Annotated in this window: 49 protein-coding genes, 7 tRNA genes and 1 riboswitch (2 of these 57 running past the window's edge); of the genes, 41 read left to right on the forward strand and 15 right to left on the reverse strand. The window is 63.1% G+C overall.

Features of this window, described 5'->3' with window-relative positions; all coding sequences use genetic code 11:
• The 7 genes from ACP7AX_RS05850 to ACP7AX_RS05880 form a co-directional block, all read right to left on the reverse strand.
• Positions 1–93: the 5' portion of a MarR family transcriptional regulator gene (locus tag ACP7AX_RS05850; RefSeq protein ID WP_131681735.1), read on the reverse strand. Its footprint begins 408 nt before the window's first position; 93 of the gene's 501 nt are visible here — the first part of the coding sequence; the start codon lies at positions 91–93; its stop codon lies beyond the left edge, outside the window.
• Between the two features lie 159 nt (positions 94–252).
• Entirely contained in the window at positions 253–534 is a 282-nt protein-coding gene (locus ACP7AX_RS05855; protein WP_131681734.1) for an Rv0909 family putative TA system antitoxin, read from the reverse strand.
• 179 nt (positions 535–713) lie between these two features.
• Positions 714–785, reverse strand: a tRNA-Val gene (locus tag ACP7AX_RS05860).
• Positions 786–828: 43 nt separating this feature from the next.
• Positions 829–901 (reverse strand) — tRNA-Gly (locus ACP7AX_RS05865).
• A 57-nt stretch (positions 902–958) separates the two neighbouring features.
• Positions 959–1,033 (reverse strand) — tRNA-Val (locus ACP7AX_RS05870).
• Between the two features lie 42 nt (positions 1,034–1,075).
• Positions 1,076–1,146 (reverse strand) — tRNA-Cys (locus ACP7AX_RS05875).
• A 47-nt stretch (positions 1,147–1,193) separates the two neighbouring features.
• Positions 1,194–1,266, reverse strand: a tRNA-Gly gene (locus ACP7AX_RS05880).
• A 229-nt stretch (positions 1,267–1,495) separates the two neighbouring features.
• Here ACP7AX_RS05880 and ACP7AX_RS05885 point away from each other — a divergent pair.
• The 14 genes from ACP7AX_RS05885 to hisF all read left to right on the forward strand — a co-directional run bounded on the left by ACP7AX_RS05885 (position 1,496) and on the right by hisF (position 12,605).
• A tRNA-Val gene (locus tag ACP7AX_RS05885) sits at positions 1,496–1,567 on the forward strand.
• Between the two features lie 103 nt (positions 1,568–1,670).
• On the forward strand, positions 1,671–2,531 hold the full coding sequence (locus tag ACP7AX_RS05890; RefSeq protein ID WP_426225721.1) for a cytochrome: 861 nt from the start codon (positions 1,671–1,673) through the stop codon (positions 2,529–2,531).
• Between the two features lie 75 nt (positions 2,532–2,606).
• The gene (gene def / locus ACP7AX_RS05895; protein ID WP_131681732.1) at positions 2,607–3,215 is read left to right on the forward strand and encodes a peptide deformylase; all 609 of its coding nucleotides are present in this window, start codon (positions 2,607–2,609) and stop codon (positions 3,213–3,215) included.
• On the forward strand, positions 3,212–4,132 hold the full coding sequence (gene fmt / locus ACP7AX_RS05900; RefSeq protein ID WP_426225722.1) for a methionyl-tRNA formyltransferase: 921 nt from the start codon (positions 3,212–3,214) through the stop codon (positions 4,130–4,132). Before def ends, fmt begins: the two co-directional genes overlap by 4 nt.
• Entirely contained in the window at positions 4,129–5,706 is a 1,578-nt protein-coding gene (locus ACP7AX_RS05905; RefSeq protein ID WP_131681730.1) for a transcription antitermination factor NusB, read from the forward strand. Before fmt ends, ACP7AX_RS05905 begins: the two co-directional genes overlap by 4 nt.
• 20 nt (positions 5,707–5,726) lie before the next feature.
• Entirely contained in the window at positions 5,727–6,407 is a 681-nt protein-coding gene (rpe, locus tag ACP7AX_RS05910) for a ribulose-phosphate 3-epimerase (RefSeq protein ID WP_131681729.1), read from the forward strand.
• 40 nt (positions 6,408–6,447) lie between these two features.
• Positions 6,448–6,600, forward strand: a riboswitch (FMN riboswitch).
• 173 nt (positions 6,601–6,773) lie between these two features.
• Positions 6,774–7,892 carry a bifunctional diaminohydroxyphosphoribosylaminopyrimidine deaminase/5-amino-6-(5-phosphoribosylamino)uracil reductase RibD gene (gene ribD, locus ACP7AX_RS05915; RefSeq protein WP_426225723.1) on the forward strand — a complete coding sequence of 373 codons (1,119 nt, stop codon included), beginning with the start codon at positions 6,774–6,776 and terminating at the stop codon, positions 7,890–7,892.
• Positions 7,892–8,524 (forward strand): riboflavin synthase, encoded by a 633-nt coding sequence (locus tag ACP7AX_RS05920; RefSeq protein WP_131681727.1) that lies wholly within the window; start codon positions 7,892–7,894, stop codon positions 8,522–8,524. Before ribD ends, ACP7AX_RS05920 begins: the two co-directional genes overlap by 1 nt.
• A complete protein-coding gene (gene ribB / locus ACP7AX_RS05925; protein WP_131681726.1) occupies positions 8,521–9,219 on the forward strand; it encodes a 3,4-dihydroxy-2-butanone-4-phosphate synthase in 699 nt (232 codons plus the stop codon). The genes ACP7AX_RS05920 and ribB overlap by 4 nt, the downstream gene beginning before the upstream one ends.
• Before the next feature lie 11 nt (positions 9,220–9,230).
• Positions 9,231–9,941 (forward strand): GTP cyclohydrolase II, encoded by a 711-nt coding sequence (gene ribA, locus ACP7AX_RS05930; RefSeq protein ID WP_426225724.1) that lies wholly within the window; start codon positions 9,231–9,233, stop codon positions 9,939–9,941.
• A gap of 35 nt (positions 9,942–9,976) precedes the next feature.
• Positions 9,977–10,462 (forward strand): 6,7-dimethyl-8-ribityllumazine synthase, encoded by a 486-nt coding sequence (ribH, locus tag ACP7AX_RS05935; RefSeq protein ID WP_131681724.1) that lies wholly within the window; start codon positions 9,977–9,979, stop codon positions 10,460–10,462.
• Between the two features lie 113 nt (positions 10,463–10,575).
• Complete coding sequence (locus tag ACP7AX_RS05940) at positions 10,576–10,839, forward strand: phosphoribosyl-ATP diphosphatase (RefSeq protein ID WP_056345618.1); 264 nt, start codon at positions 10,576–10,578, stop codon at positions 10,837–10,839.
• Between the two features lie 94 nt (positions 10,840–10,933).
• Positions 10,934–11,794: an ATP phosphoribosyltransferase gene (gene hisG, locus ACP7AX_RS05945; protein ID WP_131681723.1), complete on the forward strand. Its 861-nt coding sequence runs from the start codon at positions 10,934–10,936 to the stop codon at positions 11,792–11,794.
• 34 nt (positions 11,795–11,828) lie between these two features.
• Positions 11,829–12,605 carry an imidazole glycerol phosphate synthase subunit HisF gene (gene hisF / locus ACP7AX_RS05950; protein WP_131681722.1) on the forward strand — a complete coding sequence of 259 codons (777 nt, stop codon included), beginning with the start codon at positions 11,829–11,831 and terminating at the stop codon, positions 12,603–12,605.
• Positions 12,606–12,639: 34 nt separating this feature from the next.
• Here hisF and ACP7AX_RS05955 read toward each other — a convergent pair whose 3' ends face one another.
• Positions 12,640–13,284, reverse strand: a complete 645-nt coding sequence (locus tag ACP7AX_RS05955) for a TIGR03085 family metal-binding protein (RefSeq protein WP_426225725.1) — start codon at positions 13,282–13,284, stop codon at positions 12,640–12,642.
• Between the two features lie 135 nt (positions 13,285–13,419).
• Between ACP7AX_RS05955 and hisI the strand changes: the two genes are divergently transcribed.
• The 11 genes from hisI (at position 13,420) to pyk (ending at position 28,584) form a co-directional block, all read left to right on the forward strand.
• Positions 13,420–13,845: a phosphoribosyl-AMP cyclohydrolase gene (gene hisI / locus ACP7AX_RS05960; protein WP_131681720.1), complete on the forward strand. Its 426-nt coding sequence runs from the start codon at positions 13,420–13,422 to the stop codon at positions 13,843–13,845.
• A gap of 2 nt (positions 13,846–13,847) precedes the next feature.
• A complete protein-coding gene (locus tag ACP7AX_RS05965) occupies positions 13,848–15,455 on the forward strand; it encodes an anthranilate synthase component I (protein WP_426225726.1) in 1,608 nt (535 codons plus the stop codon).
• Positions 15,452–16,096, forward strand: coding sequence for a Trp biosynthesis-associated membrane protein (locus ACP7AX_RS05970; RefSeq protein WP_426225727.1), 645 nt, complete (start codon positions 15,452–15,454; stop codon positions 16,094–16,096). The genes ACP7AX_RS05965 and ACP7AX_RS05970 overlap by 4 nt, the downstream gene beginning before the upstream one ends.
• 117 nt (positions 16,097–16,213) lie before the next feature.
• Positions 16,214–16,501, forward strand: a complete 288-nt coding sequence (locus ACP7AX_RS05975; RefSeq protein ID WP_426225728.1) for an HGxxPAAW family protein — start codon at positions 16,214–16,216, stop codon at positions 16,499–16,501.
• Positions 16,501–17,322, forward strand: a complete 822-nt coding sequence (gene trpC / locus ACP7AX_RS05980) for an indole-3-glycerol phosphate synthase TrpC (protein ID WP_426225729.1) — start codon at positions 16,501–16,503, stop codon at positions 17,320–17,322. Before ACP7AX_RS05975 ends, trpC begins: the two co-directional genes overlap by 1 nt.
• A gap of 74 nt (positions 17,323–17,396) precedes the next feature.
• The gene (gene trpB, locus ACP7AX_RS05985; protein WP_426225730.1) at positions 17,397–18,710 is read left to right on the forward strand and encodes a tryptophan synthase subunit beta; all 1,314 of its coding nucleotides are present in this window, start codon (positions 17,397–17,399) and stop codon (positions 18,708–18,710) included.
• Positions 18,707–19,516: a tryptophan synthase subunit alpha gene (gene trpA, locus ACP7AX_RS05990; protein WP_131681714.1), complete on the forward strand. Its 810-nt coding sequence runs from the start codon at positions 18,707–18,709 to the stop codon at positions 19,514–19,516. The genes trpB and trpA overlap by 4 nt, the downstream gene beginning before the upstream one ends.
• 5 nt (positions 19,517–19,521) lie before the next feature.
• Positions 19,522–20,676 (forward strand): prolipoprotein diacylglyceryl transferase, encoded by a 1,155-nt coding sequence (lgt, locus tag ACP7AX_RS05995; protein WP_426225731.1) that lies wholly within the window; start codon positions 19,522–19,524, stop codon positions 20,674–20,676.
• A gap of 263 nt (positions 20,677–20,939) precedes the next feature.
• The gene (gltB, locus tag ACP7AX_RS06000; RefSeq protein WP_426225732.1) at positions 20,940–25,553 is read left to right on the forward strand and encodes a glutamate synthase large subunit; all 4,614 of its coding nucleotides are present in this window, start codon (positions 20,940–20,942) and stop codon (positions 25,551–25,553) included.
• A complete protein-coding gene (locus tag ACP7AX_RS06005; protein WP_426225733.1) occupies positions 25,546–27,003 on the forward strand; it encodes a glutamate synthase subunit beta in 1,458 nt (485 codons plus the stop codon). The genes gltB and ACP7AX_RS06005 overlap by 8 nt, the downstream gene beginning before the upstream one ends.
• Before the next feature lie 84 nt (positions 27,004–27,087).
• Positions 27,088–28,584, forward strand: coding sequence for a pyruvate kinase (gene pyk, locus ACP7AX_RS06010; protein ID WP_131681710.1), 1,497 nt, complete (start codon positions 27,088–27,090; stop codon positions 28,582–28,584).
• Between the two features lie 90 nt (positions 28,585–28,674).
• Here the strand turns inward: pyk and ACP7AX_RS06015 are convergent, their stop codons facing one another.
• Positions 28,675–29,280 carry an ANTAR domain-containing response regulator gene (locus ACP7AX_RS06015; RefSeq protein WP_108600906.1) on the reverse strand — a complete coding sequence of 202 codons (606 nt, stop codon included), beginning with the start codon at positions 29,278–29,280 and terminating at the stop codon, positions 28,675–28,677.
• A gap of 204 nt (positions 29,281–29,484) precedes the next feature.
• On the opposite strand from ACP7AX_RS06015, the gene ACP7AX_RS06020 reads away from it, so the two are divergent.
• Positions 29,485–29,566 (forward strand) — tRNA-Leu (locus ACP7AX_RS06020).
• 87 nt (positions 29,567–29,653) lie between these two features.
• Positions 29,654–30,784: a tyrosine-type recombinase/integrase gene (locus ACP7AX_RS06025; RefSeq protein ID WP_426225734.1), complete on the forward strand. Its 1,131-nt coding sequence runs from the start codon at positions 29,654–29,656 to the stop codon at positions 30,782–30,784.
• A gap of 19 nt (positions 30,785–30,803) precedes the next feature.
• Here ACP7AX_RS06025 and ACP7AX_RS06030 read toward each other — a convergent pair whose 3' ends face one another.
• Both ACP7AX_RS06030 and ACP7AX_RS06035 read right to left on the reverse strand, forming a co-directional pair.
• A complete protein-coding gene (locus ACP7AX_RS06030) occupies positions 30,804–31,064 on the reverse strand; it encodes a hypothetical protein (protein ID WP_426225735.1) in 261 nt (86 codons plus the stop codon).
• 101 nt (positions 31,065–31,165) lie between these two features.
• Complete coding sequence (locus ACP7AX_RS06035; protein WP_426225736.1) at positions 31,166–31,429, reverse strand: helix-turn-helix domain-containing protein; 264 nt, start codon at positions 31,427–31,429, stop codon at positions 31,166–31,168.
• 208 nt (positions 31,430–31,637) lie between these two features.
• Between ACP7AX_RS06035 and ACP7AX_RS06040 the strand changes: the two genes are divergently transcribed.
• The 4 genes from ACP7AX_RS06040 (at position 31,638) to ACP7AX_RS06055 (ending at position 35,401) form a co-directional block, all read left to right on the forward strand.
• A complete protein-coding gene (locus ACP7AX_RS06040; RefSeq protein WP_426225737.1) occupies positions 31,638–32,147 on the forward strand; it encodes a hypothetical protein in 510 nt (169 codons plus the stop codon).
• Between the two features lie 462 nt (positions 32,148–32,609).
• Positions 32,610–33,506 (forward strand): RNA polymerase sigma factor, encoded by an 897-nt coding sequence (locus tag ACP7AX_RS06045; protein ID WP_426225738.1) that lies wholly within the window; start codon positions 32,610–32,612, stop codon positions 33,504–33,506.
• Positions 33,507–33,722: 216 nt separating this feature from the next.
• Entirely contained in the window at positions 33,723–34,280 is a 558-nt protein-coding gene (locus ACP7AX_RS06050; RefSeq protein ID WP_426225739.1) for a hypothetical protein, read from the forward strand.
• A gap of 158 nt (positions 34,281–34,438) precedes the next feature.
• On the forward strand, positions 34,439–35,401 hold the full coding sequence (locus tag ACP7AX_RS06055) for a C40 family peptidase (RefSeq protein ID WP_426225740.1): 963 nt from the start codon (positions 34,439–34,441) through the stop codon (positions 35,399–35,401).
• A gap of 79 nt (positions 35,402–35,480) precedes the next feature.
• Here the strand turns inward: ACP7AX_RS06055 and ACP7AX_RS06060 are convergent, their stop codons facing one another.
• Positions 35,481–39,941: a hypothetical protein gene (locus tag ACP7AX_RS06060; RefSeq protein ID WP_426225741.1), complete on the reverse strand. Its 4,461-nt coding sequence runs from the start codon at positions 39,939–39,941 to the stop codon at positions 35,481–35,483.
• A gap of 798 nt (positions 39,942–40,739) precedes the next feature.
• On the opposite strand from ACP7AX_RS06060, the gene ACP7AX_RS06065 reads away from it, so the two are divergent.
• The 10 genes from ACP7AX_RS06065 (at position 40,740) to ACP7AX_RS06110 (ending at position 51,860) form a co-directional block, all read left to right on the forward strand.
• Positions 40,740–41,027 (forward strand): hypothetical protein, encoded by a 288-nt coding sequence (locus tag ACP7AX_RS06065; RefSeq protein WP_284990656.1) that lies wholly within the window; start codon positions 40,740–40,742, stop codon positions 41,025–41,027.
• Between the two features lie 9 nt (positions 41,028–41,036).
• Positions 41,037–42,434, forward strand: a complete 1,398-nt coding sequence (locus ACP7AX_RS06070) for a type IV secretion system protein (protein ID WP_426225742.1) — start codon at positions 41,037–41,039, stop codon at positions 42,432–42,434.
• Positions 42,424–43,887, forward strand: coding sequence for an SCO6880 family protein (locus ACP7AX_RS06075; protein ID WP_426225743.1), 1,464 nt, complete (start codon positions 42,424–42,426; stop codon positions 43,885–43,887). Before ACP7AX_RS06070 ends, ACP7AX_RS06075 begins: the two co-directional genes overlap by 11 nt.
• 242 nt (positions 43,888–44,129) lie before the next feature.
• Complete coding sequence (locus tag ACP7AX_RS06080; protein WP_426225744.1) at positions 44,130–45,344, forward strand: ATP-binding protein; 1,215 nt, start codon at positions 44,130–44,132, stop codon at positions 45,342–45,344.
• Positions 45,345–45,446: 102 nt separating this feature from the next.
• Positions 45,447–47,165, forward strand: coding sequence for a type IV secretory system conjugative DNA transfer family protein (locus ACP7AX_RS06085; RefSeq protein ID WP_426225745.1), 1,719 nt, complete (start codon positions 45,447–45,449; stop codon positions 47,163–47,165).
• 124 nt (positions 47,166–47,289) lie between these two features.
• Complete coding sequence (locus tag ACP7AX_RS06090) at positions 47,290–47,661, forward strand: hypothetical protein (RefSeq protein ID WP_426225746.1); 372 nt, start codon at positions 47,290–47,292, stop codon at positions 47,659–47,661.
• A gap of 79 nt (positions 47,662–47,740) precedes the next feature.
• The gene (locus ACP7AX_RS06095) at positions 47,741–48,898 is read left to right on the forward strand and encodes an ArdC-like ssDNA-binding domain-containing protein (protein WP_426225747.1); all 1,158 of its coding nucleotides are present in this window, start codon (positions 47,741–47,743) and stop codon (positions 48,896–48,898) included.
• A 62-nt stretch (positions 48,899–48,960) separates the two neighbouring features.
• Positions 48,961–49,470: a single-stranded DNA-binding protein gene (locus tag ACP7AX_RS06100; protein ID WP_426225748.1), complete on the forward strand. Its 510-nt coding sequence runs from the start codon at positions 48,961–48,963 to the stop codon at positions 49,468–49,470.
• A gap of 363 nt (positions 49,471–49,833) precedes the next feature.
• On the forward strand, positions 49,834–50,127 hold the full coding sequence (locus tag ACP7AX_RS06105) for a hypothetical protein (RefSeq protein WP_426225749.1): 294 nt from the start codon (positions 49,834–49,836) through the stop codon (positions 50,125–50,127).
• A gap of 2 nt (positions 50,128–50,129) precedes the next feature.
• Entirely contained in the window at positions 50,130–51,860 is a 1,731-nt protein-coding gene (locus tag ACP7AX_RS06110; protein ID WP_426225750.1) for an SIR2 family protein, read from the forward strand.
• Here ACP7AX_RS06110 and ACP7AX_RS06115 read toward each other — a convergent pair.
• From ACP7AX_RS06115 to ACP7AX_RS06125, 3 genes are all read right to left on the reverse strand, one after another.
• Positions 51,857–52,420 (reverse strand): hypothetical protein, encoded by a 564-nt coding sequence (locus tag ACP7AX_RS06115; RefSeq protein ID WP_426225751.1) that lies wholly within the window; start codon positions 52,418–52,420, stop codon positions 51,857–51,859. The genes ACP7AX_RS06110 and ACP7AX_RS06115 overlap by 4 nt on opposite strands.
• 21 nt (positions 52,421–52,441) lie before the next feature.
• On the reverse strand, positions 52,442–56,008 hold the full coding sequence (gene mobF / locus ACP7AX_RS06120) for a MobF family relaxase (protein WP_426225752.1): 3,567 nt from the start codon (positions 56,006–56,008) through the stop codon (positions 52,442–52,444).
• 919 nt (positions 56,009–56,927) lie between these two features.
• Positions 56,928–57,671, reverse strand: partial view of a DUF4192 domain-containing protein gene (locus ACP7AX_RS06125; protein ID WP_426225753.1) — the 3' portion only. It continues 282 nt past the right edge of the window; the window shows 744 of its 1,026 coding nt (coding positions 283–1,026); the start codon falls outside the window, past its right edge; its stop codon occupies positions 56,928–56,930.

Raw genomic sequence — 57,671 nt, forward strand, 5'->3', positions numbered from 1 at the left:
GCTGAGCCACACCAGGAAAGTCACGTCAAGGTTTTCGTCGCGGACCTCTTGCGGTGTGAGACCGCTGGCCGCCTCGTTGCTATGCTGCACCATTTCGCCACAGTACTACGAAAGCGCAGTAAGGCTGGTTTATTCCGGCGTAGGTCAAGCTGGCTCTGGAGGAGCAGGGCTTAAACGCCAAAGGTGCGGGTGCCGCCTCCCGGCGGGACCCGCACCCCCTTGACGTGCTAGGGCAAAGCCCTGGCCAAATCCTTACGGAGCCTTGTCAACCGGCGGAACCGGATTCACCGGCGGTGCCGGGTTGACGGGCGTAACCGGCGGAACCTGCTCGGTGGCAGGTGCCTGCCCGGGAGTTCCGTTCTTGTCAATGAGCTTGGAAGCACCATCCTGGATTTTGTCGACGTGACCGGCGTACTTGCCGCCAGTCTTCGAGTCGACGAAATCGCCGGCCTTGGTGAGACCGTCCTTGATGGCCTGCTCGTTGCCGTGGATAAGACCTTGAGCCTTGCCCTTAAGATCGTCAATCAGTCCCACGAGCACCTCCCTTCAATAACGGAGCCAGTTCGCTCCTCCGCAAACGATCCTAGCCCTGTCTCCTGGGCATGCCAAGGAAATAGGCTGTGCCAGCCGTTCGCCCGGAGCGGATAGTGCGGGCCACCTGATCGAAGAAGGGAAAGGGCAACAAAAAAGCAGCCCCTAAGGAGCTGCTGCTGTGGGCGATACTGGGATCGAACCAGTGACCTCTTCCGTGTCAGGGAAGCGCGCTACCGCTGCGCCAATCGCCCGAAACCTGAAGCTGGTGCACTTAGGTTGTCCAGGGGAGATGAGAGCGGACGACGAGATTCGAACTCGCGACATCCACCTTGGCAAGGTGGTGCTCTACCAGCTGAGCTACGTCCGCGTATGAAGTGCGAAGAACCTGGGGCCCGACGTACTGCATGAAGCAAGTTTCCTTGCCTGGTGGGCGATACTGGGATCGAACCAGTGACCTCTTCCGTGTCAGGGAAGCGCGCTACCGCTGCGCCAATCGCCCATGTGAGATCCGGAGTGAACCGGAACCATATGGTTTTCACCGAGGTGGGTACGGGATTCGAACCCGTGTAAACGGCTTTGCAGGCCGCTGCCTCGCCTCTCGGCCAACCCACCGTGCAAGCGCCGGTTCCGGGAAACCATTGCCGTGACAGTGTCCTGCGAGCGGACGACGAGATTCGAACTCGCGACATCCACCTTGGCAAGGTGGTGCTCTACCAGCTGAGCTACGTCCGCATTCGGAGCGTGAATTCCATGCCGTTTTCGGGCATTTCCTCGCGTTCCAACGAGTAAGAACTCTATAGGAGGTTCAGGGATTCTCCAAATCGCACGGCTTTGCGCTGCGGCATACCGGCTGGATCCCTGCAATCTAGCGGTTTTTGTGAATTACAGGGCTGTAATTCGTTTCCAGTGGTTTTTCGATTTCCATAAACCCCGCCGGGTCCGCTAGCATTCAAAGGCATCGGGGCGATTGGCGCAGTGGTAGCGCGCTTCGTTCACACCGAAGAGGTCACTGGTTCGAACCCAGTATCGCCCACCGAGCAATCTGGTCCGTTTCCGCTCCAACGAGTGGAAACGGACCTTTTTTGTTCCGCCCAACTGTCAGCCTTTCTGTCAGCCCCCTGTGAAAGAGTCTTTGTATGACTGATCCACTCCTCGCCCACGCCACGGAATATGGGCGCATGTACGCGCGGTCCACCTCCGAGCAGTTCTCCGTTCCGTCCATCACCACCGTCATCGGCCAGCAGCCGCACGGCCTGGATGGCTGGTTCGGTTACATGGGCGCCAGCAGCCTTGCAAAGGATCCGTTGCTTGCTGATTGCCTGGGCAGCCCGGCAAAAATCCGGCAGGCAGTCAACCGGGCATCCAAAGCGGCGGAGACCTACCGGGATGACGCCGCCAGGCGTGGCGACCGCGTCCACAGTTACTGCGAGCAGGTGGCACTCCGTGCCCTGGGCCGCCCCCATGCCATGAAGGAAACCCGCGAGGCGCTGGCCGCCAATGGCGAGGAAGCCTTTGCCATCCGGTTTGACGAGTGGTGGGAGCTGTATGACGTGCAGCCCGTCGCCCCGGAAATCACTGTTTGGAACAAATCGGTGGGCTACGCCGGAACCCTGGACCTCGTGGCCCGCATCAACGGCCGGATCTGCCTCATTGACTACAAGACCAAAGGCACCACCCGGGACGGCACTGTCAAGCCCCTGGATGACAAGGTGGTCATGCAGCTCGTGGCGGGAATGAAGGCCGAAGAAAGCCTGGTGGACCCGGTGGCCGGGGAATGGGAAGCCTGGAAGTACGGGGAGGCTCCGCTGCTCCTGGCAGTGGCCATCGGCGAGACTGAGGTCCGGCCGGTCCGCGCCAACCCGGACGTCCTGAAACACCACTGGTGGAAGTTCTGCGCCCTGCGGCGGGTCTGGGAGCTGTCCGCTGACACCCTCGCCGCCGGGTCTGCCCTGCTTCCCGTGGCACCGCCGCCGTCAGCCCAGGTCCGCAGCGCCTAGCCAGTCCCGGCCAGGTTGCCCTGCGCCTAAACTGGACAGGTTGATCGTTTTTACCACCGTGAGGAATAAAAGCAAATGGCCATTCTGAATATCCGCATCATTGGTGATCCTGTGCTCCGCACAGTTGCCGATCCCGTGACGGATTTCGGGCCGGAACTCGCCAAGCTGGTGGCGGATATGACCGAGACCATGGAGGACGTGGACGGCGCAGGCCTCGCAGCCCCCCAGATCGGGGTCAGCAAGCGGGTCTTCACCTACCGGATTGACGGCGTGGAGGGCCACATCATCAACCCGGTGCTGGAAAACAGCGACGACCACCAGGCTGACCACATCGAGGGCTGCCTCTCCATCCCCGGCCTGGCCTTCCCCGTCCGCCGCTTCCGCGCCACGCGCGCCACCGGCGTTGACCTGAACGGGAACGCTGTCTCCATCGAGGGCGAGGGCCTGCTGGCCCGCTGCTTCCAACATGAGACAGATCATCTGGACGGCATCCTCTTCACCGACAGGCTCGAGGGCGAGGACCGCAGGGAGGCCCTGCGTTCCATCCGCAATGCCAACTACGACGCCCTGACGGAACGCACGACGACGAAGCGGGCCAAGACCGTCGGGTCCAGTTTTGGCGGGGCAAGCTTTGGCGGCGCCGGCTTTGGCGGGGCCGGCTTTGGCGGCGGCGCCAACACATGAGGGTACTTTTCGCCGGCACCCCCGCCGTGGCGGTTCCGTCACTGAACGCGCTCGTCAACGCCGGCTTCGAGGTCGTTGCGGTCCTGACCCGTCCGGACGCGCCGATAGGGCGCAAACGGGTGCTGACGCCGTCGCCCGTTGCCGCACGGGCGGCCGAGCTGGGCATTGACGTTATTCACGCCACCCGCGTGGACGGCGCCGTCACGGCGAAGATCGCCGCCGCCGAGCCGGACGTTGCCGCCATCGTGGCGTACGGCGGACTGATTCCCCGCGCTGCCCTGGACATTCCCCGGCACGGCTGGATCAACCTTCACTTCTCCCTCCTGCCCGCCTGGCGCGGCGCCGCTCCGGTGCAGCGGGCCTTGATAGCCGGCGACGACGTTACCGGCGCTGTGACGTTCCTGCTGGAGGAAGGGCTGGACACCGGACCGGTCTTCGGGACGCTGACTGAAAGTGTCGGCCCGGAGGACACTGCAGGGGCGCTGCTGGAGCGGCTCTCCCACAGTGGAGCTGTCCTGCTGACACAGACCCTCTCTGCTGTTGAAGCAGGCAAAGCGGCACCGCAGGCGCAGCTGGGAGAGGTTTCCCTGGCACCGAAGCTGACCCTCGGGGACGGCAGGCTCCACTGGAACCAGCCGGCCCTGGCAATTGGGCGGCGCGCCCGCGGGGTCACTCCCGAGCCCGGGGCGTGGACCACACTGGATGGCCAGCGGGTCAAACTGGAACCGGTGAAGCTGCGCCCGGACTCCATTGAGCTGGCCCCGGGTGAGGTCAGCCTCGACGGCAAAAGCGTCCTGGTGGGAACGGGATCCCATGCTGTGGAACTGACCAGGATCCAGCCCGCAGGCAAGAAGATGATGGCCGCGGCCGACTGGGCCCGCGGAATGGCAACACTTGAAAGCGTGGTATTCGAATGAGCGAGTCCGGCGGCAATGCAGGCGGCAGCGGAAGAGGTACCGGCGGGAGGGGCGCCCCCCGTGGCGGACGCGGGAACGGCGGGCCACGGGACGGCAGCCAGCGCAACGCGCAGGGCCGGGAACGGAACAGGCCCGCCGAGCGCAGTTTCACCGGCAGTGCCCCTTCCGAGCGCACCCGGCGCGCGGATCCTGCCCGGCTGGTGGCCTTTGAAGTACTGCGCGCGGTCAGCGCCGAGGACGCCTACGCCAACCTGGTCCTGCCGGCCCGAATCCGCCATCACGGCCTGGACAAACGTGACGCCGGCTTCGCCACTGAACTGAGCTACGGCGCTTTGCGCGGGCAGGGCACCTATGATGCCATCCTCGCGCGCTGCGTGGACCGGCCGCTGGACCACCTCGATCCCGCCATCCTGGACGCCCTCCGGATCGGTGTCCATCAAATCCTGGCAATGAGGGTTCCTGCACACGCGGCCCTGGACCAGACCGTCGGGCTGGCCCGTGCAGTGATCGGCGCCGGGCCCTCCGCCCTGATCAACGCCGTGCTGCGGAAAGTCACAGCCCACACCCTGGAGGAATGGCTGGAACTCCTTGTTGCCGGCGAAACCGATGAAACCAAAATCGCGTCACTGCGCTACGCCCACCCCGAATGGATTGTCCGCGCCATGCGCCAGTCGCTGGTGGCACACGGCCGGTCTGCTTCGGAAATCAATGAACTCCTTGAGGCGGACAACGCCGCCCCGGTAGTGAACCTCGTTGCTTTGCCCGGCCTGGGAAGCCTTGACGAAGCCTTGGAAAGCGGCGCTACTCCCGGTGAGCTGGTGGAAGGTTCTGCGCTCTCCAGCGGCGGCGACCTTGGCCGGCTCGCGTCCGTGCGCGAAGGGAGCACCCGCGTCCAGGACGTTGGCTCGCAGCTGGTGGCCCGTGCCATGGCGGCCGTGGACCTGGAACCCCGGCCGGCGGCGGCCAGCTTCGCAGAAGAGGCCTGGCTGGATCTATGCGCAGGCCCCGGCGGCAAGGCGGCCCTGCTCGGCGCGCTGGCAAACCAGAAGGGCGCAACACTGCTCGCCAACGAACCGGCCCCGCACCGGGCCAAACTGGTGAGCCAGGCCCTTTCTGCCGTGCCCAGGGACGTTTGGCGGGTCCGGACCGGGGACGGCCGTGAAGTCGGAACCGAACAGCCCGAATCCTTTGACCGGGTGCTGGTGGACGTCCCCTGCAGCGGGCTCGGCGCACTCCGGCGCCGGCCGGAATCGCGCTGGCGCCGCACGCCCAAGGACCTGGCAGACCTGGGACCGCTGCAGCGCGACCTCCTGAAGTCGGCCCTGGCCGCTGTCCGGCCCGGCGGCGTGGTGGCTTATGTCACGTGCTCACCCCACCCGGCCGAGACCACAGCCGTTGTCACCGATGTTCTCCGGAAGCGCGATGACCTTGAGTTGCTCGACGCCGGAGCAGTGCTGGACGGCGTGAGCCTCACCGGCAACCTCGGCGCCGGCCACGGTTCCACGGCGCAGCTCTGGCCGCACATCCACAGTACGGATGCCATGTTCCTGGCCCTCATCCGCAAGAAGGCCTGACCTCAGTGAAAGGTTCCGCTATGCCCCAGTCCTGCATCAACCCGAGCATTCTTTCCGCCGACTTCGTCAATCTCGAGGCCGAACTGCAACGGATCAGCACTGCGGACGCCGTGCACGTGGACGTGATGGACAACCACTTCGTGCCCAACCTCACCATCGGGCTGCCCGTGGTCCAGCGGATCCAGGCTGTCAGCCCTGTTCCGCTCGATGCCCACCTGATGATCTCCGACGCCGACCGCTGGGCACCGGGATTTGCCGACGCAGGCCTGGCCTCGGTGACCTTCCACGCGGAGGCTTCCATCGCACCGGTCAAACTGGCACGCGAGCTAAGGGCCAGGGGAGCCAAGGCGGGTATGGCGCTGCGGCCCGCAACGCCGGTGGAACCCTACCTGGATATGCTCTCGGAACTGGACATGCTCCTGATCATGACCGTGGAGCCCGGCTTCGGCGGCCAGGCCTTCCTTGACCTGACCCTGCCGAAGATCCGCCGGGCCCGCGAAGCCATTGACGGCTCCGGGATCGGCGTGGCCATCCAGGTGGACGGCGGCATCACCGAAGAGACCATTGTCCGGGCAGCCGAGGCTGGGGCGAATGTCTTCGTCGCGGGCTCTGCCGTCTACGGTGCCCAGGACCCGGCCGCGGCCATCGCGCGCCTGCGTGAAGCGGGCAGCGCTAAGTTACGTGCCGGGTCAGGGGAATAGTCTGGACGCCATGCGGGTTGTGGCAGAATAGCAACACACATTACGTGCTCCGGGGTCGGTGTAAGTCCGAACCGGCGGTGACAGTCCGCGACCCGCGAGCTGGTGCCTTTCCTTTGGGAATGGACCCGGCAGACGGTTGAACCGGTGAAATTCCGGTACCGACAGTTAAAGTCTGGATGAGAGAAGCACGTACAGCTGTATTCGCGGTGTCCCATGATGCCGTGGCCTTCTGCTGTCGTATACCCCCGGAGCCATCGCGGTTCTGACGGGAAGGAACGACGGACACATGAACCCCTTGCGATGGCTCTTTGAAGCCAGTTTTTCCCATGCGCCGGTAGCGGGCGCGCCCGGACCGGTGGTGCGCACATGACCCGGAACGGTGTTGTGACGGCGTTCAGCCCTGCGGAAACCGCTGCCATGGACGCTGCGCTCGAAGCAGCCCTGCGCGGACCCCGCGGCGCAAACCCGCTGGTGGGCGCCGTCGTCATCGATAACGAGGGCCGCCAGCTGGTGACCGGCTACCACCGCGGCGCCGGCACCCCCCACGCTGAAGCTGACGCCATTGCGCAGGCAAACGCGGCGGGGCTGGACCTGCGTGGCACCACCATGCTGGTCACCCTGGAGCCGTGCGACCACTGCGGCCGCACCGGCCCCTGCACCCAGGCCATCATCGGGGCGGGAATCGCTGACGTGGTTTACGCCGTCGATGATCCGCATGACCCCGCCGCGGGCGGCGCAGCAACACTGCGCGAGGCCGGCGTCCGGGTACGTAGCGGGCTGGCGGCTGGTGAGTCCTTGGAGCTTAACCGCCAGTGGTTCCAGGCCGTGGCGGAACACCGCCCGTTTGTGACGCTGCACATCGCGCAGACGCTGGACAGCCGGATCGCAGCGGAGGACGGGACCAGCCAGTGGATTTCGTCCCCCGAGTCACTCGCTGACAACCACGGGCTCAGGCGCCGGATCGACGCCATCCTTGTGGGCACCCAGACCGTCCTGGTGGACAACCCGCGCCTGACCGCCCGTGACGCCTCCGGGGCTGTTGCCGGCAAGCAACCCCTCCGGGCAGTGATGGGCCTGCGGGACGTGCCGGCTGATGCGGCGGTCCGCGGCGAGGACAGGCGGATGCTCCACCTGCCCACCCACGATCCGCGCGAGGCGCTCTCGCTCCTGTACGCAGAAGGCATCCGCCACGTCATGGTGGAGGGCGGCTCGCGCATCCTCAGCGCCTTCCTGGCCGCCGGGCTGGTGGATGAACTCATTGTCTACGTGGCGCCCACCCTGCTGGGGTCCGGCACGCCTGCCCTGAACGGACTCGGGATCACCACCCTGGCGGACGCCCGCCACTGGGACTGGGATGCGTCCGACGGCGGCGCCGTCCTGACCCTGGGCCGGGACCTGAGGCTGCACCTCCGCCCCGAAACAACCGAAGCTTTAGAACCACAACCATCCCGCTCCGCCGCGGAATCAGCCATGGGAGGCTACTGATGTTTACCGGAATTATTGCCGAACAAGGACAGGTTCTGTCCGTCGAGCGGGACGGCGATGCCAGCGCAACCCTCCGCCTGAGCGCTCCGGCCACCACAGAGGGGCTTGCCCTCGGAGGCTCCATCGCAGTCAACGGCGTCTGCCTGACAGCCACCGCGATTGATGGCAAGGAGTTCAGCGTCGATGTCATGGGCGAAACCCTCGTCCGCAGCACCATCGGCGAACTCGCTGCCGGCGATTCGGTGAACCTCGAACGCTGTGTCCCGGCCGGCGGCCGGCTGGACGGCCACGTGGTCCAGGGCCATGTCGACGGCGTCGGGCAGCTCCTCGAGCGCGAGGCACTCGGCAACTGGGAGCGCCTCCGTTTCGGCGTGCCCGCCAACCTCGCCCGCTACATCGCCGAAAAGGGCTCCATCGCGATCGACGGCGTCTCGCTCACCGTCACCGCGGTCAGCCCGGCAGCGGAACCGGAACCGTGGTTTGAAGTGGGGCTGATCCCCACCACGCTCGCCGAAACCGGGCTGGGGGCAAAGGCAGCCGGCAGCCGGATCAACCTTGAAGTGGACGTACTCGCAAAATACACCGAGCGCCTTTTGGCGTTCAGCACCGGGGCAGCCGGGGGCACCCGATGAACGCCACGGTCCGGCTGAAGCCGGCCACCGAGGCACGCCGGGGACTCGACCCGGTGGAGGACGCCATCCGCGCCATGGCCGCCGGCCGGCCTGTGCTGGTGGTGGACAACGAGGACCGCGAAAATGAAGGCGACATCATCTTCGCCGCCCAACACGCCACCCCGGCGCTGATGGGCTGGACCATCCGGTACAGCTCCGGCGTTATCTGCGTGCCCCTGACAGGGGAGCGTGCCGATGCCCTTGCCCTGCCGCCCATGGTGGTTGTGAATGAGGACGCGAAGGGCACCGCCTACACCGTTTCCTGCGATGCGGCCGTGGGCGTCAGCACCGGCATCTCTGCCACGGACCGTTCGCTGACCGCCCGAGTGCTGGCCGACCCCGCCGCCGGACCGGCGGCAGTGACCCGCCCCGGGCATATTTTCCCGCTCCGTGCTGTTGACGGGGGAGTGCGGGAACGCCCGGGCCACACTGAAGCGGCCGTGGATCTTTGCCGGCTTGCCGGACTGGAGCCAGCGGGTGTTATCGCCGAGGTGGTGTACGACGACGGTGAAATGATGCGGCTCGACGGGCTGCGGGCTTTCGCCGCTGAACACGGGTGCCCCCTGATCTCGATCGAGGATCTTGTGGTTTACCTTGAAGCGGGGGCCGGGGCTCCCGCCGACAGTGACACCGGGCCGGGCGCCCGGGTGGAGTAGAGGAGAGAACGATGACGTCTTCAGGACACCAGAACGGCCACCACCAGGGGGCAGCCGGCAACGGCCACGTGGCTCACCACCCTGTGAGCGCCGGTCCCGTTGTGCAGCTGCCAACGGCTTTTGGGGAGTTCGTGACCCAGGCGTGGACGGACCTCGTCACCGGCGCGGAACACCTCGCCGTCAGCTCACCGAACGCACCCAAAGAAGGAACCGCGCCCCTGGTGAGGCTGCATTCCGAGTGCCTGACGGGCGATGTCTTCGGTTCCTACCGCTGTGACTGCGGCGAACAGCTGGCATACGCGCTGGAAATGATCAACGAGTTCGGCGGCACGCTCCTCTACCTGCGCGGGCAGGAAGGCCGGGGGATCGGCCTGGCCAACAAGATCAAGGCCTACGCACTCCAGGAGGCCGGCTTTGACACAGTGGAGGCCAACGAGCAGCTGGGGCTGCCGGTAGACGCCCGCTGCTACAAGGCTGCCGCGCAGATCCTGGCGGAGATGGGACTCCATGAGATCCGCCTCCTGAGCAACAACCCGGACAAACAGAACAGGCTTGCCAAGGCCGGCGTGAAGGTGGTGGAGATGGTTCCCACCGAAGTGCCGTCCCGCGACCAGAACATCCGTTACCTGCAAACCAAAAAGGACCGCATGGAGCACCGGCTGACCCTGGATACCCATATTGCGACCGTGCCCGGCGCCGGCGCTTCCACCTTCGACGACTAATAAAACCAAGAGACTGAACGGATCACGATTCACGCATGAGCGGACACGGCGCACCAGATATTGACCTCACTACCCTCAGCCCGGCGGAAACGTCGCAGCTTCGGCTGGCCATCATTGCTGCCAGCTGGCATACCCAGATCATGGACGGGCTCCTGGACGGTGCCCTGCGTGCCGCCAAGGACGCCGGCATCAGCGAACCCACGGTGCTCCGCGTTCCGGGAGCCTTCGAACTGCCCGTTGCAGCCGCGCGGCTGGCACCGCATTTTGACGCAGTAGTGGCCCTCGGCGTCGTCATCCGCGGCGGCACGCCGCACTTTGAGTACGTCTGCCAGGCGGCGACGTCGGGACTGACCGATGTCAGCGTCTCCACCGGGGTGCCGGTGGGCTTTGGCGTCCTGACGTGCGACACCGAGCAGCAGGGCCTGGACCGTGCAGGCCTGCCCGGCTCCAGCGAGGACAAAGGCCATGAAGCAGTGACGGCAGCCCTGGCCACCGCCGTGCTCCTGAAGCAGTACAAGTAACCGGCAACGGTAACCCGGCAGCAGACGGGCGCGGTGTGCGTTCCCTCACACCGTGCCCGTCATGCAACTCCCCGACAGGCGCCGTCCGGGCCGCAGCAAGTAGGCTGTAGGGCGTGAAGAATTTCGAGACGCTGTTCGCTGAACTGAGTGAGAAGGCAGCCACCCGCCCGGCAGGCTCCCGCACCGTCGCAGAATTGGAGTCCGGAGTCCACGGCATCGGCAAGAAAGTCGTGGAGGAAGCAGCCGAAGTGTGGATGGCTGCCGAGTATGAATCCGACGAAGCCACGGCCGAGGAAATCTCCCAGCTGCTCTACCACCTGCAGGTTCTGATGCTCGCCAAAGGCCTGACCCTGGAAGACGTCTACAAGCATCTGTAGCCACTGCGGCACGCCGGCCGTAGCACCGCGCCGCCCGTGCCCTTGCGTGGCCAGTTTGCCTGATCCATAGACCTCCCAACCAAGAAAGACCCCCATGCTGCGAGTAGCCGTCCCCAACAAGGGCTCCCTGTCCGAAGCCGCCTCCGCCATGCTGTCCGAGGCCGGTTACCGCCAGCGCCGCGACACCCGCGAGCTGGTCATGATGGACCCTGACAACGACATCGAATTCTTCTTTCTCCGCCCGCGGGACATCGCCGTCTACGTCGGCCGGGGAACGCTCGACGTCGGCATCACCGGCCGCGACCTCCTGCTGGACGCCGAGGTGGAGGCTGAGGAACTCCTTCCGCTGGGCTTCGCCGCCTCCACGTTCCGCTTCGCCGGGCCGGTAGGGGACTTCGCCAAAGTGGAGGAGCTTGAAGGCAAGCGCCTGGCCACCAGCTATGACGGGCTGCTCCGCGGATACCTCGCCGGGCGCGGGGTCAACGCCAAGGTTGTCCGCCTGGACGGTGCCGTGGAATCCTCGGTCCGGCTGGGCGTCGCTGACGCCATCGCCGACGTCGTGGAGACCGGCAACACGCTCAAAGCCGCCGGCATGGAGATCTTCGGTGAGCCGATCCTCAAGTCCGAGGCCGTGCTGATCCGCCGCACCGGCGAGGGCGGCGCTGCCAACGGCACCGCCAAGGAGATCGAAGTCCTCATCCGCCGCCTGCAAGGTGTCCTGGTGGCACGCCAGTATGTGCTGATGGATTACGACATCCGCAAGGAACTGGTGGAACAGGCCGCGGCGCTGACTCCCGGACTGGAATCGCCCACGGTCTCGCCGCTGCGCGACTCCGAGTGGGTTGCTGTCCGGTCCATGGTTCCGAAAAAGGACACCAACCGGATCATGGATGAGCTCTACGACCTCGGCGCCCGGGCCATCCTGGTCAGCAGCATCCACGCCTGCCGTATCTGAGCCAAGAGACCATCCCAGAATTCCAGGAGTACCCATGGCTGTAGCTGTACGCGTCATCCCGTGCCTCGACGTCGACGCCGGCCGCGTCGTCAAGGGCGTCAACTTCGAGGGGCTCCGCGACGCCGGCGACCCCGTGGAGCTCGCGCACCGCTACGACAACGCCGGCGCTGACGAGCTGACCTTCCTGGACGTCACGGCGTCCTCGGGCAACCGCGAAACCACGTTCGACGTCGTCCGCCGTACCGCGGAGGAGGTCTTCATTCCGCTGACCGTGGGCGGCGGTGTCCGCGGCGTGGCCGAGGTGGACAAGCTCCTGAGGTTCGGCGCAGACAAGGCCTCCATCAACACCGCTGCGGTGGCCCGGCCGGACGTCATCAACGAGATCAGCCGGCACTTCGGTTCGCAGGTGCTAGTCCTGTCCGTGGACGCGCGCCGCACCCGCCCCGGGTCCGAGCCTACGCCGTCGGGCTTTGAAGTCACCACCCACGGCGGCCGCACCGGCACCGGCATCGACGCCATCGAATGGGCCAGGGAAGCCGCCGACCGCGGTGTGGGGGAAATCCTGCTCAACTCGATCGATGCCGACGGCACCAAGGACGGTTTCGACCTGGAGCTGATCCGCCTCGTGCGGGCGGCCGTGAAGGTGCCCATCATCGCTTCGGGCGGGGCCGGCGAACCCGCGCACTTCCCGCCGGCTGTGGCTGCCGGAGCAGACGCGGTGCTGGCAGCTTCGATCTTCCACTGGGGCCCCGACGACATGATGTCCCAGGTCAAAAACGCCATCCGCGAAGCAGGGTTCGAGGTCCGCTGACCGCCTGCTTTGCTCTGCCGGAGGCCGTTGCTTGTTAGAGGCCCACTTCGGCGGACTGGAGGAGCACGACGGCGTCCGGCTGGCCTTCGAAGGTGACCAGGGCATGGCGCGTGCGGCCGTGGGCGTGCATCAGCAGCTCGCCGGGCTCGCCGACGATCGCCACCGAAACCGGGGCTCGCTTGGCTACGTGCCGGGGACCGGAAGGGCGCACCAGGACAATCCCAAGATCCACGCCGCGGTACAGGATGGCCGCCCGTTTGATGAGTTCGTCCCAGAGAGCATCCGAATAGGCTTCGTCGAGGGCGCGGGGGGCCCAACGGTCCACGGCACGCCGGATGTCCTCCGTGTGCACGAAGTACTCGATCAGGTTTGAACTTTCGTCCAGCGCCTTGATCTTCATGGGCGAAAGCGCCGGCGGGCCGGAGCGGAACGTGTTCACCAGGCCGGTGTAGTCATCGGGGGTCTTCAGCTTCGCCGCGAGCTTGGCGGTGGCTTTGTCCGAGGCCTTGGACAGCCTCTTGATGATCAGGCCAAGGCCCACAGCCGCTTTGCGTTCGCGGAGGTAAAGGTGCGCGGCAAGGTCCCTGGTGCGCCAACCTTTGCAAAGGGTGGGGGCATCAGGACCAGCGGCCAGCAGGGTTTCGGCCAGGACTTCTCGGGACGGGTCGACGAAATGCATCACTTGTGAAACTAGCACGACACCGGCGGACTTGGGCAGCAGAACCGCCACCGGACAGGTGCCCTTGTTCACACAGGCTTTCCGCGTCCCCGGGCTCATCCTGGGAGCCCCGGCTGAGGCACTAGACTTGGTCTGATGTCTGAGCAGCCCGCCCCCGCCCCCATGCCTGTCCCGGCTCCCTCCGCCAGCCCGCTTCCCCCCGGTGTCGCCGCCGCACTGAAGCGCGATAACGCCGGACTGGTCGCCGCGGTGGTCCAGCAGTTCGATACGAATGAAGTGCTGATGCTCGGCTGGATGGACGACGAAGCCCTGCACCGGACCCTGACCAGCGGCCGGGTCACGTTCTACTCCCGCTCCCGCCAGGAATACTGGCGTAAAGGGGACACCTCCGGGCACGTCCAGTGGGTCAAGTCCGTGGCCATGGACTGCGACGGCGATGCCCTCCTGGTCCGGGTGGACCAGGTCGGCGCGGCGTGCCACACCGGCACCAGGACCTGCTTCGACGGCAGGGGCCTGGACGTTACAGCACTGGACACCTCAACAACCAGCGGAGAAGCATAACCATGCAGGACCTTGGAATCATCAGCCCGGGCCTCGAGGAGTTCCGCGAACTTGCCGGCAGCAGCCGGGTCATCCCCGTCACGCTCAAGGTGCTGGCGGACGCGGAAACCCCGATAGGTCTTTACCGGAAGCTGGCCCAGGGCCAGCCCGGCACGTTCCTCATGGAATCCGCGGCCGTGGGCGGCACGTGGTCCCGGTATTCCTTTATCGGTGCGAAGTCCCGCGCCACCCTGACCACCAAGGACGGCCAGGCGCACTGGCTCGGCCAGCCGCCGGCCGGCGTGCCCCTGGACGGCAACCCTGTGGACGCCGTCAGGGACACCATCGAAGCGTTGCGGACCAGCCGGTTTGACGGCCTCCCGCCTTTTACGTCCGGCCTGGTGGGGTTCTTGGGCTGGGAGACCGTCCGGCACTGGGAGCGGCTCACCAGCCCGCCGGAGGATGACCTCCACCTGCCAGAGCTGGCACTGAACCTGGTCACGGACATGGCCGTGCACGACAACCATGACGGCACCGTGCTGCTGATCGCCAACGCCATCAACTTCGACAACAGCTCAGAGCGCGTGGACGAGGCCTGGCACGATGCCGTGGCACGGGTCAAGGCACTCCTCACCCGGATCAGCACTCCGGTGGCGCAACCTGTTTCAGTACTTGAACCCGCTGCCCTGGATTTTGCCTCCAGCGTCCAGGAACGCTGGGACGAGCCGGCCTACCTTGCAGCCCTTGACCGTGGCAAGGAAGCCATTGTGGACGGCGAAGTGTTCCAGGTGGTGATCTCGCGCCGCTTCGAAATGGAGTGCGGTGCCTCGCCGCTGGACGTGTACCGGGTGCTGCGCAACACCAACCCCAGCCCGTACATGTACATCTTCAGCCTCGAAGACGCCGACGGCCGGGAATACTCCATCGTGGGTTCGTCCCCCGAAGCGCTGGTCACGGTGACCGGTGAAGAAGTCATCACCCACCCGATCGCCGGCTCGCGTCCCCGCGGCAAAACCGTTGAGGCGGACAAGGCACTGGCCGAGGAACTCCTGGCGGACCAGAAAGAACGCGCGGAGCACCTGATGCTGGTGGACCTCTCCCGCAACGACCTCTCCAAAGTGTGCGTCGCCGGAACTGTGGACGTCACCCAGTTCATGGAAGTGGAGCGGTTCAGCCACATCATGCACCTTGTCTCTACAGTGGTGGGCAAGCTGGCGCCGACGGCAAAGGCCTACGACGTCCTTAAGGCAACGTTCCCCGCAGGAACCCTGTCCGGGGCCCCGAAACCCCGTGCCCTCCGGCTGCTGGACGAGCTTGAACCGCACCGCCGCGGCATCTACGGCGGCGTGGTGGGCTATCTCGATTTCGCCGGCGACATGGACATGGCCATCGCCATCCGTTCAGCCCTCCTGCGTGAGGGACGCGCCTACGTCCAGGCCGGCGGCGGCATCGTGGCCGATTCGGTCAACCCCACCGAAGCATTGGAGACGGTGAACAAGGCGGCAGCCCCGCTGCGCGCCGTCCACACCGCCGGATCCCTGCACAACATTGCCGTGGAGTCACTGCCCGACGGCGGCGCCCCGGCCGCCGCGGATGGCCCGTTAGCCGAGGGAAGCCAGGCGGCCGAATGACGCCGGTCTGGGCGCGGAAGCCCACCCTGGTCCTGCTGATCGCCGTGCTGGCCCTCGCCGTCTTTGGCGCCACCACCCAGACCTGGATCACCGTGAACCTGGACCCGGACCAGCTGGGCCAGGCGGGAGGCCAGAACACGCTCCCGGTCCAGGGCAGCAAGGCGGCCACAGCAGTGACAGCCCTGGCTGTGGTGGCACTGGCCGGGGGACTGGCTGCGTCCATCGCGGGCAGGATCGCGCGGATCCTCATCACCGCGATCATCATCCTGGCGTCGGCGGGGATCATTACGGCGGCCACCACGGTGCTGTCCGACCCGCTGGCCGCCGCCCAGGGATCCATCGCCGCGGCGACCGGAGTCACCGGGGGAAGCGCTGAAGTGAGCGTCACCGCGTTCCCCGTCCTCGCCGTCGTCGCCGGCGCCCTGCTGGGCCTCGGTGCCCTGCTGATCATCCCGGCGGGCCGGTACTGGAAGTCCCGGACCAAATATGACGTCGCAGCAGCCGGGGCAGGAACAGGCGCGGCAGCAGGCAGTGCCGCATCGGACGCCACACCAGCCGCCGGCGGAGTTCCAGCGCCGGCCGGTCCGGTGAACGAGATCGACAGCTGGGACCGGCTCTCACGCGGCGACGATCCCACCTGAACCACCCACCCGAAAAACGCCAGCCACTCCATCCGGACACGGCAACCGGCCGCCGATAAGCGGGCCGCGGCCAAAAAATGGCAGAATGTAAGCAGTATTCATCCCGAGGAGATTCACATGAGCAAAGCACCTGCGTCCGTATCCAAGTCAGGCACCCGAACCGTTGCCCCCGGCGTCGTTGACCACAGCCAGGAACTCGGCCACGGCAACAGCCCCGCGGCCTGGACCTGCGTGATCGTGATGCTGGTCGGCGCGCTCATTGCATCCATCGCGTTCGTGATCGCCAACACTCCGATCTTTATTGCCGGCGCGGCAGTCATGGTGCTCGGGCTCATTGCCGGTTACATCATGCGCAAGGCAGGCTACGGCGTCGAAGGCAGCAAGCTGAAGAACTCCGGCCACTGATGGCAACTGTTCTCGATGACATCAATGCCGGTGTCAGGGAGGATATGGAGGCCAGGAAGCGCCTCGTTTCGCTTGCACAACTGAAGGACGGCGCCGCAGCCGCGGAGCCCGCCCGTGACGCCTGGGCGGCCCTCGGCGGCACCTCGGCGCAGCGGGACCAGCTGAAAGTGATTGCCGAGATCAAGCGGCGAAGCCCGTCCAAGGGTGATCTCGCCACCATCGTTGATCCTGCCTCGCTCGCGGAACAGTATGCCCGCGGCGGCGCAGCCGTGATCAGCGTCCTCACTGAGCAGCGCCGCTTCAACGGCTCCCTGGCAGACCTGGACGCTGTCCGCGCCCGCGTAGACACTCCGCTGCTGCGCAAGGATTTCACGCTCGATGAGTACCAGATCTGGGAGGCCCGTGCCCACGGCGCCGATCTCATCCTGCTGATCGTGGCTGCGCTGTCCGACTCCCAGCTCCGGGACTTCAGCTCGCTCAGCCGTGAACTCGGCATGAACGTGCTCGTGGAGACGCACACGGAAGAGGAAATCGAACGGGCCGTAGCGGCTGAGGCGCGGATCATCGGCGTCAACGTCCGCAACCTGAAAACGCTCGACGTCGACCGTTCCGTTTTCGCCTCACTCGCCGGCCTGATTCCCGCCGAAGCGCTGGTCATCGCCGAGTCCGGCGTGCGCGGCGTGGACGACGTCACCCACTATGCGGCAAACGGCGCGAACGCGATCCTGGTGGGCGAAGCCCTGGTCAGCGATTCCACTCCGCGTGAGCGGATCGCCGAGTTCACCGCTGCGGGCGCTGCCGCCATCGCCGCAAGGGCCTAAGCCCAAACTTGCCGGCGCTGGCGCCGGCGGCACAACACTTCTGAACGATCAACTGGAACAGGACGGTGAGACTGATGGTTGATGCACCCTCAGACGCTGAGAACAACACTGCGGAGGCATTCCTGCAGGGCGGTTCGCTGAAGCACGCCCCGGGGCCGTACTTCGGCACTTACGGCGGACGCTGGATGCCCGAATCCCTCATCGCGGCACTGGATGAACTTGAGGACACCTTCGAAAAGGCCAAGGCCGATCCCGATTTCGTTGCCCAGGTCGCGGACCTCAACAGGAACTACTCGGGACGCCCGTCGCTGCTCACCGAAGCCAAGCGGTTCGCCGAGCACGCCGGGGGCGTCCGTGTGTTCCTCAAGCGCGAGGACCTCAACCACACCGGATCCCACAAGATCAACAACGTCATTGGCCAGGCACTGCTGGCCAAGCGGATGGGCAAGACCCGCATCATCGCCGAGACCGGGGCCGGCCAGCACGGCGTCGCCAGCGCCACTGCCGCCGCCCTGATGGGCATGGAGTGCGTGGTGTACATGGGCGCCGAAGACTGCCGCCGCCAGGCGCTGAACGTGGCCCGGATGGAACTCCTGGGCGCCACGGTGATCCCGGTGACCAGCGGATCCCAGACCCTCAAGGACGCCATCAACGAGGCCCTGCGCGACTGGGTGGCCAACGTCGGCAACACCCACTACCTGTTGGGGACCGCCGCCGGAGCCCACCCGTTCCCCGCCATGGTCCGCTACTTCCACGAGGTCATCGGCGAGGAGGCCCGCGCCCAGATCCTGGAACAGACAGGCAGCCTTCCTGACGCCGTCTGTGCCTGCATCGGCGGCGGGTCCAACGCCATCGGCATCTTCCACGGCTTCCTCGATGATCCGTCGGTGAAGATCTACGGTTTCGAGGCGGGCGGCGACGGCGTGGACACCGGACGCCACGCAGCCACCATCACCCTGGGCAAGCCCGGAGTGCTCCACGGGGCACGTTCCTACCTCATGCAGGACGACGACGGCCAGACCATCGAATCCCACTCCATCTCCGCCGGGCTGGACTACCCGGGCGTTGGCCCGGAGCACGCCTACCTGGCCGACATCGGACGGGTCAGCTACGAGCCCATCACGGACGCAGAAGCTATGGAGGCGTTCCGGATCCTGTGCCGCACCGAGGGCATCATCCCAGCCATCGAGTCAGCCCACGCCCTCGCCGGCGCCATAAAGGTGGGCCAGCGGATGGCTGCCGAACCCGGGAACGCCGCTGAAAAGGTCATCATCGTCAACCTGTCCGGCCGCGGCGACAAGGATGTGGCCCAGGCTGCGGAATGGTTCGACCTGCTGGACAAGGATTCACCGGAAGCCGAAATCGGCAAAGAGGGGGAGCAGCTGTGAGCACCGCGCAAACGGCCAGCAAGTCAGCGGCTGCGATTGACAAGGCCCGCGCAGAAGGCCGCGCCGCCCTGATCGGTTACCTCCCGGCCGGCTACCCGGACGTCGAGCAGACCATCGCCGCCGGAATTGCCTTGGCCGAGAACGGGGCCGATTTGATTGAAATCGGCATCCCCTACTCTGACCCGGTGATGGACGGCCAGGTCATCCAGGCCGCCACCACCGAGGCACTGGCCAAGGGCTTCCACGTGCGGCAGGTCTTCGACGTCGTCGCCGGTATCACCAGCAAGACCGACGCCGCGGTCCTGGTCATGACCTATTGGAACCCGGTGGTCCGCATGGGCGTGGACGAGTTCTCGCGCCGGCTGGCCGAGGCCGGGGGAGCCGGGCTGATCACGCCGGACCTCATCCCGGACGAAGCCTCCGAATGGTTTGAAGCCTCGGACAAGTACGGACTGGACCGGGTGTTCCTCGTGGCACCGTCCTCCACGCCTGAACGCATGAAGCGCACCGTTGAGGCGAGCCGCGGCTTTGTCTACGCCGTCTCCATCATGGGCGTGACCGGTGCCCGTACCTCGGTCAGCAGCGCCGCCAAGGACGTGGTTGCCGCGGCACACCACGCGGGAGCCGAGCGCGTATGCGTGGGACTCGGTGTGTCCACCGCAGACCAGGTCCGTGAAATCGGGGCCTACGCCGAAGGCGTCATCGTGGGAACCGCACTGGTTGCTGCCATCCGCGACGGCGGCGTCCAGGCAGTTGCCGACCTCACCCGGAAGCTCAGCACCGGACTCGTTAGGGAAGAAGCCTAAAACTTATGCAGACCCTCATGCAGGCTGCCGTTATGGTGCCCGCAAGCATCCCCAGCCCGGACTGGTCCGGCTTCGACATCCCGCTGCCGTGGGGGACCTTGCGGATCCACGCCTATGCCCTGTGCATCCTGGCCGGCATCATCGTTGGCCTGTGGCTGACCTCTGTCCGGTGGGCTAAGCGCGGTGCGCCCGAAGGCAGCGTCTGGGACATCGTCATCTGGGCCATCCCGTTCGGCATCATCGGCGGCCGCCTCTACCACGTGGTGTCCTCGCCGGATGCCTACTTCGGCCCTGGATTCGACGGGACGGGTGACCTCTGGCTCATCCCGCAGATCCAGCGCGGCGGCCTCGGAATCTGGGGTGCCGTGGTCCTGGGTGTCCTAGGAGCCTGGATCGGCTGCCGCCGGTCCGGGGTCAAGCTCACCGCCTTCCTGGATGCCGCGGCCCCGGGCCTCCTGCTGGCCCAGGCCGTCGGCCGCTGGGGCAACTACTTCAACCAGGAACTCTTCGGCGGGCCCACCACCCTGCCCTGGGGACTGCAGATCGATGCGGACAACCCCAACTTCCCGGCAGGCACAGCGGCGGACACGCTCTTCCACCCCACCTTCCTGTACGAATCGCTTTGGAACCTCGTGGGTGTGGTGATCCTGCTCGCGCTGGACCGGAGATTCCACTTCAGGCGCGCCCGCCTCTTCTGGCTGTACGCCATGTACTACACGCTCGGCCGGGTGTGGATCGAAGCCATGCGGATCGACGAAGCCGAACAGATCAGCCTCTTCGGCATCACCACCAGGCTTAACGTGTGGACCAGCATCTTCGTCTTTGTGGTTGCCCTCATCGTCTTCGTCCTGCTGGGAATGAAGGGCCGGCCCGAGCCGGATACCCCCTACCTTCCGGGCCGCGAACCGGCCGGGAATGACGCACTGGCGGGGGAGGCATCCAGTGAGTCCGAGGTCCGCGATACGGACACTACTGTCTCAGATAGTGAATCCCGTGATAATCTCCCAGATAACAAAAACGGTTCCCGGGACCCTTCCGCCCCAACGGAAGTGGAAGCGGCATTAAGGAACGGCAACAAGCCCGTTCCGGAGTCGCCGGTAGCCGGAAATTCCGGCCACAAGGCCACGGAATCCGCGCCGGAAGCTGGCAAAAGCAAGTAGGAAGCCAGCACGGCAGGGTCGCAGAGCCACCGCTCGGAGCGCCCACACACCACAGTGTCGTGGCAACGGGGCCCAACCGGCAGCAGAGATAGGCTGCACGGTCAAGCCCGGGGCCGGATGCCTGCGTAACTGTTAGTTCAGCAGGCCAGGCTGGCCTACAATTTCCTGTAAATAACACTTTGTTGTGCCATCACGTCAGGCGCCGACGAGTGGGGCCAACGGTGTCCCTTCCATACGCACGATCTCGAGGAAGGACGTCTTCGATGACCCATCTTCATAGCCCACGTTGGTCCGAAAAAATAGGATCAGAGGGCCCCGTCTCTCCATTCAAGCGCTTCGCCGCGCTCCCGGAGGCACGGGGTCTGTACAACCCGGACCATGAAAAAGACGCGTGCGGCCTTGCGATCATCGCCACGCTCCGCGGCGAACCCGGCTACGACATCGTCGACGCCGCACTGACTGCCCTGCGCAACCTCGAGCACCGCGGCGCCGTGGGCGCCGATGAGGGCACCGGTGACGGTGCAGGACTCCTGATGCAGATCCCGGACGAGTTCTTCCGGGCCGTCACCGAATTCGAACTCCCGGCTCCCGGCCAGTTTGTGGCCGGCACTGCCTTCCTGCCCGCCGAAAAGCGCGAAGCCGATGCCGCCAAGGCCGGCATCGAAGGGCTCGCCGCCGATGAGGGCCTCACCGTGCTGGGCTGGCGCGAAGTACCCATCGTCGCCGACCTCGTGGGTGCCATGGCGCGTGCCTGCATGCCGTACTTCTCCCAGCCTTTCCTGGCCGCGGCCAACGGCGAGGAATTGGACCGCAACGAGCTGGACTCGCGTGCCTGGCGGATCCGCAAGCGTGCACAGAACAAGTTCGGCGTGTACTTCCCGTCGCTGTCCTCCCGCACCATCGTCTACAAGGGCATGCTCACCACCGCGCAGCTCGAGCCGTTCTATCCTGACCTTTCGGACAAGCGCTTCAAGACCAAGCTGGCCATTGTCCACTCGCGCTTCTCCACCAACACGTTCCCGTCCTGGCCGCTGGCCCAGCCTTTCCGCACCATCGCCCACAACGGCGAGATCAACACGGTCAAGGGCAACCGCAACTGGATGCGTGCCCGCCAGTCGCAGCTTGCCAACCCGCTGCTGGGCGATTCCCCTGAAGAGCTGTATCCGATCTGCACCCCCGGTGCCTCGGATTCCGCATCCTTCGACGAGGTGGCCGAGCTGCTCTGGCTCTCCGGCCGGCCCATCACGCACTCGATCATGATGATGATCCCCGAGGCCTGGGAAAACCACGCCACCATGGATCCGGCCCGCCGCGCCTTCTACGAATACCACTCGCTCCTCATGGAGCCGTGGGACGGCCCGGCCGCAGTCTCCTTCACGGACGGCAACCTTGTGGGTGCCACGCTGGACCGGAACGGCCTGCGCCCCGGCCGCTACTGGATCACCGAAGACGGCCTGATCATCTTCGCTTCCGAGGTTGGCGTGATCGACGTCGAAGCCTCCAAGGTGGTCAAGAAGGGCCGCGTCTCGCCCGGCAAAATGTTCCTCGTGGACACCGACTCCGGCCGCATCATCGATGACGAAGAGGTCAAGGCCGAGGTCGCTGCCGCGAACCCGTGGGCCGAATGGGTCAAGGACAACCTGATCGACCTCAACAACCTGCCCGAGCGCGAGCATGTGGTCCACACGGCCGCGTCGGTGAACATCCGGCAGCGGACCTTCGGCTACACCACCGAAGAGCTCAAGATCCTGCTCGGCCCCATGGCCCGCACGGGTGCCGAGCCGCTCGGCGCCATGGGTTCGGATACGCCGGTGGCTGTGCTCTCGAAGCGCCCGCGCCTGCTGTTCGACTACTTCGTGCAGTCCTTCGCGCAGGTGACCAACCCGCCGCTGGACGCCATCCGTGAAGAGCTGGTCACGTCGCTGACGTGTGCCATCGGTCCGAACGGCAACCTGCTGGACACCAAGCAGGTCCGCCAGCCGCAGGTCCAGCTTCCGTTCCCGGTGATCAACAACGACCAGCTCGCCAAGATCGCCAACATCGAAAACGCCGACGGCGACCGCGTGGCCATGAAGGTCCGCGGACTTTACCGCCCCGAAGGCGGCGAGAACGCGCTGCGTGCCCGCCTCACCGAAATCTGCGAGCAGGTCTCGGGTGCCATCAACCGCGGTGTTCAGTACGTGGTCCTCTCGGACCGCGATTCGAACGCCCAGTGGGCGCCTATCCCGTCGCTGCTGCTGGTCAGCGCCGTGCACCACCACCTGCTCCGCAGCGCCAACCGCACCAAGACCGCCCTGGTAGTCGAGGCCGGTGACGTCCGCGAAACGCACCACGTTGCTGTACTGATCGGCTACGGCGCGTCAGCCGTCAACCCGTACCTGGCCATGGAATCCGTGGAACAGCTGATCAGCAGCGGGGACGTCGTTGGGGTGACCGCGCAGGATGGCGTCTACAACCTGATCAAGGGCCTCGGCAAGGGTGTCCTGAAGATCATGTCCAAGATGGGCATCTCCACCGTGGCGTCCTACACCGGTGCCCAGACGTTCGAAGCCCTGGGCCTGGGGCAGGAGCTGGTGGACGAATTCTTCGCCGGAACGCACTCCCAGCTCGGCGGCGTCGGCCTCGACGTCATCGCGGCTGAAGTCTCCGCGCGGCACCAGATGGCGTACCCGGAAGGCGGCATCGAGCAGCCGCACCGCCCGCTCCTGGGCGGCGGCGAATACCAGTGGCGCCGCGACGGCGAGCCGCACCTCTTCAACCCTGAGACGGTCTTCCGGCTGCAGCACGCCACGCGTGAGCGCCGCTATGACATCTTCAAGGCCTACACCAAGGGCGTTGATGACCAGTCCGAGAACCTGATGACCCTGCGCGGGCTCCTCAAGTTCAAGACCGGCAACCGCCCGCCGGTGCCGCTTGAGGAAGTGGAGCCCGTCTCCAGCGTGGTCAAGCGTTTTTCCACGGGTGCCATGAGCTATGGCTCCATTTCCCAGGAAGCGCACGAGACCCTCGCGATCGCCATGAACCAGTTGGGCGGCAAGTCCAACACCGGTGAAGGCGGCGAGGACGTGGACCGCCTGCTTGACCCGAAGCGCCGTTCTGCCGTCAAGCAGATCGCGTCCGGCCGGTTCGGTGTCACCAGCCTTTACCTGAGCAACGCCGATGACATCCAGATCAAGATGGCGCAGGGTGCCAAGCCCGGCGAAGGCGGCCAGCTGATGGCGCAGAAGGTCTACCCTTGGGTGGCCCGGACCCGTCACTCCACGCCCGGCGTCGGACTCATCTCCCCGCCTCCGCACCACGACATCTACTCGATCGAGGACCTCGCGCAGCTCATCTATGATGCGAAGCGCGCCAACCCCTCGGCCCGTGTGCACGTCAAGCTCGTCTCCGAGGTGGGCATCGGCACAGTTGCCGCCGGCGTGACGAAGGCGAAGGCCGACGTCGTACTGGTCTCCGGCCACGACGGCGGAACCGGCGCCTCGCCGCTGAACTCACTCAAGCACGCGGGTGTGCCGTGGGAGCTGGGACTTGCTGAGACCCAGCAGACCCTGATGCTCAACGGCCTGCGTGACCGTGTGGTGGTTCAGGTGGACGGCCAGCTCAAAACCGGCCGCGACGTGGTTATTGCTGCTCTGCTGGGTGGCGAGGAATTCGGCTTCGCCACTGCACCGCTGGTGGTGGAGGGCTGCATCATGATGCGCGTCTGCCACCTGGACACCTGCCCCGTGGGTGTTGCGACGCAGAACCCCGAACTGCGGGCACGCTTCACCGGCAAGCCCGAGTTCGTAGTCAACTTCTTCGAATTCCTTGCCGAGGAAGTCCGCGAGATCCTTGCGGAGCTCGGTTTCCGGAGCATCGAAGAGGCGATCGGCCACGCCGAGGCCCTGGACGCCCGCGAAGCCATCAACCACTGGAAGGCCGAGGGCCTGGACCTCGACCCGATCCTGCATGGCCTCGAATTCGATGATGACGCGCCGCTGCGCAACATGACCGGGCAGAACCATGAACTGGACAAGCACTTCGACCAGCGCCTGATCACCATGGCCACCGAAGCACTGACCGACCGGAGCCCGGTGAGGATCGCCGTCGACGTGATCAACACCGACCGCTCCGTAGGCACCATGCTCGGCCATGTTGTGACCAAGACGTTCAGCACGGACGTGCTGGCCACGGACACCATCGACATCACCCTGACCGGTACCGCCGGCCAGTCGCTCGGTGCGTTCCTGCCGGCCGGCATCACGCTGCGCCTGCTGGGTGACTCCAACGACTACGTGGGCAAGGGCCTGTCCGGCGGACGCATCATTGTCCGCCCGGACCGCACCAACGTCTTCAAGGCGGAGAACAACGTGATCGCCGGCAACGTGATCGGTTACGGTGCCACCAGCGGCGAGATGTTCCTGCGCGGCCAGGTGGGCGAACGCTTCCTGGTCCGCAACTCCGGTGCCACCGCCGTCGTCGAAGGCATTGGCGATCACGGCTGCGAGTACATGACCGGTGGGCAGACGCTCATCATCGGCCGCACCGGGCGCAACTTCGGTGCCGGCATGTCCGGCGGCACGGCGTACGTGCTGGACCTGGAGACCACCAAGGTCAACAAGGACGCGCTGCAGTCAGGCGAACTCCAGCTCCGCGAGCTCGACGCCGAGGACCGCGACATCGTGCACGGCCTCCTGGTCAAGCACCGCGAGGAAACCGAATCCCTGCTGGCGGCCCGGTTGTTGGATAACTTCGACGACACAGCCGCCCGCATTACCAAAGTGCTGCCGCGTGACTACGCTGCAGTCCAGCAAACCCGCCTTGACGCCATCGAAGAGGGTCTCGACCCTGACGGCGAAGAAGTATGGTCTCGAATCCTGGAGGTGACCGGTGGCTGATCCACGCGGATTTCTCAAAGTACGCCAGCGTGAAACCCAGCCGCGCCGTCCCGTTCCGGTCCGCATCATGGACTGGAAGGAAGTCTATGAGGCCCAGGAAAAAGGTGTCCTGAAGGCACAGGCGGGCCGCTGCATGGACTGCGGCGTGCCGTTCTGCCACCAGGGATGCCCGCTGGGCAACCTGATCCCGGAGTGGAACGACCTCACCTGGCGCGATAAAGGCGAGGAAGCGATTGAGCGGCTGCACGCCACCAACAACTTCCCCGAGTGGACCGGCAGGCTGTGCCCCGCACCGTGTGAGGCGTCCTGCGTGCTGGGGATCAACCAGCCTGCGGTGACCATCAAGCAGGTTGAGGTGTCCATCGCCGATGAAGCGTTCGAGAACGGCTGGGTCAACCCGCTGCCCCCGACGCGCCTGACCGGCAAGACAGTTGCCGTCGTCGGCTCCGGTCCTGCCGGGCTTGCCGTCGCGCAGCAGCTGACCCGCGTGGGCCACACCGTGGCCGTGTACGAGCGCGACGACAAAATCGGCGGGCTCCTCCGGTACGGCATTCCTGACTTCAAGATGGAGAAGGACCACGTTGACCGCCGCGTCGAGCAGATGAAGGCCGAAGGCACCCGGTTCCGCACCGGCGTGGCCGTGGGCACTGACGTGACGTGGGAGCAGCTTCGCCGCCGTTACGACGCCGTGGTGATCTGCACCGGCGCTACCGTGCCGCGTGACCTGCCCATCCCGGGCCGTGACCTCGAAGGCGTGCACTTCGCCATGGACTACCTGGTACCCGCAAACCGCGTGGTGGCGGGGGAGACCATCGAGAACCAGATCAACGCCAAGGGCAAGCACGTGGTCATCCTCGGCGGCGGCGACACCGGCGCCGACTGCCTCGGCACGGCGCACCGCCATGGTGCAGCATCGGTGACCACCCTGGCCATCGGCAAGCAGCCGCCGTCGGAACGCGCCGGGCACCAGCCCTGGCCAACGTTCCCCACCCTCTTCGAAATGGCCAGCGCCCACGAGGAAGGCGGCGAACGCACGTACCTCGCCTCAACGGTGGAATACGTGGGGGAGAACGGAAAGCTCACCGGCGTAAAGGTTGCCGAGACGGAGTTCGTCGACGGCAAGCGGCTGCCCAAGGCAGGTACCGAAAAGGTCATTCCCGCGGACCTCGTCTTCCTGTCCCTGGGCTTCACCGGACCTGAACCGGCAGGGATCAACGAGCAGGTCAAGGCCGACTTCGACGGCCGCGGCAACGTGGCCCGCGACGGCTATTACATGACCAACACCGAGGGCATCTTCGTAGCCGGTGACGCCGGCCGCGGCCAGTCGCTCATTGTCTGGGCGATCGCCGAAGGCCGTGCCGCAGCCGCTGCCGTGGACAAGTTCCTCATGGGCAGCACCATCCTGCCGGCTCCCGTAGCTCCCACGGACCGCGCCATCGCCGTTCTCTAAGGCGGGTTTCCCACGCTCCGGCGTTCGCCGCAGGTTCATCTCCACAACAACTTAACCAATGCAGCAAACTACTAGGGTAGGTATATGAGACGCGCTAAGATTGTGGCCACTTTTGGCCCGGCAATTGCAAGCTTTGAAAACACGCTTGCGGTGTTGGAAGCCGGTGTGGATGTCGCCCGGATGAACATGAGCCACGGGGATTACTCCGTGCATGACAACACCTATGAGAATGTCCGCAAGGCTGCGGGCCAGCTGAGCAAGCCCGTAGCGATCATGGCTGACCTGCAGGGTCCCAAGATCCGCCTGGGCCGCTTTGTGGACGGCCCGCACGTCCTCGCCGAGGGTGACACGTTCACCATCACCACCGACGATGTTCCGGGCACCAAGGACATCTGCTCCACCACGCTGAAGAGCCTCACCGAAGACGTCAACGTGGGCGATGCCCTGTTGATCGACGACGGCAAGGTGGCGCTGCGTGCCATCGAGGTGGACGACGTCAAGGTTGTTGCCACGGTGACGGTGGGCGGCTCGGTGTCCAATAACAAGGGCATCAACCTTCCCGGTGTGGCCGTCAACGTCCCCGCGCTGAGCGAAAAGGACGAGGACGATCTCCGCTGGGCCATCCGCCGCGGCGTGGACATGGTTGCCCTCTCCTTCGTCCGCGATGCTACGGACATCAGCCGCGTGCACGAGATCATGGACGAAGAAGGCCGCCGTGTGCCGGTCATCGCCAAGATCGAGAAGCCGCAGGCCGTGGAGCAGCTCCACGAGATCATCGACGCGTTCGACGCGATCATGGTGGCCCGTGGCGACCTCGGCGTGGAACTTCCCCTCGAGGAAGTGCCGATCGTCCAGAAGCGCGCCATCGAACTGGCACGCCGCTGGGCCAAGCCGGTCATCGTGGCAACCCAGGTGCTCGAATCCATGATCGACAACCCGCGCCCCACCCGCGCCGAGGCTTCCGACTGCGCCAACGCGGTGCTTGACGGTGCCGACGCCGTGATGCTGTCCGGTGAGACCAGCGTGGGCAAGTACCCGATCGAGACCGTCAAGGTCATGGCCCGGATCATCGAGTCCACTGAGGTCCACGGCCTGGAGCGCGTCCCCCCGTTGGGCACCAAGCCCAAGACCCGCGGTGGCGCCATCACCCGTGCCGCCGTCGAAATCGCCGATCAGCTGGAAGCGAAGTACATCTGTACCTTCACACAGTCCGGCGACTCGGCACGCCGTCTGTCCCGCCTGCGCCCCATCAAGCCGGTGTTCGCGTTCACTCCCGTGGAGCACGTGTGGAACCAGCTCGCGCTGACCTGGGGCATCCAGCCGGTGCTGGTCCCCATGGTGGGCCACACCGACGAGATGACCGCCCAGGTTGACCGCAGCCTGCTGGAACTGGACCTGGTGGAAGACGGTGACCTGGTGATCATCGCTGCCGGTTCCCCTCCCGGAAAGGCCGGTTCCACCAACTCGCTTAAGGCGCACAGGGTAGGCGACCTCGCCGACACCTCACGCGTGGATGGCGAAGAAGGCGGAGCACCCAAGGAAAAGCTCGGCCCATGGCCGGAAAAGAAGAAGAAGTCCTAGCTCTTTAGGACTTAACACAAAAGGGAGGATCCCGGCCGCGTGGCGGGGATCCTCCCTTTTGCTTTGTTGCCTTGTCGCTTGGTCCGGCTGCTAGTTGACCTGGTTGATGATGGTCTCGGCGACCTCGCGCATGCTGAGGCGGCGGTCCATGGAGGTCTTCTGGATCCAGCGGAAGGCTTCCGGTTCCGTCAGGCCCATCTTGGTGGTCAGCAGGCTCTTGGCACGTTCCACGAGCTTGCGGGTGGCGAACTGCTCCTGCAGGTCGGAGACTTCGCTTTCGAGTGCCTTGATTTCCTCGTGGCGGGAGAGTGCGATCTCCAGGGCGGGGATGAGGTCCGCGGGGGTGAAGGGCTTGACCACGTAGGCCATGGCGCCGGCGTCGCGGGCGCGCTCCACGAGTTCCTTCTGGCTGAACGCGGTCAGCAGCACTACGGGGGCGATGCGGGCCTTGACGATCTTCTCGGCGGCGGTGATGCCGTCCATGACGGGCATCTTCACGTCCATGAGGACCAGGTCCGGCTTCAGTTCTTCAGCCAGCTGCACGGCCTTCTCGCCGTTGTCGGCCTCGCCCACAACCTCGTAGCCTTCGCCGCGCAGGATTTCGATGATGTCGAGGCGGATGAGGGTTTCATCCTCGGCCACAATGACGCGGCGCGCCGGTTGGGACGTGGGGTTTGACTCCGTCTGTTCAGTCACGGGATCTCCTTGGAAAGGTACGGGGGAACATCACCATCTTAGGTGGGCCCGCGGCCGTACTTTGATCTGCATGGGTTGGTTGCGGCGTCGGCGGCGCGATTCTGGAATTCAGCCTATCTGCATGTAGAGTAATTCCGCGTACGTGAAGTGATCGCGTTGCTCACAATCAGCTGTGGGCGTACCCTTTTGCTCCATGTATTCCGCGCCCGAGTGGCGGAATTGGCAGACGCGCCGCACTCAAAATGCGGTATCGAAAGGTGTGTGGGTTCGAGTCCCACCTCGGGCACAGTGTTACCGCAGGTCATTGGCCGGTTTGGTCTTTGGGTGTTGACAAAATCGCCCAAAGTGTTGACAGCGGCGTACCGTTTTATGTGTGGCAAGCATCCGAAAACGCACCAAAAAGGACGGCACATCGTCCTATATGGTTTTGTGGCGGGATCCGAAGAGCCACGAGCAGCAGGGCATAACAGTTGCCTCCGAAACTGAGGCTGAAACACTCAAGCGGCTGCTGGACGCGAACGGCCAGTCCTTCGAAATCGCCCAGCATGCGATCCTGTCAAACGAGGCGCGCATTCCCACAGTTGCCGAGGTTGTCCAGGAACACATTGATCTTTTGATCCGGCCGTCCAGTGGGACCACCAGGACGTACCAGGTGATGCTGGACCTGCACATCCGGAACATCATCGGGCATATCCCCGTGGACAAGCTTGACTACCGGCACCTCAACCAGTGGGCCAAGTCGATGATGGCTAAGGGCAAAGCGCCCAAGACGATCCACAACGTTCACGGCCTCATCTCTGCAGCGATGAACACAGCTGAACAGCTTGGGTACATCACCCGCAATCCGTGCCGCGGCGTCCAACTGCCGCGGATCGACAAGGCTGAAGACGAAGCCATGTTCCTGACCCATACCGAGTTCAACATGATCCTTGAAGTGATGGGGGAGAGGTACAAGACCTTCACGAACTTCCTTGTCATGACAGGAACCAGATTTGGCGAGGCAACAGCGCTGAAGGTGACGGATGTCGATCTGCTGTCTAAGCCGCCCACGGCCCGGATCAACAAGGCCTGGAAACGCGATGGACAGTCGAAGTACTACATCGGAGCGACGAAGACAGGCGCGGGCAAGCGCACCATCGGGCTGAACCCCGCATTGGTTGATCTGTTGATCCCACTGGTGGCCAGCAGGCCAAGTGATGAGCTGCTATTTACGACGCCCAAAGGCGAGCGGATTGTGCACAAGCTGTTTTGGCATCACTACTGGATTCCGGCAGTCAAAGCCGCGCAATCACATGGCCTGACGAAGTCGCCCCGCATCCACGACCTGCGGCATACACATGCATCCTGGTTGATCCAGGATGGCCTGTCGCTGTTCACCATTTCCCGGCGGCTCGGCCACGCGTCAATACGGACAACGGAGCAGGTCTATGGTCACCTGATGCCGGAAGCACTTCAGGCCGGTGCGGATGCCACCCAGCGCTCGATCAGTGGCTTTGCCCGCTGAGACTCGCTGTGGCCGTCGTTCAGGGGTGTGCGGAGCGGACGGGCGTCAGTCGCCGCTTTGCCCTCGTTCCAATTTGGCGCTCCTGCGTCGAGACGGTGTCGTGTGCTGGAACTTCCCGTAGCTTGGCGATCTCGACGATGTGCTCAGACGTGAAGATGATCTTTCCTTTGCCCCAGCAAGCGTGAGGGAACTTGCCGCTGGCGGCGCCTTCCCGCAGCCATGCTTCAGTGCAACGCATTATGGCCGCGGCCTCTGCCGGCTCGAAGAACTCCAGGTCCATCTGAACTCCAAAAGTGCTCTGGCATTTCGAAGTTCATATGCTGAAGCGGCCGAAGGTACATGATCTTTGGCTTGGAGCGGGTCGGTCTTCAGCTTCCCAAACTACGAGCCCGGTGGGGTAGTCCCGTTCAGGAGGCCGGCGCTCATCGCCTCCGCTTCGCGCCGCACCTTCTCTGGGCGGGCACGAAACTGTCTGTCGTGGGTGCGTTCAACAAGCCCTACGGATGTCATCAGGTTGAGGTGCCTACGAACAGTGGAGAGGGATACTCTTAGCTCCGAGCTCAGCGCGGGACATGTGGCAGGGCCATCCATAAGGAGGACTCGGAGGATCCGGGTTCGCGTTCGGTTCATCAAGATATTGGACATGGAAGCCACAATCCCGGCGCATCGAAGAAAAAGATGAATTTGCTGTAGACGGGTCTACAGCAGCAGGGTACGCCTTGAAAGGTGACCTGAAAAGACCCGCCACGCCCCGGGCTTGTTGGCGTCGGATCTTGAGGGAAAACTGAGCCCTGAGGGTGCTGATGAGGACAGATACGCTCTAGGCTGTCCATAGGAAGAGGAGGGATGGTGAATGGCCGCTGACGAGCCGAATCTCGGAGCTGACTCTCCGTCCCCACAAGCAGAACTTGCCCGCCGCCTCAACTTGCTGCTCGACGTCGCCGTTGCGGAGCGGGGTAAGCCGGTTACCTTCAGGGAGATTCAGGAGCAGCTTGCATCCAGGGGCGTGAAACTGTCTCGGGCGCGCTGGTTCTACATGAAGGACGGCACTGGGCGGCTGGTCAGCGATCCTGAACTGTTGACGGCGCTTTGTGAGATATTCAAGGTCGACCCTTCCTATCTCCTTCCCGGTAGTGACGCCGACTTGCCGGAAAGAATCGACTCCCAGCTTGAGTTTGTTAAGTCACTGCGGGCCGCTCGCGTGAAGTCCTTCGCGGCTCGGACCCTGGGGGATGTATCTCCCGAAACCCTGCGGCTTATCTCCGAGTACCTCAACAAGGACATCGATCTTCATCCAGGCGGCGAGCAGGCAGCGGTTAGTGCTCCAGAAGATACCGAAGATGGGCGTCAAGAAGCTCCTTGATCCTGGTTGCGTTCGCTGAATAGCGGGGGGAGCGGCCATGCCGTCGTCCGGGCTCAACATCGACACTGATCGCGCCCGCCTCTTCAAGTGCCAGGAGATGCTTCGCCACACTGGGCTCGCCGGCGCTTACGGACAGCACGATGTCACCGCGGGTCGCAGGGCCGTGTGCAGTGAGGTACCGGAGGATTTCATTTCGCGACCTATTCCCAAAGGTCTCCACAGCAGCCTCGACGTCGGGAGACCACGCGTCGTCGTGCGGTTTCGTAAGCCGTGGCATAAAACCAATTCTTGCCCATCTCGATGAGAAAAGTAAGAACGGGACTCTTGACGATACTTTAGGTATCTTCGACAATAGTTTCTATAGCTTTTCGTGGTCGTGGGTGGCTTGGATGCCGTCACGCGAGGGACGTCCTTTTTGGCGGCGTCGAAGGTAATGGAACTCTGTCAAAGCCGGTGAAGACCGTGAGCGCTGAAGAGTGGGCGATTGACGCCCAGCGAAATGAACCAACATCACCAGGCGTGGATATTTCCGTGCACCGGGCGCCATCGCCCGAGGTATCGGCAGTGCCCGTGGATCAAATCATGGTGGCTGTTGAGAGCGTACGTGGCTACGTGGTTTCCCACCTCGCCCGGATCGGTCGGGCCAGCGACGTCGACGATGTGATGCAGGACGTCCGGGTAGCGGTCTGGGACGGCGTCACTCGGGGGCGCTACCGCAAACTTCCGGGCATCCCTTTCGGTGCTTGGGTGCAGGGTGTGTGTTCAAACGTGTGTTCCGCCCACATACGCCGTGAGCTGAGCCGCGCCACAGCACCGCTGCTGTTGGACCCCGTGACTGGAGAGGGAGCGGACCTGATAAACAGGTGGGCAGGGCTGACGAACTACGGCGACCGCGCCACGGAGAGGTTCATCGACCAGGAATGGGCACGGATGGTGCTGGCTCTCGTGCGGGACAACGTCTCCAACCAAGTGTGGGACCTGGCCGTCGACAGTCTCTCGACGCCACGACGATACGGTCCAGCTTCGCCGAACGATAGGCGTCGATGGCATGCTGCATCTGTTGTCCGCCAAACCGCCAAGACCATCACGGCAGCGCTGGAGGTTGCGTCCGCATACGCACAGGAACAAGACGTCCCTAGCGTGGCAGCCAACTGCCTTCCTACGCCGGTGCTGCGCCGAATAGCCACAGCTGTAGTCCAGCCTGGTGTCAGCGGCCCGGAACGGACTCGAGCAATCGCCGGAATCGCCTCTGAATTCGGAGTATCCGAAAGGTACATTGCCGTGCAGATCGGCCCTGTAAGGCAGTTGTACCGAGCTGCGTGGCGAGTTCTGTGGGGACAGTTGCGACCCGCCGATTGAGGCATGTCGTGACGCAACGGACTCGCGATGGGCCCGTCTAGGAGGTGCAGAATGTTGTTGTTTCCGAGCTCTGGTTGGAGCGGACACCGTGGGCGACGGCGGCTGTGGGTTGTTGTGATTGCGTTTCTCGGCATCGGGGCGGTTGCCGTGGTTCTGCTTTTGCCGCATCCATCGCGACAGTCGTCCGAAAGCGGATCTGGGGCGGAGGCCTCTCAAATGTCACAGCCCTCCCCTTCTAGCTTTGCCGCCGGAGGGCCGGTTCGGGTATCTCCGAACGAGAGAAAGAGCGAACCAGAGGAGGAGCCGACGACAGGAGATTACCGGGGGCTGGCCGTTACTGTCGCCCAGGAGATCTACACGTGGGACACGCGCTCGTCATCGTTCTCGGACGTGTACTCGAGACTTCGCGAACTGTGGACGCTCCTGCCGGACGGATCGAATCCATTGACCGTGCTGGTTCAAGAGTTCGAAGCAACAGGCATCACCGCCAGGACGTACACAAGTCTTGCTGGGCAAAAGGCATACCGCACCGGCGCGGCGGAATCTGTTGCATGTGACAGTGAGCTGGCCAAGGTGCGTGACTATCCAGTTCCTTGGCCCGGCCTCCATGTTTGTACGGTGACGGTGAACGTCGTTGACCGGACAGCGGGAGGCGAGAACGCCTACGTGGCGCCGGTGAGTGTCATGGTGAACTGCCCGCCAGCCTCGACTGCCCCCGCTGATCGATGCGTCATGGTTGGCTTCTATGCAACGCCGAGCAGGATCGTTTACTAATGCCGGCACCGGTTGTCTTGGCAGCATTTCTTCGACGAAGATTCCTCTTCCGTACTATATCCGCTGCCGCCTCAGTGGTGGTTCTCGTATCCGGGATGGTTGTCTGTGCCGGCGTAGCGCTCTTGGCCGTAGGTTCGGCGGGAGCAGCTTCGACCTGCATGCCCGATGATCCGGCAGTCGATTCCAATCACGACGGCGCCGGGTTGAGGATTAGCGTCGACGGTCAGGTCCCGAGTTGGTTGACGAACGCTCAACTAGCTGTGGCTAGGACCTACATCTCTATCGGCCAGGAAATGGGGGTGCCCAAGGAGGGGCAGATCATCGCGATCATGATGTCGCTGCAGGAATCCAGTCTGAGGGTCCTGGCCAACACGAACGTCCCCGCCTCACTCGCCTTCCCACATGAGGGGGTGGGACAGGATCACGATTCCCTAGGCACAGCCCAGCAGCGACCAGCGGCCGGTTGGGGGACCATCCAGCAATTGATGAACCCAATCTACAATGCCCGGGCCTTCTACGGCGGTCCTAACGGTCCCAATCACGGCAGTCCGCGAGGTCTCCTCGATATTCCGGGTTGGAGCTCGATGGAAAAAGGACAGGCTGCTCAGGCAGTCCAGGTTTCCGCCTTTCCCGAACTGTACGCCCGCTGGGAAGCTGAGTCGGAAGCCATAGTCCGTGCGCTCGAAAGTAGCTCCCCCCCGCCGTTATGCGTCGAACCGGAGATCGCAGCGGGATTGCCGACCGCAGCCAGTAGTTTGAGCCAGATTCGTTCAGAAATTCTGCAGTTCACCAGGGAGGGCGGCCTGGGCGGCGCATACGTCTGGGGTGGGACGGCTTTCAAAGCCTGGGACTGCTCGGGTTATGTGCAGTGGATCTATCGCCAAGCCGGTATTGAGTTGCCACGCGTGGAGCAGTGGCGGGTTGGTGCGCGGACCAACAATCCGCAGCCGGGCGACTTGGTGGTTCAAAACCCTCAAGGGCCGGACAACTGGGGCCACGTGGGCATATACGCAGGGGAGGGCATGATGTATAGCGCTCTCAATCCGTCAGCGGGGACTTTGTTACATCCAGTTGATTGGAACCCAGACGCCGCGTATTTTGACCTGGTGTCAGACGACTAACCCACTCGAGAAAGCGGACATAGCGGACCGTTTGTCACCTTGCTTCGAACCAAGCGCAGGCGTGCCTACCTACGGGTGTCTACAGGCGCTCAGCTTCTGCGATTGCGTTGCCCACGCCGTATACGCCGAGCCCAAGGAGGGTGTCCAGGACGTCGAGCAATGCCGCCCGATGGCCTCGGCTACGAGATTGGGCCAAGCCACGGACGACAAGTTCGCTGATGTAATGCGCGTCGCCAGCGGCACCGGTCCTGATATCGCTGGCATCGCTGTCAAAGGCGGAAATGAACCGTTGTGACGCTTTCAAAACAAGTTCATCAATCTTGTCTGGCGCGTGCTGCAGTGTGAGCAGTAGCTGCGGCCTGGCATGGTCGTAGGCGGGCGATCCAATGAGTGCAGTCAGCAGGTTGTCGAAGGGACGAAGTGGGTGGGCGTGTAGGTGAGGAGCAACCTTCGCGGCAGCCTCTAGAACATCGTCATCATTGTCATTCATTAGAATGATGAGCGTGGAGCTCGCAAGCTCGGCATTCGACGTGCGGTCAACTCGATTGGCGCACATCTCAGCGGCCCCCTTCCGCGTCTTGGCGTCACCTGCCAACACCTTCGTCATCAATTCGGGACGGCTCCACTCAAGGGCAGCGAATGCGGCGAGTGCTCCGCCCGCCTCACGTGCCTCGGCGTCCTGGGACTCCAGCATCCGCATAATGACGGGGATAATGATTTCTGGCTCGACATTGCCGATATAGAGCATCAACCGCTGCACCATCACCGCCGCCAAGATGCGATCGTCGGCATCGATCAACTTCTCGAACGCCGCGACGGCATCCGGACGAGCATGTCGGAGCGATGCTGCCACCGTATGTGCTGCGCACGATCGGACGAAGAGCACTGCGTCGCCAGCAAGTTCGTCGAGATGCGGTCGAACGATCTCGGTTCGCTCGCCGTCAGCGTCGTAGACCAGGAGGTCACCAAGCGTCTCGGCAAGACTGCCTCTCGCTGTGTTAATGCCGTTATTGTGCATATCGGCAGCACTTCTGCCGTCGTCACCCTCGCGAGTGAAGATGGGCGAGTCATCTGCCGGGTCCGAAGACTGAAGTGCGCGATCGCAGAGAAGTTCGACCAGATCAAGCGGCACGTCGCGGTAGTAGGGTCGCAGTGCGTTACCGAGCCAACGGTCGACGTCATTATGCCCCAGGGACGCGATGTGTCGGACGGCTTCATAGATCAGTGGGCCCGTCTCGTCGGAGTGGTCGGCATCCGCGAAGCCCATCAAGAGACCGTCGGCGTAGGCTGGATTGCGCTCAGGGGTCAGCCTGAGTGCCAGACGGGCGAAGCGGTTTGAGTCGGCAGCAGTTTGTTCCCGCAGAACCTGCGACAATTCGCGGGCTCCACCCGTGAAGGTGCCCCAGTTGGTTTCGTCCGAGTTGTACTTGACCATGGCTTTGAGCCACTGCTCATCGGTCATCTTGCTTGCTGCTTGCGACCCGACTGGCGAACCGATGGTGCCGCCGATAATGCCCCGCGGCTTTGACGGTGCGTCTTCCTGGAACTTCCGGCGGTACTCTCCCAACCGACGCGCACCGGTTGGGCTCAGTCGATGCTCCTCTAGGGCCGAGAGGAAGGTGAATGCAGATCGTCCGAAACTGTGTCGACTCTCGTGCTTGTGGCGCAAATCGCGGAACTGGTCTTCAAGCTGCCGGTGAATCTCATCGCTAAGATGCGGAGCAGCGGCTTGGACCAACTCTCGTGCGGCCCAGCCTGGGTCTGACATGTAGCCACAATCAAGACGTGCACCGCCATCCAAGATCAGGGTCGCGGCCCAATCAGCGAAATTGGTAGCACCGGCAGTGAGCGCCCGGTAGAGCAAGAATTGCGCCGCATCGTGAGGATCGGCGGCGAGTTCCTCGAGAAGCGGTCGAACTTCGTCAAATGAGGTCAGAGCAAGCGCTTCGAGAGCACGGACTGAGCCGGTGAAGAGCGCATCGTCGAGCTCTCTATCGCTAAGATCGTCGACATCAAACCGTGCGGAAAAGTGTCGGTCACGAATGGGGTTATTTGGGCGCGGCCCGTAGGCCGTGGCGGCCATGACCCGAAGTAGATATGGTACGACCACCTCGGCAAAGGCCAGGGGCTCGGCTGCGGCGGCTTCGCGAACCAGCTCTGCTGCGCCGTACTCGCGAAGCTTGAGGAGAGCCACCTTCCCACTGTCCTCGAGCAAGAGTCCTTGAGCGTGGTTAACGACCCGCGCTTGGATCAACTCAATCGCCCAAAGCGGCTTGTGCTGCGCAAGGTCATGGACCGCTAGCCACAACTCATGATCAGCGGCATCGAAGCCACCTTCGACGACCGCTGCGAGTACTAGGTCGAACAGCGCACGATTTTCGTGGGCATCCGAGAATCGGGCGCTCCAACGCAGCCAGTTGAGGTATTCAGGCGCGGCCCGACGTGCACTTAGAAGCTCCGCGACTTCGCCTGGTACTTCCTTGATCGCGCTTGCCATCAAGTTGACTGCGCGCTGCTGAAGAGCCGGCTCACCGCTATCAAGCCAGGCGGCGATTGTGCCGTCTTCGTAAAACCTTTTGAACCATGGGGCTCGGCGTGTATGCAACCAGAGATGCTCCTCGAACCGCGGCGACGTCGCGGCAACCTCGAAGACCGCTTCGGCGTCCTCGCTGGTTGGAGCGCTGAGGTTGGCGAGGACTGCGAGCGCTGTTGCCTTGATGTGAAAGCGTATCTGTACACTCATCAACACGGCCGATGCTTCAACCCGGAAACGTTCAGGCTCGCGCTCATAGAGGTGCTGCAGGATCTGACGAACCTGCGCTCTGCGGAACAGCTCTTGCTCGTCCCGAAGCAGAAAGTCGACCAATGACTCTGATCGCGACACCCATTGCCGGGCAAACGCGTAGTCGAAGAACGTCTCGTGGAAAAACGCGATCCGGTCACCGTCACGTGCCAGGACGTGCTCCGATACGAGCACGTTCGCATCCTCGATTAGGTCGCCGTCATCAAGAATCTCGAGGGGAACGGAAAGTGTCTGGCGGTCGCTCGCCGCGTTCGCTACCCGGCTGAGGACCTCGTTGAATCGCAAATTAGCTCGCCTTGCGCGAGACGTTTGTCGCTTACGTTCCCAGTAGGCCTCAAACAGCGAGCCCTTGGATTGAAACGCCAACGCTCCCTCTTGACGGGCGATCGTTTTGAGTAGTACGAGGTGCATCGGAGTTCGCACGACTGATCGCTGGGAGGTGGTCAGACGAGCCGGGTCGAGACCCATCTCAGTGACGGCGGCGTTGACTGCTTCATCAGAAAGAGGGCCAATGGAAACCTTCACCGTGTCCGGCCGGTCAGTTAGTGATCGAATCCGATGGTCGTTGTCAATGTCGAACTCACGGCAGGCGAGGATGACTCTGATGCCTGACACCGACATTGCTTCTCCAATGAGGTCCACGACGATGTCGAAGCTCTCGGGCATTCGTCCCGACGCAAGGCTGACCGCATCGAGCTGATCGATGACAAGAATAGCTTCCCGGTCTTCCGCGGCCATCGCCAACACAACAGCCGGCGAGGTGTCTAGTCCAAGTTGTCTGCCTAAGTCCACCGTCGAAGCAAAAGAGTCGAGGCGATCAAGGCGAATCGCGAGCACTTTCGCGCCTTCCGCTTCAAGCAACTCGACGGATTGCTCTAAAACGGAACTTTTGCCGGCACCGGCCGTACCGGCCACGAAGCCCATTCTGTAATCGTGAAGCACATCGATAAGCTGAGGGGCTTCTGCGCGCTCAATGCGGGGCTGCAGCAGTTCGCGTCGGACTGACTCGCGCCAACTGTTCGTGAGGGCACCCACTTGCTCGCGCGCGTTTTGGTGCGAAGCAGCCTCGATCGGATGGATACTTTGCCTAGCGAGGAGTTCCAAAAGTTCAGTTCTGGTAAGACGGCTGCCAAGGTTCTCGAGAAGGATGTCTCCGATCGCGAGCGCAATCAAATGCCCCGGCGCGCCACCCAACTGACGTCCTGCGAGCATCGCGTTCATCAGGATGATGTCGTGCTCGTCCTGAACCGAGAACCACATGCCACGCAAGGTGTCCCATGCTTTCTGCGGACTGCCAAGAATGCCCGGTGCGGACAACTGATCAAAAACGGGACGGAGCTCCCCTGTCAGCCAAGACTGGGTGAACGAGGTCAGGTCGGGCGACTTGCGAGCTCGCTCAGCCAACTCCTGCAATGGACGGCAAGGGACTAGAGAAACGAAGTGAAACTCACGATCTGCCGCAACATGAGTGGCCGCCGCTTCGAAGACATTGAGGTCAGCGAGGGCCCTCACCGTCCAGCTATTGCTGCTTCCATTCTGGCGTTTGAGCTGATGAACCTCGGTGGACGCATTTCTCGCAAAGGTGAACTCCGAACCCTTGCCGATTTCGATATCGACGTCTTCCAGCGTCAGTGAATGGCGGCCATCGGAGATGCAGTAGAGCGCATGTCTAATTGCCCATGCCGCCTCGTACTTGTTGCCCAGCTTGTCGGCTTCACCTCCCGGCCTCGGACTCACAGCGACACCAACATGAAGGTCGTTCGTGTTCCCAAATATTCAAAGCGCTTAAGCATCACCAGGCCTCCCCGACCCGCGGTGCACCGTTGAGCACATCGCGTAGGTGCCGCAGTTGGGAAGGTATTGGTCCATTAGCTTCGTGAAGCCTTCACCGTGATTCCGTTCGAGGTGATGAGCCAGCTTAGGGCGCTGTGCTAGGAGAAGGCGCAGTGCCGCTGGTGAATCTAGGGTACTGCTCTTCCAATGTGAGCTGTTGAGATCCGTTTTGACAAGCGCCACGGCACGTACCCCTTGCATTGATCCTGATTCAGTTGAAGCTGTCACATGGCAGTCTCTCGCCACTCGACGGTAACTCGTTAGTGGTGGTTTCAATCTACCGGTCGGCCCGGAGAATTCCGGTCAGGTGGCGTAGCTCTTTGAGAGCAGAGAACGTTGCGATGGCGTTGGCATCCGGCTTCCCGAGTATCCATGGACTATAAGATGTCCACGGATTGGCCCGCGGCCTTGGATAGCACTGCCGGCGACCCGACGATTCGGTCTCGTTCGATTCAAAAAAGAATGCCGCTAGCGGTTCCTTGGGCACCCCCAGATCGCCGGCTATGAACAGCCCGCAGCATGCCTCCGACGTGGCTTACGTTTCCACTACCCACAAAGTCGATTGCCGACGGCTCGCTCAAAACCCAGCTTCGTCTCTGAATCCCGGCTCTGAAGCGTCATGTCGTTTTCCTCGGCCGATTCTATGAAGTCGTGAGCTCAAAGCTGCTCATCCCCATTGGACGACGACGGACGGAGCACTCCATGTTTTTGGCAGCAGTCGACCCTGGTATCACCCCAAACGCTAATTTTCCCTTTCTTGAATCCCTCAAACAGATCGGCGGTGGCATCCTCGTCGGCGCATTTGTTGTGATCGCCATCGTGGCGATCATTGGTGCGGCTATGTTGCTGGCCGGCAAGCTGAGTCAGTCATCCCGGCTCGCTTCCGGCGGAGGTGTGATTCTGCTGTGGACGGGGCCCGTGGCCGCGATCCTCGGCGGCATCAACGGCTACATCTTGTGGTCCCAAACCGCCTTTCCGCTCGGCTTCTAGTCGTCAAACATGCCTGTTGAGTGTGATCTCAATGGCTGGTGGCCGCCCGGTTGTGGGCTCGTCTCGCAAGCTAACGACGGTGCAGCCGGTGCAGTCACAGCCCTCTTTGCAAACATCCTGCAGAATGTTGCCTCCTGGCTGTGGGCCTTCATCACAGGGGCGTTCAGCGCGTCGGATGTAGATGACTCGCAGTGGGTAGCCATCCAGGGAATTACCGACTGGTGGGTAGTCGTCATGCTGACCCCGCTCGTCGTCGTCATGATCCTTCAGCTACTCTCGGGATTGCTGAGCCAGCAGCCACGAAGACTGGCAAGGGCTCTGCTGGGCGGGGCCGTAGCCGTTCCGCTGGTCGCGGGTGCTGTGCTCCTGGTCCGGCAGTTGACCAAAGTCAGCGACTCTGCTTCGGCGGCCCTCCTCGAATCGATGGGCCCTGATCCATATCTCGTGTTCATGCGACTGTTTGGATTTGAGCGCGCGGCCGCCGGGTCGGGCAGAGAATGGAACTTGGTCTCGCTGGCTCCCGGGACGACTGGGGGTCCAGTCGGCGGGGTGGTCGTTACTGCCATGGCGGTCATCGTGGTGTGGATCCTGGCGTTCATCCTCATGTGCTCGATGATCTTCCGATCCTTCGCGCTGATAGTGCTGGCCGCCGTGGCTCCTGTCGCCTTGATGCTGGTGCCGTGGGAGAAGACTAAGACCTGGGCCCGGCGGTGGAGCGAAGTTGTCGTAGCGCTGCTCCTGGCAAAACCCTTGGCGGCCACCGTTCTGGCTGTCGCCGTCAAGCTGTTTGCCGACTCAAAGTCGTTCGCCGGATTAGCTGCTGGAACAGTAGGTATGGTCCTCGCCTGCGGTGCTCCTCTGATGGCTCTGCGGCTAGTCAGTTTCGCGGGCGGAGAGCTCGCTGCCGCGGCTCAAACCGCGGGAGGCGGCCACGTGCTCTCCCGGACAAGCAGCATCGCCGGACGACAGGTGAGCCGCCAGATCGGCGGCCGGTTCACTTTAGCCGGAATGCTATCCAGATCGGCGATGACCCGGCCCATCCGTTCGAGCCGGCCCGAATTTCCCACCAGGGCGCTTCCTGCGACTGTCCCGGCGCCGTCGTCGCCGGGGTCACTGAGCGGTGCGCGGCGGATGCTCGGAGCTGGGCGGGAGGATTCCGCAAACAGCACGCCAAGACTCCAGGGAACAACAACTCTCGGAGGGGGCCTCGGTGACCGCGCGCCGTCGACACGATCTGCGGCGGACTCGCCGCAGGGAAGGGACGCTCCTTCGGAGCGGGTCAACGTACCGCCGCCACCGCCAGATGTCAGCAATTCTTCCCCGACGCGCCGGATGAAGGCGCCGCCCATCATGCGTCCACAGCCACCAACCGATCCTCGCCAAGGGGGCGATCCACATGTCCGATGAAGCAAAGACACTGGAGGCAGTTAAGTTCCCCCGGCACGAACGTCGTGGCCTTTTTATGGGCTTGAAGTGGTACCAGTTGCTCCTTCTGGCCAGCGGTGTGCTGGTAGCCAGCGTCGCTTCTGCTGTCGGTGGGCCGGCCGCGCTGTTCAGTACAGGTCCGATGTGGCTTGCTCTCATGCTTCTTGGGCTTCTGCAGTACTCGCGGATTCCGTACCCGGTATGGGTGACCCACATCTTCCTTTTCCTCTATCGGGCCGCACTTAAACAAACACGGTTCTTAGTGCGGCCGGAAGCCCCTCCGTTGGCGGGACGGCTCGCCCTGCCCGGGGGCTTAGGAAATCTTGAAGTCCGGCAGGCCCGGCAGGGTGAGTCGTTCATCGTGGATGCCCAAGGAAGGGAAGCCGTGGCAGTCCTGCGATGCAGCACCAGGTCCTTCGCGCTGTTGGACAGTGATGACAAAGCGTGGGCGGTCCAGGCCTGGTCGCGGGTGCAAGCGGGGCTGGCTCAAAGATCGAGCATCGCCCGAATTGCAGTTCAGGACTACACGGTTCCCTATCCGTCAACCGCCCTGCGGGACTTCTACGACAAGAGTGTTCCTGCTCGTGCAGGCAAGGAAGCTGAACTCACATGGGGTAAGCGAGCTTATGAGGACCTCGTTGCGGCCGCTGGATCGACCACGAGACACGATTTGTTGGTCGCGCTTGTCATCGACACAGCCAAAGCACGACGGCGGATCCGCGAGTCAGGTGGGGGACTCGTGGGCCTTGAGCGGGTCATCCGGCTCGAGGTCGAAGCCATCACAACGGGGCTGGCGACGCACAGTGTGAAGGTTGAGGAATGGTTGCCGGAGTCAGAACTTCTAGGGGTCGTTCGGGGTGCGTTCGATCCGACTGCGGTCGTCAGCTCTGCGGGTGAAGCCTCTAGGCCTGGACCTGTTACTGGTGGACCGATGGCCGTTGAAGAACACTGGGCCTACCTGCATACGGATTCTGCCTTCCATCAAACGTTCTGGGTCTCCGAGTGGCCGCGACAGAAGGTGTTCCCTGGATTCATTCATCCCTTGGTCTATGTAGGCGATTTCCGACATACGGTGACCCAAGTGATCCGCGCTGTGCCGACTGCGGAAGCACTACGCGACATCAGGTCTGCCCAAGAGGCCCACGAAACGCGACGACGGATCAACGCGCGGTTCGACCGGCCACTGACCCGCGAACAGAAGGCAGAGGAAGACGAAGTTGCCCAGCGCGAAGAGGAGATTGTTGCCGGTCACGGAGATGTGCGGCCCGCTGCTTTCGTGACCGTCACGGCCGGCTCGCTGGATGACTTGGCCAGGCAAAGACAAGAACTCGAGTCGGCAGCCGCGGGGGCATTCGTTGAGCTAAGACTGCTCGCCGGGCAGCAGTGGGCCGCTTTCGTCGCCGGCGCCCTGCCCTTCGGAAGGGGCTTGCGATGAGGGGGAAACCAGAGGCGGCCCAGTACCAGCCATCAGGCGAGAGCCGACGCGAGCGGCGTGCGCGGCGTCGCTCCGAGGCCGCCAGCCTGGACCGGAAGGCAGACAACGCCGCGCTCAGATTGGCGGACATCGCGGAGGCGAGGCTGGGAAGACCGGGTTTGTCCGGTGACTGGGGGAGCCGGGAACGGAACTCTCTTCGCGGACCCCACCGTCTTAGGCCTGCCCCACATCGCGCTTCGACGATGACGTTCGCAGCGGCCTATCCGTTCATCACCGAGTCTGGTCTGGGCCACGAGGGGACGTACATCGGCACAGACGTCTTCGGCTCCGGTGCCTTCTCCTACGATCCCTGGATCCTCTACGACAAAGGCATCATCAGCGGCCCGTCGATTGTGGTCATTGGCACTGTGGGGACCGGAAAGTCGATGTGCGGGAAGTCGTTGGTCACCCGGTCCATCACTCTTGGGCGGAAGGCCGCCGTCGCGTCTGACCCTAAGGGGGAGTGGGTCGCGGTTGCCAAAGCTGTGGGCGGGAAGGTCATCTCTGTTGGGCCGGGGCGCGCAGCCCGAGTCAACCCGCTCGACGCCGGTCCGCGGCCAAGCGCCCTGACGGAGGCCCAGTGGCAGGCTGTGGTGCGGCAACGTAGGCGGTACCTGTTGGTCGCCCTAGTCTCCCTCATGCGCCAAGGAACTCCTCTGCGTCCCGTTGAACATACGGCCCTGGACATGGCACTCATGGAGACGATGGCACAGAACTCCAACCCGACCTTGCCTATGGTTTTGGACCACCTCCTGAACCCGTCCAAGGAAATGGTTGCCCTCGTCGGCAGCGACGGCGGCACCGCGGTGAGTCACTCGCTCCGGCGCACGGTTTCGGGCGACCTGGAGGGGATGTTCGACGCACCGTCCACGGTGGCATTCGACGCCGACGCCCCCATCATGGTGATGGACACTTCCGCGTTGATTGGTGCCTCCGAGCAGGCGCTGTCGCTGGCTGCCGCGTGCGGCGCAACCTGGCTTGAAGCTGCGATCACCAACCCCGACGGCGGCAAGCGGCTTGTGGTCTACGACGAAGGCTGGCGGATGCTCGCGGACCCCTACATGCTGGCCAAAATGAGCGAGCAGTGGCGGCTCGCGCGCACCTACGGGATCGCCAACCTGCTCATCATGCATAAGGTCGCCGATCTGAATGAGATCGGCGACAGTTCCAGCGGGCACCGTCAAAAAGCCCTTGGCCTGCTCACAGAGGCTGATACCCGCATCATCTACCGGCAAAAGCACGATGCCATGCGCCTGACCAAGGAAGCGCTGGGGCTCACCGAAGCCGAATGTGAGCACGTGGAGAACCTTCCAAAGGGCGTGGGGCTCTGGAAAGTGGGTAACCGGTCCTTCATCGTCGCCAACCGGGTCACCACCGACGAGCTGGAGGTCTTCGGCACTGACGACCGGATGATCTAGATGCACGGCATGAACGCGCGCGGAGGGAGTTACAGCCCACTCGTAACGGCGGGGCTTGTATCGATAGCCGGCTACATTTGCTTCTCCTATTTCATTCAGGCGTTGGCAACTGCTGTAGTTGGCTGGCGCTGTGGCGCCGAGACGCCGTCGCCCTTCAGCCCGACAGCCGCCGTCGGGCTCTTCACGGGTCGCATCGAATGGGTTGTGCGCCAAGCGCGCGGCTGCGGTGTAACTACGGCGGATGTCTGGTTGGTGGCGGGCCCCGTCCTCGTCTTCGTGGGAGCGCTCTCGGTGGGAGGCATTCTGGTTTGGCGACGATGGAAGCAGTCTGGAGCGTGGCTTCGGCAGGACATCCTGAACCGCGACGGCATCGCCCGCCGCGCCGAGATCCTTCACGACTTCGGTGCACGAGCCGTCAGGAAACGGGGGAAGTTCACTAGACCCGGATTGAGCAAACCCAGCATCCAAGACGTTTCGTGGACGCTGGGGACATCCCGCGGAGTGACGATTCATGTCTCCACGGAAGAATCAATGGTCATCCAAGGTGCCCCGCGCTCAGGTAAGGGTCTATACGTGATCATCAACGCCATCCTGGATGCGCCGGGCGCGGTGGTGACCACGTCCACGCGTGCCGACAACCTGGTGGTCACCATGCAGGCACGTGCTGTTGGGGGCAGACCGGTGACGGTGTTCGATCCGCAAGGAATGTCGGGACTGCCCTCCACATTGCGTTGGTCACCCGTGCGTGGATGCGATGACCCGGACATCGCCACGCGCCGTGCCCTGGTCATCACAGCTGACACCGAGATGAAGGGCGAGAACGCAGCATGGCAAAAGCGCTCGCTGATCGTCCTCCAATGCCTCCTCCACGCCGCGGCGCTTAGCGGTGACGGTGTGCGTGCCTTCCGGCGGTGGTCCTCTAGCCCCGTCCTGGCCCGGGAGGCTCTGGAGGTGCTGGGCCATCCAGGGGCCGCACTGGGATGGCAGGCAGACCTCATGGGAATCATTGAGGACGATCCCCGGAACACGTCCAACTCGTGGATTGGTGTATCAGCAGCTGTGGCGCCGCTGTCATCCCCAAAGGTGTTGGCCGCACTCGACCCGCAGGACGCCTCCGAGGAGTTCGATCCCAAGGCGTTCATCCGCGAGCGCGGCACCCTTTACTTGATTGGTACGCGGGCGGGAGCCGCTGCCGCGGGTCCGTACCTTTCCGCGCTGATCGATGACATCGATAATGCGGCCCGAGAGATGGCTTTTGTATCGCCCGGAGGCCGACTCGATCCGCCAATGTCACTCATCCTCGACGAGATTGCCAACCTGGCACCCTGGCCGGGTTTGCCCGTGGCGCTCTCAGACGGCGGCGGTATCGGCATCTCCACACTGGTGGTTCTCCAGTCGCTGTCGCAGGCACGCACCGGATGGTCGATAGACGAAGCTGCCACTATCTGGGACTCGGCCATCATCAAGGTGATCTTTGGGGGTGGATCGGACGAACGGGACCTCCGCTCCCTTGCCGGGCTGCTGGGGGAGCGCAGCCTGATTCTGAATACCCGGTCATGGTCCAGCCAGGGCCGGCAGGACGGTGAGCAAATCCGGGAAAGCCCTGTCATCCGCCTGGACGAGATCCGTCGTCTGCCCACCGGTACGGCGCTCATGCTTGGCAGGCGCACCAGGCCGATCCTCCTGGACCTCCGTGAATGGCACAAGCGCAAGGACGCGGCTGAGCTGGGGCGTTCCAAAGCGGAACTTGAACGTGTTCTGGCCGAGGGTCATCGGCTGCGTCAGCAGCGAATGGAGGTGACTGACGATGAGCACCTATGAGGACGGGGACCGATTCGAAATCCCGTCCATCGGTGGCGACGATGAGGACTTGACCGCACAGCTGTTCCGCTCGGCATTTAGACCGCCGGGTGGGGCAACCGGTACTACCTACAGATGGCGGGACATGGAGCCCCATCAGGCAGAGGGTGCATGGCAAGCTCTGGCCGCATGGGTCAGGTGGCTGGTCGCCACCTACAAGCTCACGACGTCGGTAGTTCCCGAATGCTGGTGGCGGCACTCTGAGATTGTGGCTGAGCTCTATGCCCTCCAACGAGCGGAACTCGCCTCCTACACTCCGGACGATCCAGGTTTCGGCCCGCTGGCCTTCCACGAAAGGCTGCCCCACGCCGTCGAGCGTCTAAGGACGCACTGCCGGGCCGCCGGCTGTGTTGGTCTCCAGGCACACAAGGAGCCCACCCTGCGCGTGCTGACGGCTGGGGAGTCCGAGTTCCTTGAGTGGCAGCGGAGCCACCACCAACTTGAGGCGGATTTCTGAAGTCATGCGGTTCCCGCTGGCTTCGACATGAATAGGAAACCGTTACTAGCGGATCCGAGAAGTGTGGAGCGTGGCTGTCGTGGCACCAACGTCCGAGTTCGTGGGTGATTCCTTGCCTCTTGGTTCAGCGCCCGGGCTGGACGAGCTCAGCAAGACCGGGACTACGCCGGAAGAGCGAATCGCCATATTGACGCAGGGACTGCACACGTTCCTCGAAGGGGCTGTTGAGTCCCCAGCCCAGTGGCAGATCCTCCTTGATGCCTCGGCCACCCTGTGGCGATACTCGGGCGGCAACGTTGCTTTGCTCATGCTGCAGATGGCCCAGCGCGGAACCGCGGAGCCGACTCTGGTGGCCGGGTACAAGGAGTGGGAGCGCCACGGCCGCATGGTGCTGAAGGGCGAACACGCCTTGTGGGTCATCGCGCCCCGAACAGCTCGGGTACAAGAGGTAACGATGCCCGACGGCACGCGTAAGCGGCTTCCGATCGGTGAGGCCGCGCCCAGTGGCGCCCTCCACGATGAGAAGAAGTCCGTAGTAACCGGGTGGCGGGGGCAGGCAGTCTTTGATGTGTCACAGACGAGGGGGAGGCCTCTTTTGGTGCCACGCGGTGAGACCCAGTCGGAGGCCGCGAGCCAGATGCTGTGGGATTCGTTGTCCCTTGTTGCCCGAAAGCACGGTTTCGAGCTGCAGGAATCTGACGCTCAGCAAGGGCTCGCCAGTGGTTTTACGGATTTCGCGCAGCGACGCATCGAGGTCGGGACATGGATGAATGCTGAAGAGAGAGTCGCGGTCCTCGCGCACGAGCTGGGCCATGTCCTGCTTCATGGTCCGGACGACAAGACGGGAAGGCTCTACGGCAGCAGCTCGGAACATCGTGGACTCGCAGAAGTCGAGGCTGAATCCGTCGCCTACACAGTTCTGAAGGCTCACGGAATCGACCGCGGGCAACAGTCGGGGCTCTACCTCTGGGGATGGGCCGAGTCGGTCATCCAGACTCAGCGCGCTGCCTTCGAAGAGGACATGTACAGCTTGCATCCAACGTCTCGGGTGGACGTCGCCAAATCGGTGCTTGGTCGCGTGACGGCTGCGGCCAAGGGGATCCTGGAAATCACTCAGCCGCTGGGACTCGGAGGCCGGCTAGCAACCACGGGGCCGCAGGTTGCGGCGACGGCGGGCTATGTCGACCGCGGGTTGTCACCCAGGATGGCTGACGGGCCAGAGATGGCCGGGCCGTAACGCCGTACGCCAGGGTTGTCGAGCGGGAAGGCCCCGCTCGCACTTGAAAGGAAAGATCAAGAATGGGCACCAAAATTCCAATCAGCATCACCGGTAACCTCGTCGCCGATCCGGAGCTAACCATCAGCGACAGCGGCGTCGCGCATGCCAAGTTGCGAGTCGCTGTGAACCAGCGCATCCAGGGGACGGACGGCACATGGCGTGATGGCGAGCCAGTATTCCATAACGTCTCGGCCTTCCGTGCGCTCGCAGAGAACGTGACGAATTCTTTGAAGAAGGGCGACCCGGTCCATGTGGCAGGAGAGCTTGAATTCCGTGCTTACGACAAGGACGGTGAGCGGCGCGAGGCCCGCCGCATCATCGCAGAGACCATCGGCCCGGACCTTCGATTCGGGACGGCTGTCTACCAGCGATCATCACACCCCTCCCCCCGTCCAGATGCTGAAGTCCACACTGACCCACATGCGTCCGTCTCAGGACTGTCCTCGGTGCCGGCCTACAACGTCTCGACGAAGAACCCGGTGGTGTTGCCCCCTTTTGGCCCGGCCACGGGGAATGAGATGAGCTGGTGAAGGGATACGATTAGTTGCCTGCAGTGGCGCTCGGCGAGATATATGACGGTTAGGGTGGACCAGTATGATCGGCGGGGGCAACGACCCAATGGCGTGTCAACTCAGACGTCCCTTACAAAGTCACGATTGGTGCCAAGATACAGTCAAGTCCCAAGGTATGAGGGACCGGGCACGCCAGCGGGCGAAGGACCTACACTGGAGACATGGGGGTAATCGGTTGTTGTATCAGGTGATTGTTCGTCGAAGAACTACACTGGCGGGTAAAAGCAAGACCAATCGTATGCCCCTAATTGAGGGCGGACCCGCGTGGTTAAGGGTGTTTGAATCTCGTGATCGCTAGAAAATTACTCGAAGTAGCTTCGCGTGGCTACCCACGGACCCAAGTGGCAGCGTGCGCGTCGCAGTCCGGCCCAAATCGTCGGCCTCCCCAGGCTGGTCGGTCCTATTTCGGTGCGGTACCTAGCTGCAGGGAGTTTGGCATTGTCGAATAGCGCACTCAAGATGGCTCGTAAAAAAGTGTCGAGTAAATCGATCAATCAAAAGATTGCTGAAAATGGTGCCATGAAGATGGCCCGAATCGCGGAGAAGCGCAACCGAGAGCGGCAATTGAGTAATGCCCAATCGCACTTGCAGGCCGCGGCCGCCAACAAGTCCTGACCGTGGCAGTAGAACTCGAGACAGCACGGCCTTTCTTCAGCAGACAAGTAACTAAGGAAGCGATCGTCGAGATCGCAATGTCTGAGCGTCTGGTCATATTCGCCGGAGCGGGTGTAACGCTGGATCGCTCGGGGCTCGGATGGTCGGAGTTCGTTTCCGGGTTGCTTGAGGATTACATCGAAAATGGTGAGCAGCGTTCCCGAGTCTTGGAAAGAATGAGGGATCTACAGTCAGCATCGGTGGCCGCACAGCTGTATCAGAAGAATCACGGAGAGTCTTTTCGGGACCGACTAACCGATCGTCTTCGAGTCCTTCTGTACAACGGAGGTCAGTGGCAAAAGGGACGACTAGCCACGAACTTAGCAACATTGCTTCTTGTAATGAATCAAAAACGTTCTCAAGATGATGGCGACGGAGTCGGTGGATCATGCATCGTCACACCTAATTACGACGACTACATCTTCCAAGAACTGGTTGAAGTTGTCAGACGCCAATCGGAAGACAACCCGGACCTCAGCCTCGGCGATCCGCTTTTGGAATTCCCTACAGAAATCGATCCTCTGAGCTTTAGCAGCGTACGCAAAGGGGAGCTCGGTTACTCGCAGGAGTTAGCCATGGCAGCGTGGATTTCGGATGATGATTTTCCCAGGGCAGTGGACTCAACATGTATTCACCTTCATGGATTTGTACCCCGCAGCCACCAGCCGGGCCCCAAAGGGTCAGTCTCGGAGTACCGGCACCCAGTGGTCAGTGAACAGGACTACTTCATCACAGCGGAATATTCCTTTGGGGCACTAAACAAACTGTTCAGCCAAGCCTCCGTTTTGATCGTCGGAGCTAGCATGACGGACCCGCCCCTCCTTCGAGCCTTGGCCGCTACTGCAGAGGAAGCTACCCGAGAGGGGCGCCGGCGATACGCCTTAGTCCCTATGCAGGACGGATTAGGGGCCGCCGATAAGGCTAGCCTTCAGAAGATGATCCGCGAGCGCTATCAACACTTTGGCGTTAAGCCTGTTTTTGCCGACTATTACGGTCAAGCCCAACAATTCATAGAAGAGGTCACTGTCTGCGCCCAACTGTCTAAGCCCTCTGAGTACCAGCGGTCGGAGTTGAGGTACGGCAAGAGGCTGTCCGACTGGTGGAATAGCTGGAGTGTAGAGATAGCCCAAGATGAGGAGACTGATTGGCAGTGGCTATTTCACGAACTTCTAAATACGGCAGTGGTTGCCCTCAGCGCTTTACTTGAATCCTCAGCTGACGAGAAGTTCAAAATAGAACTTTGGATCCGAACGTCCCCACAGCACACACGGGAGATGAAGCTTTGGGCTACTTCTCTCGGTACGTTGGCTGATGAGGAACTATCTCGGACGGCCCAGATCTCTTCCGATAGTGAGTACACCAGCATCCAAGCGTTTATCGCCGGACGGCCCGTGACGCGAAGTTTGGGGGAAAACGACAAGTCACAGCGCTGGCGGACATATGTAGGCCTCCCACTTACCTGGAAACCGCCGGAAGGCGGCACGATAACCGTTGGTGCAATCACCATTGCCTCGATGTCGGCGGGTTCTGACTCGTCACTAAATTCGTCAGCTAACAAGCACAAGCGTGCGCAGGCCATAGAGTTCATCGACGATTTAGGATCGACGCTCGTTTCTCCATCCGCCGAAGATTGGCATTCATACTGCGACGAGATTATGGGAACTCTCTTTGAAGAGGAATTCGAGGACGACTAGCGGAGCCGGGGCGAACGCTTTGCAGCAGGTAGTGCCCGTAGCAAGAGGTCTTTCGGCGCGCAGGCTAGACAATCCACAGCTCGAATGTAGTACGTCGGTGGCCACGGCTTGCCAGGGCTGACTTGGGCGGGATCCGGCGAAAGCAACACAATAGATCCTGGCCAGATCGGGTCGGGCAAGGCTTCGATCCATGCTCGCTGCGTGTGGTCGAAACGGTTCCAATTGATGGTGATCCAAGATCCAGTGGGTTCCAAGGCATCAACGCTGAGAACCGTAATTTCCGTCGTGGTCCGGTGACGGCTGCGTGCGTTGTCGAAGTTATGCCACTTCAGTTCGGCGTCCTCGTTCCAGCTGCGACGCTGGCGGACGCGCCCCAACCAGACTGCGCAAAGGACTCCTGCAGCCATGAAAAATGCAAGGCCGCCAGCTATCAGAATTTCGACGGACGCACCGCGGATAAGTGCGGCTACGAGGTAAGCAAGCGCGATGAGGGACACAACGCTGGCCAGTGCTAGCGCTGGAGTCGCCAATTTGGGCCGGATGACTGGGTTCTTGGTCATGATTGCCTACTTGTATCCAGTTTAAAGCTGCCAGCCGACATTCATAAGAGGTGAATCACTGATGTCGGGTTCATCCATCCCTACATGGATCCGCTGCAGTGCGACTGACGCTGGGAGACTCGCCTGGGCAATCTGCCGCTCGATTTCCATCCGCTGCAGTTTCTGTTCCCATTCGTAGTCTGGAGGCAGGGGTCCAAGTGGAAGCGGAGAGTTGTCTATGCCCCACCGATCTCTGAAGATCGCGACGGCGCGAATAAGCCTGTTGGTATCGTCCGGGTCTACCTGCCCCAGGAACGTCTGAAGGTCTCGCGCCCAATCTGTCTCCAACACCAAAGCTGTTTGGAACACGGCATCCGACCTTTGCAGCATCCGATTCCTCACCTGATAGATCATGGCTGCCAAATCTGGGCGGTTCGTGAAGACAGACTCGGGCACCGCACGAGAGCTGGTCGACGATAAGCCCGACTCGAGGCTGCCAAGCCGGGAATGCATGACGGACGTGATGTCTCGCGCCGAGGGGCGGGTCTGAAGCGCTTCGAGCACAAGACGTTGTGCGCTCGGCCGGCTGACGGCACTGCACCGCCGCCAAGCAGCGACAGCTGCACCCCACGACGGTGATTGCTGAAGCTCGCTGATCCGCTCCGGCGCACGGGATTGTAGAAACGCAGCCAAATCCTCACCGGCTGCGATCTGTGCAAGGTAGTCGTACTCGGCGCTGAGCCGTTCCAGGCTGTCGGCCTTTGAACGTTCGGCAGCCTGGACCTCATGGGCAGTCCGCTCGGCACCTTCCGCCGCTAGGACCTCACCGATGATCTCGCGCCAGGACGGCTGAACCGACGGGTCAAGAGCATCGTGATCGAGAGGATCGTTCTCGCTGATGTACGCGTAATTGCCCGAGCGCCCTCGGGTCATGCTCACGTACAGCAGTTCGCGGGTGAGCCGCCCGCGCGTGACCACGGTATGGCCACTATCAACCGTAAGACCCTGCGAACGGTGTGCCGTCGTCGCGTAACCCAACTCAACCGATGTCTCAACATAATCGTGCCGGAGCGTCACAGCCGCTCCGTTATCGCGGCGAACTGCGTCAAGGGAGCCATCGCGCCGGGGGGAGCGGACGACGTCGAGCATGGTTCCGTTGCGGATGAAGTCACCTTTGCTGTCCCAGATGGTTCGGTCGTTCTGACGGGCGATAATGGTGTCTCCCCGTCCCGCTTTCAGCCCATCGCCGAGCGGTACGGTCTGCTCGGCATCCACACTGCCCTGGATGACCAGGTCCGCCTGGGCACGTTCATTGAGCATGCTTACCGTGTCGTTGTCAGCAGCAATAAGAATGGACGATTTTCCGGCCCGGATCTCAGATTGCCAGTTCCCGTACGCCTGGTCGATCATGCTCAGATACATGCCGTGACGGATGCGCGCATGCTGCTCGTAGGCGGCGACAGCCTCGACGTTCCCGGACCGGAGCTTTAGCGAAGCATCCCGCTCCCATGCATGCTCGAACCGCCAGATCGCGCCGAGCCTCGCAGTTTTTCCTTCCCGGTCCAACCAGCCGAGGATACCGCCGGCATCGATGGCATCCAGCTGGGCAGGATCGCCCACCAGCAGGATCTTGGCTCCTGCGTCTTGTGCCTGGTGCACCAGGGCGGCGAGCTGGATCGTGGAGACCATTGAGGCTTCGTCGACGAGTATGAGCTGATTCGGGTGGAACCTCCATTTCGACTGCTCGGCGGCCATTCGAACGGTCTCTTGGGCCAAACGAGTTCGCCGCGAGCTTTGAGGATCCAACCCGGAATCGATGTGACGTTCGAGATCGAAGAATCGGGTCGCTCGGTGGTTTGCACCATTCCCGACGGACTCGTAGAGCCACTTTGCGACGTTCTCCGTGACCATGCCAAGTTCCCACCCGAGCACCTCTGCGCTCGCGGCCGCCGGTGCCAGTCCTAGGACACTGCCAGGCCCAAACTCTGACTCCCAGAGAGCCTTTACGGCGCCGAGAGTGGTTGTCTTGCCGGTTCCGGCCGGACCAACGACGGCGTCGAGTCGGTTGCCGCTCAGCAGGACTGTGGCTGCAGCAGCGCGCTGGTCCGCGTGAAGCTCGACGGAGCCATTGCGCTTGTAAGAGTCGAGCGCATCCATGGTGACGGAGACTCGCACCGCTGGCCCGCCGTCGTGATTCCTGGCCCCCATAACCACTTCCTCACACGCAAGGGTCGTAGCGTCGGTGTAGAGACGGGAGCCATGGAAATCGAACACACTCTGTGTCCCGTGGCGTAGGTCGGGTGCCGCGCTCGGATCGACGCTGTACCGGTATTCGTTAAGTGGTACCGACTGGCGTTCAGCGGCGGTTGCAACGGAATCGATGAGACTGCTGCGGTCTTCGGGCGTCAGGCAGCGGATTTCGGCGCAGACCCGCTCGGCCTCGGCGAGCAGATTCCAGCGGTTCCAGGTGGATCGCTTCGCCGCGACGCGATCCTTGGCGATCGAGGCCACAGCTTCGACCCAGTTCGCGGTGAAGTCACAGCTTTGGAATGGGGACGTGCGTGAGCGCCGGATGGTTTCGTGGAGGACGCGGCTGGGGTCGTAGCCCAGCTTGCGGGCGCGCGCCTGCCACTGGCGGGAGAGCATGTAAAGCGGCCTGACAGTTTCCGTTTTCGGCGCGCGGGTAGAGAGTGTCGCCTGCTGCCGGAGCTTAACGATGGTCGTAGCGGTTGGACGCCGGCCATGCTCAGCGGCCCAGAGGGCAACCAGCCGGTCCGTTTCCAGATCGATGAGCCGTGAGCGGTTGGAGAATTCCCGGATGAGTATTTCGTCGACCCCGGTAAGTTGCTGACTTGCGTTGTGAGTGTTTGCGGCCGGCTCCCGGATCTCAGTGTCGGTGCCGAGGCTCCGCTGGAGGGCATCGAAGAGGAGGCCGTTGTAGTGTTCGCTCGCCGCGACGGCCGCCTTGTAAATAGTCCGCGAGTCCAGGGTGACCCAGGCCCCGTCGGTTGTGCGCTGCACGCGGTTGGCGATGACCAGGTGGGTGTGCAGTTGAGGGTCTCCGGCACGGGACTCCCAGTGGTCAAATGCGGCGGCAATAGCCCCGTGTGTGCCGATGTGGGCTACGCCGTTCCGTCCTGCCCGGGTGTGGATGACGAATTCCTCGAGCCATCTGAGTGTGGCCTCGACGGCGGCGTGGTGTGTTTCCAGGATTTGGTTCTGCACCGTTCGGGGGCTCATAGCCCAGAGGACGGAGACCGACTTGGGGACGCTGAAGGTCAGGTCGAATCCGACTACGGCGTGACGTTTGGCTGTGTGGCTTTCCTCTGTTTTCGCGATGGTGGGTTGGCTGTACGTCCGTCCCAGCGGCGCCCCGGTGTCCGGATGGACAGCGTGGTCGAACAGGGCTTTGGCATCTGACTCTGTGACCGATTGTTTGGCTGCACGGTTGATGCCGCTGAGCCCGGATCCAAGCCACCTGCCGGGTGGCGTACCGGCTTGCATGTAGTACGTGGTGGCGTCGCTGGGACTGACCTGCAGGTCGTCCATCATTGTGGTTTTGAACAGATACTTCAGGCCCGACTGCGCAGACAGCCTGGCGATGGACATGGTCATGGGCGCTTTGCTTCCGCTCGGCGCTTCTGTGAAATCCAACCCCGGCGGCGGAGAATCTCAATCGTCCCGGCGTCCAGTGGCAGTCTGTTTGCCTGGGCAAGGGCCACAAGCCTGGCTGAGATGTGGGCCAGATCCTTGATGTTGATGCGCTGTGCCCGCTTGAGGTGGGCCAGTTCCGCTTGGAGATGTCTGATACGGGCCTGCTGTTCAGCGTTTATCGCTTCAACGTGCTCGAGGTCTGAGGCTTGGGATCTGAGCTTCGTTTGAAGATCCTCAAGTGCATGTTGGCAAAGCCTTGTCGCTGACTCGCCGCGTCGCCTGCGCGAGCGCTCTTCGACAGGCTTGTGGAAAGCTCGCTCAGTATCGGACTGTGTGGGTAAAACGGCCGGGGCGTCGATCGGATGGGCAGTTTCTCCCCGTTTTCGTTGCCGTCGTCGGCGGTCGCGCTGCCTGTCTGCGCAGCGGGTGCTGCAGAATCGTTGACCGTTGCGCGACGCTTCGAAGCCGCTGCGGCACTCCTCGCAAATCGTTCTGATCACGTTGGTTCATCAGCACGAACATCGACTGCAACATGACTGAGCGTGAGGCACTCCCACGGCGCTTGCCTTGGATGCCAGAGGTGTGAAGGGGTTGGACAGCTCAGGCAAACGGCTGAACTGAGTCGGGAGGGTTGCGGTAAAAGGTAGGTGCGCGAGTCGTTCTGACTGGGCAGTCGGAGGGGATTCGGGTGTTCTGATGTAGCTGCTTCATATCGAAGCGCGGCAGTAGCCTGAGGGTTTTCGGATCCGCGCTTGGCACAGCGCATGTGGCCGGTATTGGAGAACCGCCAGGAAGGGGCCAGACGGGCCAGCAGTGCCCGCCCAGGAAAATGCCCAATGGGTATTCCATCGGGCATCGTCGAATGCGTGATCGGTCAGGCCTCGAGACCGCGGTTCTGGTATGCCGTCGTCCTGTCCATGCTCCACCCGGCAAGCATCCCAGCGCCGATCATTTGATCACTGAGTCTGGCCAGGTGGTATTTGGGGTCAGCTTCGAGGGCGAGTTGCAGAAATTGGTGGGCCTTGCTGCCTCTGCCTTCCCACCAATTGATAAAGGCGATGGCAGTCAGGGTCGGTGCAGAGTGCCTGGCTGCGCTGTGTGTGTAAGCGTGGACCAATAGCTGCTCTGCCCACTCGATGCGGGACCATCGTGGCTTGTTTTGGGTCTGAGCCATAAGTACCTGGTCCATGGGTTCGTCGATTCCCGGAATATCCGCCATGAGCCGGTCCCTGATGGCAGGGAATTGGAGGTTCGCAATGAGGCCGATCGTCTGCTCGTCGTCGGGGTAGGTAGTCGCATCGAGCATCCCGGTCCAGAGCGTGCGGGCTTGTTTCATTGCATCCCTTCTTGTCATGGTTTGAATCGCAAGAACTTGCTGCTCGACGGCGTCCGCGGCCTGGATCTCCTTGGTGGAGGCTGGGAGCGTGATGCGGTTAGTCGGTTCGATGACGCTCCCGCGGTAGACGAATTCCGCGTTGATCTGACTCGACTGGGTGGCACTCAACGGGAGCCTGACGCTGTGCCTCGGGTCGCCGTCGTACTGTGAAACTGACTGTTCCCCGACCAGGAGTCCCTCCCGGATGGACATTCCGCACTCAGCGAGGGCACCTGTCAGCGC

The organism is Pseudarthrobacter sp. DSP2-3-2b1, from assembly GCF_049895945.1.
In the GTDB taxonomy this organism is placed as follows: Bacteria; Actinomycetota; Actinomycetes; order Actinomycetales; family Micrococcaceae; genus Arthrobacter.

Bases quoted from the DNA above. Each gene is read 5' to 3' on its own strand.
- ACP7AX_RS05890 (WP_426225721.1), top strand. From the start codon at position 1,671: ATGACTGATCCACTCCTCGCCCACGCCACGGAATATGGGCGCATGTAC.
- def (WP_131681732.1), top strand. From the start codon at position 2,607: ATGGCCATTCTGAATATCCGCATCATTGGTGATCCTGTGCTCCGCACA.
- fmt (WP_426225722.1), top strand. From the start codon at position 3,212: ATGAGGGTACTTTTCGCCGGCACCCCCGCCGTGGCGGTTCCGTCACTG.
- ACP7AX_RS05905 (WP_131681730.1), top strand. From the start codon at position 4,129: ATGAGCGAGTCCGGCGGCAATGCAGGCGGCAGCGGAAGAGGTACCGGC.
- rpe (WP_131681729.1), top strand. From the start codon at position 5,727: ATGCCCCAGTCCTGCATCAACCCGAGCATTCTTTCCGCCGACTTCGTC.
- ribD (WP_426225723.1), top strand. From the start codon at position 6,774: ATGACCCGGAACGGTGTTGTGACGGCGTTCAGCCCTGCGGAAACCGCT.
- ACP7AX_RS05920 (WP_131681727.1), top strand. From the start codon at position 7,892: ATGTTTACCGGAATTATTGCCGAACAAGGACAGGTTCTGTCCGTCGAG.
- ribB (WP_131681726.1), top strand. From the start codon at position 8,521: ATGAACGCCACGGTCCGGCTGAAGCCGGCCACCGAGGCACGCCGGGGA.
- ribA (WP_426225724.1), top strand. From the start codon at position 9,231: ATGACGTCTTCAGGACACCAGAACGGCCACCACCAGGGGGCAGCCGGC.
- ribH (WP_131681724.1), top strand. From the start codon at position 9,977: ATGAGCGGACACGGCGCACCAGATATTGACCTCACTACCCTCAGCCCG.
- hisG (WP_131681723.1), top strand. From the start codon at position 10,934: ATGCTGCGAGTAGCCGTCCCCAACAAGGGCTCCCTGTCCGAAGCCGCC.
- hisF (WP_131681722.1), top strand. From the start codon at position 11,829: ATGGCTGTAGCTGTACGCGTCATCCCGTGCCTCGACGTCGACGCCGGC.
- ACP7AX_RS05955 (WP_426225725.1), bottom strand. From the start codon at position 13,284: ATGCATTTCGTCGACCCGTCCCGAGAAGTCCTGGCCGAAACCCTGCTG.
- hisI (WP_131681720.1), top strand. From the start codon at position 13,420: ATGTCTGAGCAGCCCGCCCCCGCCCCCATGCCTGTCCCGGCTCCCTCC.
- ACP7AX_RS05965 (WP_426225726.1), top strand. From the start codon at position 13,848: ATGCAGGACCTTGGAATCATCAGCCCGGGCCTCGAGGAGTTCCGCGAA.
- ACP7AX_RS05970 (WP_426225727.1), top strand. From the start codon at position 15,452: ATGACGCCGGTCTGGGCGCGGAAGCCCACCCTGGTCCTGCTGATCGCC.
- ACP7AX_RS05975 (WP_426225728.1), top strand. From the start codon at position 16,214: ATGAGCAAAGCACCTGCGTCCGTATCCAAGTCAGGCACCCGAACCGTT.
- trpC (WP_426225729.1), top strand. From the start codon at position 16,501: ATGGCAACTGTTCTCGATGACATCAATGCCGGTGTCAGGGAGGATATG.
- trpB (WP_426225730.1), top strand. From the start codon at position 17,397: ATGGTTGATGCACCCTCAGACGCTGAGAACAACACTGCGGAGGCATTC.
- lgt (WP_426225731.1), top strand. From the start codon at position 19,522: ATGCAGACCCTCATGCAGGCTGCCGTTATGGTGCCCGCAAGCATCCCC.
- gltB (WP_426225732.1), top strand. From the start codon at position 20,940: ATGACCCATCTTCATAGCCCACGTTGGTCCGAAAAAATAGGATCAGAG.
- pyk (WP_131681710.1), top strand. From the start codon at position 27,088: ATGAGACGCGCTAAGATTGTGGCCACTTTTGGCCCGGCAATTGCAAGC.
- ACP7AX_RS06030 (WP_426225735.1), bottom strand. From the start codon at position 31,064: ATGGACCTGGAGTTCTTCGAGCCGGCAGAGGCCGCGGCCATAATGCGT.
- ACP7AX_RS06035 (WP_426225736.1), bottom strand. From the start codon at position 31,429: ATGTCCAATATCTTGATGAACCGAACGCGAACCCGGATCCTCCGAGTC.
- ACP7AX_RS06040 (WP_426225737.1), top strand. From the start codon at position 31,638: ATGGCCGCTGACGAGCCGAATCTCGGAGCTGACTCTCCGTCCCCACAA.
- ACP7AX_RS06050 (WP_426225739.1), top strand. From the start codon at position 33,723: ATGTCACAGCCCTCCCCTTCTAGCTTTGCCGCCGGAGGGCCGGTTCGG.
- ACP7AX_RS06055 (WP_426225740.1), top strand. From the start codon at position 34,439: ATGCCCGATGATCCGGCAGTCGATTCCAATCACGACGGCGCCGGGTTG.
- ACP7AX_RS06065 (WP_284990656.1), top strand. From the start codon at position 40,740: ATGTTTTTGGCAGCAGTCGACCCTGGTATCACCCCAAACGCTAATTTT.
- ACP7AX_RS06070 (WP_426225742.1), top strand. From the start codon at position 41,037: ATGCCTGTTGAGTGTGATCTCAATGGCTGGTGGCCGCCCGGTTGTGGG.
- ACP7AX_RS06075 (WP_426225743.1), top strand. From the start codon at position 42,424: ATGTCCGATGAAGCAAAGACACTGGAGGCAGTTAAGTTCCCCCGGCAC.
- ACP7AX_RS06080 (WP_426225744.1), top strand. From the start codon at position 44,130: ATGACGTTCGCAGCGGCCTATCCGTTCATCACCGAGTCTGGTCTGGGC.
- ACP7AX_RS06090 (WP_426225746.1), top strand. From the start codon at position 47,290: ATGGAGCCCCATCAGGCAGAGGGTGCATGGCAAGCTCTGGCCGCATGG.
- ACP7AX_RS06100 (WP_426225748.1), top strand. From the start codon at position 48,961: ATGGGCACCAAAATTCCAATCAGCATCACCGGTAACCTCGTCGCCGAT.
- ACP7AX_RS06115 (WP_426225751.1), bottom strand. From the start codon at position 52,420: ATGACCAAGAACCCAGTCATCCGGCCCAAATTGGCGACTCCAGCGCTA.
- mobF (WP_426225752.1), bottom strand. From the start codon at position 56,008: ATGTCCATCGCCAGGCTGTCTGCGCAGTCGGGCCTGAAGTATCTGTTC.